We start from the raw sequence: 57,671 nt of genomic DNA, 5'->3' as shown, positions 1-57,671 counted from the left end.
TGTTTGAATACCTGATGCCTTCTCTGGTGACTTTTACCCCGCGTTACAGCCTGCTCGATCAGACTTGCCGTCTGGTAGTGAAGCGTCAGATTGAATACGGCAAGGAACGCGGTGTACCTTGGGGCGTTTCGGAGTCGGCTTTTAACGGGCGCGACCTTTACTTCACTTATCAATATGCCGCTTTTGGCGTACCCGGCCTGGGGATGAAGCGAGGACTCGGCGAAGATTTGGTGGTTGCCCCCTACGCCACAGCCTTGGCGGCGATGTACCTTCCGCATGCCGCGGTGGAAAACTTTGAACGTTTGGAAAAAAAAGGCGCATTAGGGCGCTTCGGCTTTTATGAAGCGCTCGATTTCACTCCGGTCCGGCTTGCGGAAGGCCGGCCGGTCGCGATAGTGCGTTGCTACATGGCCCATCACCAAGGCATGTCGCTGGTAGCTTTCGCCAATGTCGTGCATGACGGAGCGATGCGTCATCGTTTCCACCGTGCGCCGCTGATTCAGGCGGCTGACTTGTTGTTGCAGGAACGCATCCCGCTCGGTGCTGATACGCCTTTTATACCGTTACTTCAGGATCTTTCCGAAGTGAAGGAATCCGTGCAGCCGCCCATTCGGCGCGTACCCTCCCCCACGTCTTCGGTGCCTTCCACGCATTTGTTGTCTAATGGCCGTTATGCGGTGATGATGACTGCCGCCGGATCGGGCTACAGTCTTTGGCGAAACCTCGCAGTGACGCGCTGGCGCGAAGATGCAACGCGGGATGCCTGGGGCAGTTATATCTACCTGCGCGATGTGGCAAGCGGTCAGGTATGGTCTGCCGGCTATCAGCCGACAACGACAGTTCCCGACCACTACGAAGTCGTCTTTGCTGAAGATCGTGTGCGCATTACCCGAACCGACGACGGCATAGTCAGCTCCCTGGAGATCGTCGTTTCGCCTGAGGACGATGCGGAAATCCGCCGCTTGAGTTTGACTAATAATGGACTGCGCGCACGGGAAATCGATATCACCTCTTATGCCGAGATTGTGCTCGCCCCACCTGCTGCCGATATTGCGCATCCCGCTTTTTCCAATCTGTTCGTGCAAACCGAATATCTGCCCCAGGCGCGCGGACTGATTGCACAGCGTCGGCCGCGTACAGCCGACGATCCGAATATCTGGGCAGCCCACGTACTGGCCGACGGCCGAACCGACGACGGACTGCAATACGAAACCGACAGGGCCCGCTTTGTCGGACGAGGACAAACGCTACGGCAACCGATTGCGGTGATGGATGGTCGGCCGCTGACCAACACGGTTGGCGCCGTTCTCGATCCGATCTTCAGCTTGCGCACACGGATACGCATTGCAGCGGGTGCAACCGAACACGTGACATTTACCACCCTGGTCGCCGTCTCGCGGCAGGCAGTGGAAGATCTGGCCGACAAATACCATAACGTGGTGGCGTTCGAGCGCGTGTCCGCGATGGCCTGGACTTACGCCCATATACAGCTGCATCATCTGCGCACCCGGCCGGACGAGGCCCAGCTGTTTCAGGATCTGGCTAACCGCTTGCTGTATATCCATCCCTCGTTGCGTTCAGTCGGCAAATTGATGCAGAGGAATACTTTGAACGTTACCGGATTATGGCGCTACGGCATCTCGGGAGATCGGCCGATCGTGTTATTGCACGTCACAGAGTTCGAAGACCGGACCATCGTTGAACAATTGTTGCGTGCCCACGAGTATTGGCGCATGAAAGGCCTTGCCGTTGATTTAATAATCTTGAACGATAAGGAATTATCTTACGCCGAGGATTTACAGATTTTACTGGAGGGCATGGTGCGCGAAAACAAGGCGTTTTCGGCCCATCAGGAGCTTGAGAACGAGGGTGCGATTTTTGTCATGCGTAGCGACCGGCTTTCGGCAGAAGAACTGATATTACTGCAAACAGTCGCACGCGCCGTGTTGGTCAGCAGTCGAGGTACTTTGGCCGAGCAACTGTTGAGGTACTTACGGCCTGCGGCGGCTTTTGTCGCGCCAAAAACCTTGCCTGCTCCCGCAGCTCATTCGCCATCGTTGGCGGTACCCCCGCTCGAATTTTTCAACGGACTGGGCGGTTTTGCCGAAGACGGACGCGAGTATGTGATTGTGCTCGACAACGGCCAGTGGACACCAGCCCCCTGGGTCAATGTGATCGCCAATGCCGAGTTCGGTTTTATGGTATCGGAGTTGGGTAGCGGTTGTACCTGGTCCGGGAACAGTCGCGAAAACCAGTTGACGCCGTGGTCGAACGATCCGGTCAGCGACTCGCCCGGAGAAGTTTTCTATTTACGCGACGATGACACGAACGAATTGTGGAGTCCGACCGCCCTGCCGATCCGGATCGACAATGCCGGTTACGTGATACGGCACGGACAAGGCTATAGCCGATTCGAGCATGTTTCCCATGGAGTTCATAGCGAGCTGCTGCAATTTGTCAGCCCGGACGATCCGGTCAAAATATCGTCTTTGACGTTGACCAATGTTTCCGGACGGCCTCGCAGACTGACAGTCACGGCCTACGTGGAATGGGTGTTGGGCGCTTCGCGTAGCGTGACCGCCGCTCATGTCATCACCGAACTTGATTCGGATACCGGCGCGCTGTTTGCTTACAATCCCAGAGACGCAGAATTCGGCCATCGCATTGCTTTCGCCGATCTATGCGGCCTACAGACCGGATGGACAGGGGATCGAGCGGAATTCATCGGTCGTAACGGAAGTCTGGCGGCACCAGCGGGCTTGCTAAGTTCGAATGCACTGAAAAACTCGGTTGGCGCGGGGCTGGACCCTTGCGCAGCACAGCAGAGGGTGATTGAGCTTGCGCCTAACGAGCGTACTGAAATCGTGTTTTTGTTGGGGCAAGGCAATGACCGACTCCATGCCCGCGAGTTGGTACAGCGCTGTCGGGCCACCGAAACAGCAACGACGTTTACCCGGGTGAAACAGTTATGGGACCAAGTGCTCGGCAAGGTTCAGGTCAAAACGCCGGATCGGGAACTCGATATTCTGTTAAACCGCTGGCTGCTGTATCAAACCCTGAGTTGCCGCATGTGGGCCAGGGCCGGTTTCTATCAGGTCGGCGGGGCATTCGGCTTTCGCGATCAGTTGCAGGACAGCATGGCCTTGACTGTCGCACGACCCGATCTGACCCGCGCTCATCTGCTTCGTGCCGCCGCGCGCCAGTTTGATGAAGGCGATGTGCAGCATTGGTGGCATCCGCCCTCAGGCCGCGGCGTCCGTACCCGTTTTTCCGACGACCGTATCTGGCTGGCTTATGCGGTATCCCACTATATCAAGGTGAGCGGCGATACCCATGTGCTTGATGAGGAGGTGCCGTTTCTAAACGGCTCTGCGTTGGAACCGGGACAAGATGATGCCTATTACCAGCCGTCCCGGTCGATGCAGCAAGCGAGTCTTTTCGAACATTGCGCGCGTGCGCTCGACCTGAGCCTTGAAACGGGGGCACATGGTCTACCCTTGATCGGGAGCGGCGATTGGAATGACGGCATGAATAGAGTGGGTAATCAAGGCAAAGGGGAAAGCGTATGGCTGGCGTGGTTTCTGATCGCCACGCTTATCGAATTCGCAACGGTGGCTGAAGCGCAGGGAGATAACGAGCGCGCTATCCGCTGGCGTGAGCATGCTGCTCAACTAAAGGTTGCAGTGGAAGCTGAAGGATGGGACGGCGCATGGTATCGGCGCGCCTATTTCGATGATGGCACGCCACTCGGTTCCGCAGACAACGCCGAGTGCCGCATCGACTCGATTGCGCAAAGTTGGGGTGTCATTTCCGGCGCAGCAGAAACCGAGCGGGCGCAACGGGCGATGAATTCGGTGCGGGAATATCTTGTCCGTTACGGCGATGATCTGATGTTGCTATTCACGCCGCCGTTCAACAAGACTGAGCGAGACCCCGGTTATATCAAGAGCTACCCTCCAGGCATACGGGAAAACGGTGGACAATATACCCATGCGGCGGTCTGGTCGGTCATCGCCTATGCCATGCTTGGTGAAGGCGATCAAGCCACGGAACTTCTGCGCATGCTGAATCCAATCAAGCGCTCGTCCAGTCGTACCGGCATTTATGCGTATAAGGTCGAGCCGTATGTGCTGTCGGCAGATATTTATGCCGAGGCGCCCCACGCTCGGCGCGGCGGATGGACTTGGTACACGGGAGCGGCAGGCTGGTATTACCGCGCCGGACTGGAATGGGTATTGGGCTTGCAGGTCCGGGCCGACAAATTGGTCTTTAATCCCTGTATTCCCGGAACATGGGACAGTTACAGTATTGTTTATCAACATGAGAATACTCGCTATGAAATCACGGTTGAAAATCCGGACGGAGCGGCACAAGGTATCGCGATGATAGAGCTGGATGGAGAGCTCCAGTTAAATGCTAATAGCATTACCTTACAGAACGACCGGCAACTGCATCAGGTACGGGTGGTAATGGGTTGAGACCGCCCGGGTGGACTTGCTTCACGTGTGCTGTATCGCTCCCGTCCGCCTGGTAGGCGTCATATTAGCTATAGAATTTACCTGATATAATTTGATTGCTGCCTACCCGGAGCAGATGATTTCTTGATAGCATGTTATGGCGTTAATAGCACAACAAACTACAGATTAAAGCCATTACTGTTTTTTCGATGGTATGGCTTTTTTGGGTTTCTTTTTTGTCTTTCCGGACTGGACGGTGCGGCTCTTTTTCTTGGCGGATTTAGCCTCAATCTTGACCTGAGCGGTGCCATCCTCTTTCATTTTGAGCTTATTAGCCGCTGCGCTGGAAAGATCGATAACGCGATTATCAGCATAAGGTCCACGGTCATTGATTCTGACCTCGACCTTCTTATCATTCTCCAGATTAGTCACTTCGGCTTTAGTCCCCATCGGTAAACTTGGATGAGCGGCCGTCATCTTTTTCTGGTCATAGATCTCGCCGCTGGAAGTCTCACGGCCTTGAAATCCGGGCCCATACCATGAGGCCTCACCAACCTCCTTGTGAACCGGTTTGGTGGCGGCGCCTTCTTTCTCTTGCGGCGTTTGTTTGCCTTGCTCGCTGGAATGTTCCGAGGTGCAGCCGGAAAGAGTCAAGGCGCCGATCAACGTTACTCGCGAGGCCCCTAAAAGCCATTTGCGCAAGAATATGGTAACGCTGAACGTTATCATGACTTTCCAAGATAAGTGTTTTGCACTGGCAATCAAGCGGGATTTCTTGTTGTTGGACGAGGCATCGTAGTATTGAATTGTTTGATAGGACATTATTCTCTCCTGTCGGGAAAATTCCGTCCGTCGGAATTTTCAGGTAAGGATAATCTTTGTAACCCTGTCTCCGCCTGTTGGTCTGGGTGCGATCCGACCTTGACAGCAGCGGTTCGTGCTGCACCTGTCTATAACGCGGTACAGTTGGAAACAGGTCGACTTGCCAGAAAAAGTTCGCCAAACACTACTTCCCGATCCCCAAGATATGATCTCGGTCAGAGCGGTATGAATCGTTTATTTATCATGTCTCTGTCGACCAGTTTAGGACTGCGACTGAATACACTTTTTGCCGCTATGTTCTTTTCGATGTTTATTCTCTATTAGAATTTTACGATATGCCGAATTCCTGCGCGGGTCTGTACGTTAACGCACTGTATGCCCGGCTGTATCGAGAAGAAAAAATATTCAAAACCACAATTTATAGGCGTTATCAAATACCCGATATCGTTGTAGTTACCTCCCTGTTTTTAAAACTATTTTGATGCGGTTGCTGTGAAGAAGCTAACAGAGAGTTGCATAACAAAAATCTATAGGTATAATGTCCTGCTCGAAGTTGAATAGCTTCAGGCGCGTAGCTCAGTTGGTTAGAGCACCACCTTGACATGGTGGGGGTCGGTGGTTCGAGTCCACTCGTGCCTACCAAACATTTAAAGCACTGCACCGCAGTGCTTTTTTTATTGTAGACACTAAACACAGATAAAAAATGCCGGTAATTACCCTTCCCGATGGTTCCAAGCGTGAGTATGATCAAGCCGTAACAGTAATGGACGTTGCGCTGTCTATTGGATCGGGATTGGCAAAGGCCACCTTGGCAGGCAAAGTTAACGGCAATCTGGTCGATGCCGGCACATTAATCGAACAAGATGCAACGCTGCAACTGATTACCACCAAGGATGAAGACGGCATCAGCGTCATTCGTCATTCCACCGCACATCTACTGGCTCAGGCCGTCAAACAGCTATTCCCCTCAGCGCAAGTAACCATCGGACCGGTTATCGAAAACGGCTTTTTTTATGATTTCTCCTATGAAAGACCTTTTACGCCGGAAGACCTGAGCGCAATTGAGAAAAAGATGGAGCAACTGGCTGCTGAAGATTACCCCGTCCATCGTTCGGTGTTATCAAGGGATCAGGCGGTAAAGTTTTTCAGGGATCTGGGCGAGACTTATAAAGCCGAGATTATCGAATCCATCCCCGCCAATGAAGATTTATCTTTATATGAGCAAGGCGGATTTACCGACCTGTGCCGCGGCCCTCATGTACCCAGCACGGGCAAGTTAAAAGCCTTTAAGCTAATGAAGATTGCCGGCGCCTATTGGCGCGGCAATTCCGACAACGAAATGCTGCAACGCATTTACGGCACAGCCTGGGGCGATAAAAAAGACTTGCAGGCTTACCTGCATCGCCTGGAAGAAGCGGAAAAGCGCGATCATCGCAAACTGGCGAAAACACTGGATTTGTTTCATTCCCAAGAAGAAGCTCCCGGGATGGTGTTCTGGCATGAAAAAGGCTGGGTCATTTATCAACAGGTTGAGCAATATATACGCGAGAAGTTACGGGTAAACGGTTACGGCGAAGTTAAAACGCCGCAAGTTGTGGATCGCTCTTTATGGGAGAGATCCGGGCACTGGGAAAAATTCGGTGACATGATTTTTACCACGCATTCGGAGAATCGCGATTACGCGATCAAACCGATGAACTGCCCTTGCCATGTGCAGATTTATAACCAGGGCCTTAAAAGCTACCGTGATTTGCCTATACGTCTGGCCGAATTCGGCTCCTGTCATCGCAACGAGCCTTCCGGCACTCTGCATGGCTTGATGCGGGTCAGGAACTTTGTTCAGGATGATGCGCATATCTTCTGCACCGAAGCCCAGATTCAGGACGAAGTATCGACCTTTATCGATATGCTGTTCGATGTTTACAAAGATTTCGGCTTTGAAGAAGTTATCATAAAATTATCGACCCGCCCAGAAAACAGGGTCGGTGATGATTCGGTCTGGGACAAGGCGGAAAACGCCCTGGAACTGGCACTTAATACCAAAGCATTGAAATGGGATTTGCAGCCAGGCGAAGGCGCTTTCTACGGCCCTAAAATCGAATTCTCATTAAAGGACTGCATCGGACGGGTCTGGCAATGCGGTACGATTCAGGTGGATTTCTCGATGCCGGGTCGTCTGGATGCAACCTATATTGCCGAAGACGGATCAAGACAAGTACCGGTAATGCTGCACAGAGCGATACTCGGCTCACTGGAACGCTTCATCGGTATTTTAATCGAACAACACGCGGGAACCTTCCCACTCTGGCTGTCGCCAGTGCAGGTGGTAGTGATTAATATTACTGACCGACATGCAGAATATGCGTCACAAATTATGCTAGACCTTGAAAAACAAGGTATCCGCGTAAAAATAGACTTGAGAAATGAGAAGATCGGGTTTAAAATTCGCGAGCATTCTATGCAGCGCGTACCGTATCTTGTCATTATCGGTGACAAAGAATTAGAACAACAAAGCATTACGGTACGTACGCAAAAAGGTGATGACTTAGGTAGCCTGTCAGTCCATGAATTTACCGAACGGTTGAAACAAGAGATTACAGGCAGAAAATGAATGATTTTGGAGGATTAGGATATCGCTGCTAAAAAAGATGAAACGCGCCTGAATGACGCAATCACCGCCAGACGGGTGAGAGTTACAGGTGCAGACGGTGAGGCGTTAGGCATTATATCATTAGACGAAGCCAAACAGATTGCTTACGCTGCAGACTTGGACTTAGTAGAAATATCGCCAAATGCGGATCCTCCGGTCTGCAAGGTGATGAACTACGGCAAATACCAGTTTGAGTTAAACAAAAAACTCGCCGTTGCCAAGAAGAAACAAAAACAGGTTCAGGTCAAGGAAATTAAATTCAGGCCTGGAACCGATGAAGGGGATTATCAAGTTAAATTAAGAAGCTTAACCAAGTTCCTTAATGATGGCGATAAAACCAAAATTACCTTGCGCTACCGTGGACGCGAAATGGCTCATCGGGAAATCGGTGTCGATCTGCTGAAACGGATAGAAAAAGATTTGGAAGAGATAGCAATCGTCGAGCAATTTCCTAAAATGGAAGGCCGCCAAATGGTTATGGTTATGGCTCCGAAAAAGAAAAAATAATTGCATAAACGATCGCAACAAAAATCATAGAGACATTATATTTCAACGTCTTTACAGCGGCACAGGATGAGCTGCTAGGTATCATGTAAATGATACTGTTAATTCTTCAGGGCCATGCATTTTGCCTTGCTGGGTTACAACTCAGGGACTTAATATTTTAATTAATTGGAGCAAACAAATGCCAAAGATCAAAACTAACCGTGGAGCTGCCAAGCGTTTCAGACGCACAGGCAACGGCGGTTTTAAATGTGGCCAGTCCCACAGACGTCATATTTTGACTAAAAAATCGACTAAGAGAAAAAGACAGTTACGCTCGCCGGCAACTATCCATCCATCAGATGTGCGCATGGCTGCACGTATGATGCCGTACAGCTAATCTAAGGAGTAGATCATGCCTAGAGTTAAACGCGGCGTAACAGCCAGAGCAAGACATAAAAAAGTATTAAAGCAAGCGAAAGGTTACTATGGCGCACGAAGCCGGGTTTATCGCGTTGCCAAACAAGCGGTCATCAAAGCGGGTCAATATGCGTACCGTGACCGCAAACAGAAAAAGCGTCAATTCCGCGCCTTGTGGATCGTCCGTATCAATGCAGCCGCACGTCTAAGCGGAATGTCATACAGTCGCTTCATCAATGGCTTGACTAAAGCCAATGTTAAGATAGACCGCAAGGTTCTGGCTGATATTGCAGTTCGCGACATTAACGCATTTGCGAAAATTGCGGAAATTGCAAAGGAACATCAAAGTAAACCTTAAGGAACGATCCGGATTTTAATTAACTGAAATCCTACTGTTCCCCCCTCCTCTTTCCGGGGAGGGGCGGAATTAAGGCTTTAAGCCTTTCCCCTTAATAAACTCCCCACTACCCAAACACAGCGAGCTAAACCGTGTCCGCTACCCTAGAAGAAATTCTCGCGCAGGCATTACATCAGCTTCGCGACGCACAAGACCTTAACCAACTCGATCTGGTTCGTGTTCACTATCTCGGCAAAAAGGGTTTATTTACCCTCCAGATGAAAGAACTCGGCGCACTCGATCCTGAGCAAAGACGCGCTGCCGGTCAAGTCATCAACCAAGCCAAAGATCAATTTCAAGAGCAACTGGAAGCCAAAAAAGACTTGCTGCAAAATGCCGCATTAGAAGCAAGACTGGCCAGCGAAGGCATAGACGTTACCCTGCCGGGTAGAGGTCAAGCTGTTGCAGGTTTGCATCCGGTGACTACCACATTACGCCGAATCTCCAAGATTTTTGCCAGCGTCGGCTTTCAAGTCGTTGAAGGACCTGAAATCGAAGATGATTATCATAATTTTGAGGCACTGAATATTCCAGCGCATCACCCGGCAAGGGCGATGCATGACACGTTTTATTTTGATGCCCACACCGTATTAAGAACGCATACCTCGCCGGTACAAATCCGGGTCATGGAATCGGAAAAGCCGCCGCTGAAAGTGATTGCGCCGGGCCGAGTCTATCGTTGCGATTCAGATATTACCCACACGCCGATGTTCCATCAGGTAGAAGGTTTTCTGGTCGATACCGACGTCAGTTTTGCCGACTTAAAAGGTGTCGTTTACGAATTCCTGCGCGCCTTCTTTGAAAAAGACATCCAGGTGCGCTTTAGGCCGTCCTATTTTCCGTTTACCGAGCCATCGGCTGAAGTCGATATCGAATGCGTGATGTGCGGCGGCCAAGGCTGTCGCGTATGTAGTCATACCGGCTGGCTGGAAGTCATGGGCTGCGGCATGATACATCCCGAAGTGTTCAAGGCAGTCAACATCGACAGCGAGACCTATAGTGGCTTTGCCTTTGGCATGGGCGTGGAGCGTCTCGCGATGTTGCGTTACGGCATTAACGATTTAAGATTATTTTTTGAAAATGATCTTAAATTTTTGGAACAATTTAATTAAACAGGTGCCGCGCCTGCTCCCGGCAGGCTTACGGCATACACCCCATCCTTGTAGATAAAGTTTGAGTTATGCAAATTAGTGAAGCCTGGTTAAGAGAATATGTCAATCCGGCAATAAGCACAGAACAACTGGTCGAGCAATTGACCATGGCAGGCCTTGAGGTCGATTCGGTAACGCCTGCTGCGGCAGTATTCAACGGCGTGGTTGTCGGCGAAGTTCTCGCGATGGAGCAACATCCCGATGCCGACCGCCTCAGAGTTTGCCAAGTCGCGGTAGGCGAAGCGGAACCTTTGCAAATCGTCTGCGGCGCCAGCAACGTTCGTGTCGGCTTAAAAATCCCTGCGGCATTGATCGGTGCGGCATTGCCGGGCGATTTTAAGATCAAAAAATCCAAACTCCGTGGTATAGAATCCTTTGGCATGTTGTGTTCCGAAAAAGAGCTGGGCTTGGCTACCGATGCCAACGGCTTAATGGAACTGGCTGCCGATGCCCCGGTAGGTATTGATATACGTGACTACCTGTCGCTCAACGACAATATCATCGAAGTCGACTTGACCCCCAACAGAGCCGATTGCCTGAGCGTTGAAGGCATTGCCCGCGAAGTGGCGGTACTCAATAAAATGGACTGGTCGGCCACTCAAGTCGAAACAGCCGCTGTCAGCCATGCAGACACCCTGACTGTTTCCGTAGCGGCTACAGACGCGTGTCCTCGCTATTTGGGCCGACTAATTAAAGGCGTAAATCCTAAAGCCGAAACCCCGTTATGGATGCAGGAACGTCTGCGTCGCTCGGGCGTAAGAAGCTTGAGTGCTGTGGTCGATGTTACCAATTATGTCTTGATCGAATTAGGCCAACCGCTACACGCCTTCGATGCCGCCAAATTAACCGGCAACATTAATGTGCGCTATGCTCAAACCGATGAAACCGTTGCCCTGTTAAACGGCCAGACCATTAAGCTGGACAACGAAACTCTGGTTATCGCCGACGATAAACAAGCGTTGGCCTTGGCAGGCGTAATGGGCGGCAGCGAATCCGCAGTTAGCGACGAAACGCAGGATGTGTTTCTGGAATGCGCATTTTTCACTCCGCTAAGCATTGCCGGTAAAGCGAGAAACTACGGGCTGCACACTGATTCATCGCACCGCTTTGAACGCGGCGTAGATCCAACCTTGCAGGAACGCGCCATAGAACGCGCCACGCAATTGATTATCGACATTGCAGGCGGCAGCGTCGGTGCAATCACCGACGTAACGACGGCAGCTACCCTGCCGCAACGCCCGGCCGTATTGCTCAGAAAGCAGCGACTGGAAAAAACGTTGGGTATCGCTCTGGAAAATGAACAAATTATCGATATTTTTCAACGCTTAGGCATGTTGGTACAAACGCAGCAGGATGACTGGTCTGTAACGCCGCCGGGATGCCGTTTCGACATCGCTATCGAAGCCGATCTGATCGAGGAAATCGCGCGTATTGTCGGCTACAACAACCTGCCGAACAGCAGCCTGTTAATGCGTTCTGAACTTGGCAAAGCTACCGAAACGGTTCTGGATCTGGATCGCGTTAAAGATTTACTGGTTGACCGAGGCTATCAGGAAGCAATTACCTATAGCTTTGTCGATGAAGAGATACAACAAGCGGTCGCCCCTGACGACGAGATTATCCGGCTAAAAAATCCGATTTCATCCGACTTATCGGTGATGCGCACTACCCTTTGGTGCGGTTTACTGAAGGCTGCCCTGCACAATACCAATCGCCAACAAAACAGGGTTCGTTTTTTTGAAACCGGCCTGCGTTTTGTAAACAAAGACCAAAACATGCAACAGCAAAAGATGCTGTCCGGCCTCGTCTTGGGTAGCGCCTATTCCGAGCAATGGGGTATCGCAACCCGCAAAATTGATTTTTTCGATGTTAAAGCCGATGTGCAAGCCCTGTTTTCGTTAACCGGTGCAGATGTGCAATTTGTCCCGGCCAAACATCCTACATTGCATCCTGGACAAACGGCTGAAATCTTGTCGCCGCAAGGACATAAAATCGGCTGGCTGGGCATGTTGCACCCAACACTGGAAAAACAGTTGGGCTTTGATACCCAAGTGTTCCTGTTTGAACTGGATCAGGACCTGTTGCTGAACAAACAAATACCAAAATTCAAGCCGCTGTCAAAATATCCTTCAGTACGTCGCGACATAGCCTTGATTGTTAAGGAAGAAGTCGCCGTCAGCGAGATAATCAATTGCATTAAAGGTTGTGCAGAACAGACTTTACAAGACATAGTGGTTTTTGATATTTATCGTGGAAAAGGTGTCGAAGAAGGCAGTAAAAGCGTTGCTTTAAGTTTAATAATACAAGATTTTTCACAAACGCTAACAGATTCTGAAATAGATGCTATATTTAGCGGACTGTTAGAAACATTGACCACAAAAATAAGTGCAAAGCTGAGGGATTAACGATGGCATTAACTAAAGCCGATTTTGCCGAAAGGCTGTTTGACGAGCTTGGTTTAAACAAGCGCGAAGCAAAAGATATGGTCGAAATGTTTTTTGAAGAAATTAAAGGCTCCCTGGAACACGGCGAGCAGGTAAAAATTTCCGGTTTTGGAAAATTCGAACTGCGTGACAAAAGTAGTCGTCCCGGCAGAAATCCAAAAACTGGCGAAGAAATCCCCATAACAGCCCGTCGCGTGGTAACATTCAGATCAGGTCAAAAACTAAAAGCCAGAGTGGAAGCATATGCTGGAGCCGAGTAATAATAATGAACTGCCGGTCATACCGGCAAAACGCTATTTCACCATAGGTGAAGTTAGTGAATTATGCGGAGTAAAACCTCATGTGCTTCGCTACTGGGAACAAGAGTTTACAGAACTTAGCCCGGTAAAAAGACGCGGTAATCGTCGTTATTATCAGCGTCATGACGTGCTGATGATACGGCAAATAAGATCCTTACTGTATGAACAAGGCTACACTATTGGCGGTGCCAGAGCTCATTTAAGCAGTGATGATGCCAAAGAAGATTCAACCCGCACCAAACAGTTGATTCATCAAATGGTTAGCGAACTGGAAGAAATTCTGGAGTTGTTAAAGTAGATTTTTTCATATGCTGCGGCAAATGTAGTATAATTTGCCACATTGAATTATTAGGGATTGTGTTCACAATCCTTTCAGCTTTAAATTCTTTATTTCAAACTGTCGGGGCGTAGCGCAGCTTGGTAGCGCACTTGTCTGGGGGACAAGGGGTCGTAGGTTCAAATCCTATCGTCCCGACCAATTGAAACAAAGGGTTATAAATCAAAGAATTTGGCAACAAGAGAAAATAGCGGTTTCGGGGTACCATTTTCGAAGTCATTGCCAATTATCACGCATTTTTAACTACCGGCAACGATTGCCCGACCATCATTAAAATATTGGCTCAAAAAAGGCCAGTATCAGAATCTGTTTGCGTTGATTTCCAGCTTTCCCGCCGTTACCTGTTTCAATAACTTCTGGAATTAAATCTGCCACAAATAAAGTAGATGGAAAATATAGTTCAACCAAATTTGCAGTGATTTTTTCAAAAACACCAAAGTCTTCATCAAAGAGCCCTACTTCACAGCCGCTGGTATAGGAACGTAAAATATTAACTGCTTTGTTAAGTATCTAAGAACTGACAGTTGCTGCCTTAGCAGCTAGATCGGAAAAGTCCATCACATAGCGAATAACATCAAATAAAAAGGCCTCCTAAGCACTTTGGTCAATAGCTGACTGCGAATAACTTGGTTGTTTTTTTGTAAGGATAAATACGATCAGTCGATCATATTTATCGTTGAATTTGTATTTCAAGAACGTTGTAATCGAGTCTTTAATTTTTCCAAGGTTGGTAGTCGATGTTACCTGGATAGCAATGCGAGCCAAGTCATCCGCCAGATCAATGCCCGGAAAATTTTGTTTCTCTTCATTATTTAAATTGCGAAGTTGAGCTAATCCGATTAACTCCCGAAACAATCCACAAACAAGATCTTCACAGACTTTATTAATATCAAAATGCCCCATCGAAGATGAGGTTTCAATTTCTCGTGATAAAGAAGTCAGTTCTTCTCTAAATTCGTTTACCAATGATAGGTATTTCAATATCTTTCCAGATTAACTATCTGTTAAAAAATGGCTTTTATTTTTTGCTACAAAAACACGCCAACTAAAAAATCTTCATGCCTATATTTATCGAGGTAAGCCATACAAAAGCTGGAATATGGCGCGAATTTATCGCGCATTCTTCTTAGCGTTTTGATTGTTGTCTCATAAGCGTGGTCATGGGTAGCATCCCCCGTTTCAAGCTTTTTATAGAATTTATCTGCATCCCGAACTAAACCATCCATCTTTTCACGTAACTCGATACGAGCTCTTACAAAATCGCTGTGATTAAGGTTGTAATACTTAATAGAAATATCTGCACGCTGAAAAAGCCTGGGTTTAGCATCACATCCATAACGGGCCATCGCTTCACCGTCATCTTTAAAGGTAATCAAAGCCACATCAGCTGCTTTACATGGATCAAGTAAAATAGGTTGTTCTTCATCACAGTCGCATGTCGGTGTCCACGCACGATTTTGTTCATTCCAAATAGGGAAATGATCTGCTTTACCGCCAGTTTTATCGGTTTCAACGTCACGGCGGCGACGGTTGGCAACAATACAACTGTAACGGTAGTTTTCTAATTTAAATGACAGCCACCAGTAACCAGGATGAGGGTTATCTTTATCATTGACTTCCGCCACACGTTTTTTGGGTCGGTAGTGATCAACGTCGACATCGGTACCTTGTTGGGGAGATTCTGTATACCAACATTTAAAATTAAACAGCTTGGCCAGTTCTTGCTTAATGGCTTTCCAAACATCATCATTTTTATCGATCAATTCAGCCCGTTTTTTTGCGTCTATCTCAGCGAGTAGCTGCGCTTCCAGGTTTTTGACTGTATCTGTCCAGCCATCGGGTAACGTTAATGAACTCGGATTATAATCAATATGCCTCATTATTCAGTTCCGAGCCGTTCTTTTTCCAATATTCGTTGTAAAATTTCCTGCGCTTTTGCTTTTCGTTTAGCACTCACATCTGGCGACGGCTCTTCCTCTGCAAATAATTCAGTATCCATTTTTTTACGAATTTGCAGATATTCTTGGTAATCCTTATCCCAATGGGCGGTAGTAAAGCCTAACGATTCAATCTTTGCGTCCAATGATTTGAGTTCTTGCCGCTGTTCGGCAGTCAACTGATCTAACTCGACTAAAGAACGCCGCTCGCGCAGCAAATCTTCAGTCGGATTATCCAACGTACTGCGCAAGCCAAACATATCGCTGGTAAGAATGCCGCCATAACCCATGCCGCGTGGGCTTTCGGCAGGTGCTTGAGCGTGTACCTGATTGCTTTCGTCCTGCCACATGACCTGTATTTGCTTTTTATCCAATTCAGCAATAGCCAGTGGATGATGAGTCACCATCAACAGATGACTGGTTTCATCATTGGGCTCAACAAATTCACGCAAATACGTTAAATACTTTACCGCCCAAGCTGGGTTTAGATGAGTATCGGGTTCGTCCAGTAAAAATAATGAATCACGACCTCCCGTGAATTTCAGCAAGCCCAGCACCGTCAAAAGCTGTTGCTCACCTTCACTCAGTTCCCGAAAAGTTAATGGCTCGTCACTGGAAGTGACTTTTACGCGCACACTGACTTCAGAAATAATTTCCGATAATAACGTGCTTTCCAGCATTTTGAAGAAGACATCGGGACTCAGCCCTTGCGCGAATTCGCGCAAGCTTTCGACATCGGGCAGAAAGAGATGAAAGAATTCATTTTTCCTCCCCTTACCTGTAAGTGAAGTATTCTCTGGGCGGGTCACCTTGACTGGAGCCAAAGCATAAGGAAACAGCTTGTCGAGAAATTCACGTACTACACCTTTAGCTCCCCAAAACAATTCTTCAGGTTGCGTTACCCAGCTAGTTTTTCGCATAACAAAATGGACAGAATCCAAGCCTTCAATGCCAAGCTGTTCGCGCAAAAAGATTTTTTCTTTATCGTCTTGGCTACTCAAAAAAAACGCCAATAATACAAATTGGCTATGAAAAGGCTTGGCATAAAACAACGGACGAATATCGCCCTTTAGATCAACCTCGCTTTTTAGTAACTTACGGTAAAAATCGGTGCGGTGTTTACGAAAATAATTTTCCAGGCGATCACTGGGGCCGGAATAATAGGCAAACAAGTATTTTGGCAAATACTCTGCCACACCTTTTTTATCGCGTTCGACTTTAGTTATTGATACTGGTTGCGCTAATTCAAGATCATTATTAGAAGCTGACTTGGACACCTTGACATCATATTGCTTGGATAAAGTGCCACGGCTTGGATCGGCATCAACAGTAATCCAACGCGCTTTATCATTCATGCCCAATTTGTAGCGGATTTCATAAGCAAACGGCGGTGCTTCACCCAAATCAAGGTTGCGAAAAATGGCTACCAATGCTTCCACGACATTCGATTTACCTGAGCCATTACGACCGACAATAACGGTCATCAGACTGTCGTCATCAAAATCGACACGCACATTTTCGAGATTCTTAAAACGGGAGCGGACTTCCAGGTAATCTATTTTCATGACTGCATTACTCCGCTATCGAGAAGAATTCTTGATCACCTTGTCGATTGCGCGTAATGGCTTTTGCATTGAGCTGCGTTCGAATATCCAAGAAAAAGGCTTCCAGTTGTTCGGTGCCGGCATCGCCGGGATAACCGGATTGAACCAGCAAATCCTGTGATGATAAAGGCTGGCCTGCTGTTTTTAGTGCTTCAATGATGGGTAATATGCCTTTGGGTTTCATGTTCTCACCTGATTTTTTTAGGATGCGCCGATTCGTTACTTTGTTGTGTTCCAGTCTGTAACGCTCTTCTTTAATCCGTGCCAGCAAGGCTTCGGCGCTATTTTCGCCACTGATAAGATCGGGATTTTGCTCGCGCCAGTCGGCGGTGAGTTCGCCGCGAAAGGCTTTGGCGAGAATGGAATGGGTCAGGTGATTGACACGGACTTGAGCATCTTTGACGCGTTGCTCGATTTGGTCGGCGTAGGTGAGGAGTTGTTCGACCCGTTTAACGATTTCGGTTTGTTCTTCACCATCAGGGATTGCAACAACAAACTTTTTTAAGTCTGCTGGTGATAAATTTGGTTGAAGAGTCTCTGAAAGATTGTCTTCAACTTGAGATTTGAAATAATCAGATTGAAACAGTATTTCAAAATACTTCTTCTCCGACTCATTCTTAAACGTAAATTTGCATACACGTTGATTCAACAGGCCAATTTCTGCATAATCTGGGTATCTACAAATCTTGAGGGTATTGTTAGTGATAGGCCTAGTAAGAGCCATCAATAAATCAGATGGTTCAACTTTAAATTTTGAATGAATTTCCAAAAAACTTGCAGGCAAGAATTGCTGATTTTTAATTTCAAATTCACCATATTGAATATTAGAAATTTTTATTACTGGAATGCCCGAACCTATAAATTTATCGCTTTTAAAAGCATTGCCAGACAATATCTTGCAACTTTTTTCAAGGGCAGCAATTCTCCAGCACTTTGGAATCAGCAATTCAAAATTATGTTTACTGAGATTTAAATTAACACTGATGTAATCATCACTTCTCCAATCCTCCGTCAACCTCCCACTCACCGCAGCGGCGAGAACGGATTGGCGGAAGCGTTTAAGGATTTTGGGGATGGTGTCGAGGCGAGATTTAAGGATGTCCACCTGTGCCAGCAATTCGTCCAATTTGGCGGAAATATGGTGTTGTTCGGCGAGTGGGGGAAGAAAAAACTCATGTCCGCGCACATCATCAGATTTTGCTGCTGGATATAAAGCTCCTTGAACTTTCCCTGATATTGAATCGATGAATGGTTTTGAACGTACAAGAGCAAAAATGTATCGACTATCAACTGTGATGGGTTTAATTACCTCAAAACCAGTTGAAGCTATCTGGTAGTCAAGCTCCTGTCCGACAAGTGCAACCGCGTTTAAGTTTGGCCTCGTCAGTGACACTAAAACATCGCCAGTATTTATTACTTTTCGCGCACGACTTGGAGCATCCTTTCCGAGGAGCTTTTGTGGCTCTGAAATCCTCTTTAAACTACGATCAATACTTCCAATGTCAACATAGATAAACTCCTCATCGTCGACGGGCATTCTCTGTTCCCCCTTTGCAGCAATATCGCCAATCCGTGCCACTACCCATCCCTTCGGCAGATCAACATCGGCCGGGCTCATACACGCTCACCCAATCCCAATACCTCCGCCAATAAATCATTTTGCGCTTGCGCCTGATCACCTGCACCCAAAGCCAGCATCAAGCCGTTGAGTTCGCGCAAGGCTTCGGTGAGTTCGCTCATCGCTTCGGCAGCTAAAATATCCGGCTCCGGCAAGCTGGCAGCATCAATACTGTCCTGGTCTTTCAGCCAAGCAATATCTAGCGAATCGCTTTTTTGGGTTTTGATCCAGTCTCGGGAAAAACAGTGCCAGCGGGATTCTGTTTCACCAGTTTCCAGGAAATTGGTGATGTTGCCATCCGCTTCAGCGCGTTCGCTGGCATGAAAGCAATCTTCAAACGGTTGCAGATGCTGGTCGCTAAACGGTGTGCGCTTGCCGAAGCTGGGCATGTTGGTGCGCAGATCGTAGACCCAGACGTTTTGCGTGCAGTTTTCGTCCTGTTCCGGTTTTTCCGCCGTGCCTTTGCTGAAAAACAGCACATTGGTTTTAACGCCCTGGGCGTAGAAAATCCCTGTTGGCAGCCTAAGTATCGTATGCAGGTTGCATTTGTGCATTAAATCGCGGCGGATGTCGGTGCCGACTCCGGCCTCGAACAATACGTTATCGGGCAGCACTACGGCGGCGCGGCCGCCGGGTTTCAGGCTGCGGTAAATGTGTTGCAAAAACGCCAGTTGCTTGTTACCGGTTTTGTAAGTGAAATCGTCACGAGTCGGGCCGCCGCCGCCTTTGGCGGTGCCGAACGGCGGATTGGTCAGTATCACATCGGCTTTGGGCAATTGGGTGCCGGGCAGACCGAGCGTATTGCCCAAATGCACCACGCCTTCGTCGTCGCCTTCCATGCCGTGCAACAAGCAGTTCATCAACGCCAAGCGGCGCGTCCCCGGCACCAGTTCCATGCCGACAAAGGCTTTGTTGCGCTGAAAAGTTCGCTCTCTTTCGGGCAGGCTGTAGTAATCGTCGGTATTGCTTTTGATAAAAGCATCGGCAGCGATTAAAAAACCCGCGGTACCGGCGGCGGGGTCTTGAATCACTTCCCCGGCTTGCGGCTTGGCGCAACGGATGATGCTGTCGATCAACGGGCGCGGGGTAAAATATTGTCCGGCACCGGATTTGGTTTCGCTGGCGTTTTTTTCCAGCAAGCCTTCATATAAGTCACCGAGGCCGTCGCGTTGTGCGCTAAACCAGTCGATAGTGTCCAGGCTTTTAATCAGTTGTTCCAAATGGCGAGGTTCCCTTAAGCGGGTTTGGGCATCGGCATAAATCGCCAAAATCAGCGGATCGGTAATGACGGTATTTTCGATGGTTTTGGTTTCGTCGTTAGGGTCTTTAACAATCTCTTTACCCGTTGAGAGGATGAACAGAATGCGCTTGTATTCGTTCAACAGGTTTAAGCCGCTTTTGTTGTTCAAATCAGGCCAGCGGCAGCCTTCGGGCAGTTTGTGTTGGTCCAGCAATCCGGCTTCGGTATTTTCATATTCCATTTTGATGAACAGCAGCAACACCAGTTCGGTGACGTAATCGCTGTAGTTAATGCCGTCGTCGCGCAGTACGTCGCAAAGGTTCCAGAGTTTTTGAACAATGTCGTTGTTGGTCATAATCCGTTATAGCTAAAGATAGGGGTTGATTAGGCTGACTTGGGTCGGCTCAAAATGGCGGGTATTGCGGGTGGCGACGGTCAGGTTATGTTCCAGCGCGGTCGCGGCAATCATTAAATCGGCGCTGTTATGCCCCAGTTCTCCGCTTAACTGTCCCCAGCGGCGGGCAATACTGACGGATAACGGCAATATGCGCTGTTCGTATCGCTGCAAAATGGTGTCCAACCAGCGTTGCAAATCCTCAGCGAATTCCGGATTATTGCGCCGTTGCTGGATAATGCCGCGTTCAACTTCACCTATGGTAACGACGCTCAGATAAACGTCTAACGAGTTGATGCTATGCAACCATTTTTCCAGATTCTGATCGCGTTGTTTGCTGCGAATGGCTGACAGAATATCGGTGTCCAATAGATAGGGCATTATTCAAAATCCCTGAGCTGTACATCCAGTCGTTCAAATTCGCCATCATCGGCGGGCATACTGAGCAGATGGTCGATAAAGGAAGGCGATTGCGCGGCTTCAAAGCGTTGGAATTTTTCAAACTCTTCAATGGACAGCACGACAGCCGACGGCACGCCACGGCGTGTGATTACCTGAGCTTTGCCTTGCTGTGCAGCATCGACGACGGCACTGAATTTATTTTTAGCGTCTTGTAATGACCATTGCTTGGTTTGCATATCGACCTCTTGAGCTGGCTAGTTGATCTGGCTAGATTATAACAGAGTCCGACTTAAGCGGTGGCTTGCCAGAGATTTTCGCTGAGCGTGTCTATTACCTTTTCCAGGCCGCCGTCGAGCATTGAATCCAGTCTTTTAGCGCCGCCATCCTGGGCAAAGGCACGGTTGATAAAGTGTTGGTCGATGACGACTTCATGGCTCAGTTGTTTGGCAAGACGATCCAGCCATTTGCGTTGAATGGGCGTCCAATTGTGCAACGTGTAGATTTTTTGCATCGCATTGGCAACGCGCTGATCAAAAGGCAACAAGGCTTCGCCCAAAGCGGCTTGGCGTATATAGCCGACAATGCTGGCGGCGATTTCCTGATGGGTTTGGTTGCGCCAGGCACTTTGCAATTTGGCCTCGCTATAGCCGTGCTCATCCAGTAATAAACGCACGTCGCGCAGTTGTTCGCGAGTCAGGTCTTTGGGTTTATTGACGATCACACCTAAGGCAACGGATTGGTTAAGCTGATCACGTATAAAGTGGTTAAAGCTGTCCAAATAATCGGCTGGCTTTTCGTTGACGCCGTAGGTTTGGCTGCGTCCTTTAAATTCATCAGCGCCGTCGTATATGATCGGTAAACAGTCTGACCCCAGCAGGTCGCTCACTTCGTTGAGTTGCTTGAGTAAGCCGCTGTGGCGTTGAACAAAATCACTGGCATTTTTAGGTCCGAGTTGATGCAGATGCTGATGCAATTTGCCGGGTTCTACGCCCCAGAGTGTTTCCAACTCAGCCAGTTTTTGTTTGAGTGGCGGTTTCTTTTCGGCAGCATTGACCGCTTTACGCAATATCCGCATGACTTTTTGGCTGACGGCATCCAGCACATCATGGGCATGGCTGGTGTCTGCCTTATTGCCCGGTGCGGTCAAGCTGGCGGGATCGTTCAACTCTTGCAGCAATTGTTCCAGGGTAACATTAGGATCTTTGACCAAGGGCTTCATCGAGCTGACATCTTGCAGCGCCGCGTAAATATCGACAGGATCGTAGATTTTGAATACGGTTTTGCCGATTTCATCGCAACGGCGGGTGGCGCGCCCCAGCATTTGTTCAAACAGAATACGGGAACGGACCCGGCGTAAAAACACCAGATTACAGATAGGAGGTACATCGATGCCGGTCGTGAGCAGGTCAACCGTTATCGCAATAGAGGGGTATTTTTCGTTTTTGTATTGGCGGATGAGTTGCTGCACTTTATCGCTTTGTCCGGTAATTTTTCGTACCGACGCTTCGTTGTAACCATCCTCGTAAAGCGCTTTGAATGCTTCATCCAACAGGCGCTTGACCATGTCGGCATGTAGGTCGGTGGCACAAAAGATCATGGTTTTTTCGTGACCGAACGGATCGAGTTCTTTTGCCAACTGGGTGCAAATGACTTGGTTAAAACTCTCGGTGATGACGCGACGGTTAAAGGCTTCGACTTCAAAATTGAGTTCGTCATCCAATTCAGCCAGCTCTATTTCACCGGTTTGGGTATTGATAACGCTGACCTGGATGCCTTTATCAAAATGAATGCCGTTTTGGCTGAGCAGGGTTTCGTAGCGGATCGGCGGCTCATGGTCGATCAGCCAGTCGTCGGCTACGGCTTCACGATAACTGTAGGTAAATACCGGTTTGCCGAAAATTTCCGTCGTATGTTTGGCCGGTGTCGCGGTCAGAGCGATTTTGGCGGCATCGAAATAATCCAATACCCGGCGGTAGCTGGATAAGTATTGCGCGACATCGCGTATCGCCAGTTCGCCGTCGGTCATTTCTTGATCGAGCGTGTAACCGCGATGCGCTTCGTCAATAATGATACAGTCATAAGCATCGATATTCGGCGGGCTGTCGGATTGAAAAATCCGCTTGACCATCGCCTGTACGGTCGCCACCTGAATGCGGGTTTCTGCTTCGGCTGCCATATCACCGAGCAAGGCAATGTTGTAAATCTTAGATAGTGTCTGGTTTTGCTCTAGCGGCGCATCGTTAAAAAAGTCTATCGCTTGCTCGCCCAACGCGGTGCGATCCACCAAAAACAAAATGCGTTTAAAGTGCTCCGCTTTTAAAAACCGATACATTAAGCCGATGATGGTGCGGGTTTTACCGGTACCGGTCGCCATCGCCAACAGGCAGTTAGGTTGATTATTGGCTAGTGCGAGCTCTACCGCCTGAATGGCTTTTTGCTGATAATCGCGCAATTTGAGATAAGCAAAACCTTCGTTCTTAAGTAACTGTTGCGCTGCTTGTCGACTACGTTTAAGACTGTCGAGCAAACCTTCGGGGCTATGAAAATCGTGCAAGGGTCGTGGTAAATTAGCAAGCTCCCGCACGTCACGAAACCAAGTGCCGGATTGCTCGGCCAGTTGCTTGACATAAGGACGAGCATTACAGGAATAGACAAACGGAATCTGGTAGTGGCCTGCTTCGCAGTCAGCCCAGGCAATGGTTCTTCCTTCAAGCTGCCAGGCGGGCTGCATGAAGTTGTTTTGTTTAAAACCTCGCGAATAGCGTTCGGCTTGCGGTATTTTTCCGGCGACGTTGATGTTTTCGCGCTTGGCTTCGACAACAGCTATCGGGGTTAATCCGCAAAACAAGACATAATCGGCGGCTTGTTTGCCTTGTGTCGGCCATTCGGCAATGGCTTTGTTTTTACCTTTTTCCGGGCGCGCGCCTTTTTGATAGGTCAGTTGTTCGGTATCGGCTTCCCAGCCGGCAGCAATCAGTTGTTGATCTATCAGGATTCGCGTCAACTCTTCGTTCAGAGACAGTTGAGCGCTGGCTTTTTGTATGCTTGCGCTGATTTGCGACGGAACCTGTTGCCGACTTTCCAACTCTGCCTGCATTGATCTGACCCGGATCTCGAAGGCTTCCCGCTCGTTATTGAGTTGGTTCTCATGGGCCAATGCGAGTTGCTGAAAGTCACGAGCCTCTGTATCCATGTACTCGGCCAGCGTTACATATTCTTGTTTTTCCCGGGCAACCAAAGCTATCAGTTGTTGATTGCTTTCGACCTGTTCATTCGCATCCAGCAGTTTCGCTTTAAGTTGTTCGATCTGCGTATTTAACTCCCGTAGTTGTTGACTGGGATCGGTAGGTGCGACAAAGGGGCCAGGCTTAAAGGCGGTGCCTTGTTGACCAAATGCTTGATGAAACCAGACCGCCAATGTCCTCGCCAAACGCAAACCATCCATGGCCTCTTTGTGTTGGGTTCTGAATTGGTGGGTCGCTTTGTTGCCTTCGATGCGTAGGGTATGGAATAGATCACGAATGGTAGGATCGAGGCGAATTTCACGATTCAATTTAAACAGTAAATCAACTTGTGAGGTTTTTTCGTCGAACTCAATACCACAACGAGCGGCCATATCTTGCGCTAAAGCTTCGCCCAATTGGCGCAGTTTAATTAAGGTGGTGTTAGGATCGGTGGAAAATTGCTGTTCAGCAGAAAAGGCTAACTGAAAGAATATGGGGTCATGTTCTTTTAGAAAGTTGAAATTGCTCTTGTCGTCCATAAATCTCTCTTGGCTTACTAACAGCTCCGTTGTTAACAAATGAGCTCATTCTTAAATTTGATATAAACAGGCTATAGTTCGTAATTTTTAATTGGCGCTCTGTACTCTGTAGTTTAAGTTATCTGTTACCTAAGCCTAACTACCATCATGCTTCTCAATATTAATGCAATTATTTCATTTCGTCATTTAATTGATTGATAATGGCTTTTTTGAATTTAATATAGCCCTAAGGGCTGTAGAAAAAAATATTCATGCTTTTATTATTCCCACTATGTATAAAATTGAGACAGCTATCCATTAATGACCATATTGGCTAATGCCTCATTTTCGGTAGTTAAAAAACCAAGCGACTATCACTCCGGCTCTTGTTAAGAACGAAACCAGTTGTGTTTATCAACGGCGGCATAAGGGTTAACCGTATTAATCGAAGCATTGCCTGAAATTCCAGTCCTGGACCAAGGGAGCTATTTATAGTGGCTATGGCTGCTTAATAGCCACCCGAATGCGCATTGAAAAATCAGATGACTGATCGGCAGCCTGAGCCCGACTATTTATATGAGCTTGCTTCTGTAATTCGGAAAAAGGGATTCGAGAATCAAGCCGCTTGGACTCATACAGGTATTCCGGCACATATCCGCTCAACAGAACTTTCCAGGAAAACGGCAGATGTTCCGGATTGATCCGGGTATTAAACCAGATAGCTGTGGTGCAATTATCCAGTAGCGTTTTGTAGAATACCGGCTCTACATTCAGCTCATTAATCTTTTTCATGTACTCCAAAAATAAGCGTCGGGCGCTTTGTTGGGAGCCCTGTATCCGGTAAAGATAAGCCTCTTCAGGAGGATTCTTGCGGTAGTTAGTGCGCAGGCGAATTACATCGCGCTCATCAGCCACGATGTAAATCAGTTCGTACTGTTTGAAAAAACCTTTGATCGTCGAATAGCCCTCACCCAACTCTTTGCGCGCTTCAATTGAGACAGCCAGATGTTCATTGCCACCGAAATTAAAACTTAGAATGGTATGAGCAATAGCAGACCCCATCCAATAAACGGCAATCAGATCCACCCCTTCCAGTTTGTTTAGATCATAGGTTTTGTTGTAATACGCAGGCTGATAATCAAATTCACTCCGGTAATCAAAATTGCGGATATTGTGCACTGTAACTCTGTCGCCATCGAAAGTAGCGTAGGCCAATTTGGCGACGTCCGGCTGCCATTGCCGTTCATTTGAAGGGCTAATGAAAAGCCACCACGTCAGAATGGCTGCGAACAGGAACGCATAACCCGGCAATATGCGCTTTCGCCAACGCGGAAAACCCAAACTTATCAAAGCTGCCAGGCCGCACAAGCCAAATACCACGGACACACAAGTCTGGACAATGCCAGTGTGGGAGTCACCAAAATAAACAGCAAAAGCTCCCCATAGCGTGGTGATTATCAGGATTAATCCCATCAATATCGTCTTGATAAACTTCACCTTAAAACCCATTGTGCCAACTGATGCTTTACCTTAACAAAAACGCACTCAACTCTTGAAAATGATAACGCTCCGGTTAAAAATTCAGATTCGTTCTCACACCCACAACCCATGCATCTTTCGGTCCTGGCAAGGAACCTGCACCTGCCAACCGGTTAGCCCCGGTCAAGGCCGAATCGATATACTGTACGTCCGCAGTTACATGCAGCCAAGGTGATATAGCGGCATTATAAAATGCTTCAAAACCGGTTTCATCCTGAATTCCCAAGCGGTTGACCACGGGTTCATTGCTTGCGCCCAGCGCATAGCCGCCTATGCCCCAATTGTCATTGGGCCGCCAAGAACCCACGCCGACACCGCCCAAACCGAAAGCGACATTCCATTTGATCGGATTGGGATGACCATCGGATACCCCGGTGCGTATAAAAGGCCCCCATCCCCCCTTCGAATCTCCTTGAATATATTGATGGGCATTATAATAAAGAGCCCAGGTATCGGCGTTGGTCTTGACGGCCTCCCCTGTCCTAATTAGTGACGCAAGATGCGACCGCGAGTCAGCACCGAAATCGAGTTTCTTCCGGTCGAAGCCATAAACGAAACCTGCCGTTTGCTTTCCAGGCAAACCGAAAAGAGTGTGTTTGACTTGCCACTCGGTCACAAAAGTGGTTCCTTTGTCCCGTTCGAAAGGATTATAACCTGCTGTTTCTTCGGCATTTACAAATCCTGCCGTGCCAATGATATTTTTAGTCGGCAGAAAAATTGCCGTCGCCCCTAATGTCGTTAACAAGGGTACTGCGGCGCCAATGACCGGCGAAAAACGCATCCCTGCATTCATAAAGTGGGAACGGGAGCGCATCGATCCGGCAAATTCATTCTTGTCACCATCCGCCGTGTTAACCAGACCGAATGCCACTCCGAACTGTTTCGACAAAAACTGGGCATAAGTCAATTCAGTGAGCGCCAGTACGTCTTGGTTCGAGTGACCCGGCACGGCTGGAGATAGAGCATCGCCGTTGGTCGGCATCAGTCCGCCTGCGCGAATCCCTACCGAATCGCCGACTCTTCCTTCCCCCCGCACCGTCAGGAAGCCGCCCGGCCAAAGCCCTGCCTTGCCGGTATCCACCTTTAATAACATGTTGAACATGCCATCGCTTTCCGTCTCGTTATTACCCGGTAACAATTCACTGATGCGGTTGCCGGGGAATTGATTTAACAGCGATCCGTCATAGCCGCCGGACGCGACGTGCTGTGTCACATGGGTAGCATCCAAATCCAGCGTCACGCCCTTTTCGGCCATGTCGTTACGAATGCCCCCCCAATCGCCGCTCAGTTTGGACCGCGAAAAAAGATCCCCGGAAAAAGTTGTTTCGTCAGCGGTCTCGTCGCATTGAACGGCATGACTCAATGCCAGTGAACTCAATAATGCAATTTTAATAATCGTACGCATAATTAATGCCTGTTATAAAAATTCTTCGGGAAACCGTTTTCATCTGCTTGTGAACAAAGTTAGAAAGGAAATAAAAATGTTCACACAACAAAATTCGGTTTTTAAATTGCCTATTCCAACTCCAGGAGGAGTGGGATAAAGGCGCTGGATTTTGAAGTACGATGAGTCTATTATTACGGCTAACAAGAAGCCGTCCATATAATTAGGTTTGATAAACTCAAAACTAACAATATATCAGCCGACACGAATGAAATACCCGCACTGGTTTTTGCCAAATCTATGTCCCTTGGCTTTCTCCCATATCAATGGACTTTAAAAGGTTAATAACACAAATAACATTTGAAATTTTACTTACATTTGCAATTCGCCGATATTGGACTTTAGACTAAGTTTTTTGAATGAAAACGCAAAAACCCTTTCCGAACAGATTGTTCCGTATACGCAAAAGAGCGTATTTTTACCAAGCTTCTCGTTTCGGCATGATGATTCAACCGGATAAAACGCTTCAATGACTTATTGGATAACCAGGATGGCACTCCAGCACATTACTTCCCGATTCCGGCATTCAGCCTTGAAAATGAATAGTGATCCAGCAAATTCGAAGGTCATTCAATGAGCTGGATGACTGTGCTATGGTCCATGCCGGCGTCGGCGTCGCTGACCTTCGCGCTGCTGCATCTTTTGGTCTGGGCCAAGGGCATACAGACAAGGGCGAATTTATCCTTCGCGCTCGCCGCCCTCGCTGCCACTGCCTTAACCGGCATGGAATTGATGTCCATGCGAGCGACCTCTACCGAACAAATGGCGATAATTCTACGCTGGGCCCACCTTCCCCTACTCGTTCTTTGGGTAGCAATTTTGTATTTCGTACGTTTTTACTTCGATGCCGGACGAACATGGCTTGCCTGGTCCGCAGCAGGTCTGCGCGTACTCGCGCTAATCCTGAGCTTTACCACGGGCCAAAACTTGTTTTTTAACGAGATCACCGGTCTCAAACATATAGTGTTTTTTGGCGGAGAGACAATCTCCATCCCACAGGGCACGCTCAATCCCTGGTATGTTGTCGGTCCGCTCAGCGCCTTGGCGCTCGCAGCTTTTGTGTTGGATGCCGCGTTCACCATGCGACGCGGCGGGACGGCTACCGGCCGCCGCCGTGCTATTCTATTCAGCGGCAGCATCACGTTTTTCCTGTTGACATCGGTCGGTCATGGAGTGCTGGTGAACGCCGGGCTTATCAATTCGCCCTATATCATCGGCCTTTCCTTCATGCCTATTCTTCTCGCTATGTCCTATGAGCTAAGCTGCGACATGTTGCATGCCGCGCAGCTCGCTCAACAGTTGCAGGCGAGTGAGGCCGAATTGCGCATCAACAAACAACGTATGGATCTTGCGGCGAGCGCAGCGGAATTGAGACTGTGGGAATGGGACATCATACTTGATGAAGTTTGGAGTACGGATAAGGGCCACTTGTTATTCGGTATCGCCGAGTCTCAGAAGATTAGTTTCGTCAGCTTTCTGAACATCCTTCATGATGAGGACCGCGAGCAGGTCAAGCTCGCAGTAGAAAAATCAATGGCAGGGAACGGCGATTATGAGAGCGAATACCGCATTAAGATGCCCGATGGTCAGACGCGCTGGTTTTACTCCCGCGGCCGTATCGAATTCAGCAAAGACAACCAACCACAACGTATGCTGGGTGTTACGATCGATATTACCCGGCGCATACAAGCAGAACTGGCTGAACAACAGCAGCGTAAAGAACTGACGCACCTTTCGCGCGTAACTACGTTAGGCGAATTATCCGGTTCACTGGCGCATGAATTGAGCCAGCCGCTGACGGCCATCCTCTGCAATGCCCAGGCCGCCCAAAACTTCTTAGCGCGCGATAAGGTCGACCTTTCCCAGATTCAAGACATCCTCAAAGACATCATAGCCGAGGACAAGCGTGCCGCCGATATCATGCACCGCATACGCCTGCTGCTCAAGAAATGCGAGATAGAGCAGTTGCCGGTTGATGTGAATAAGGTAGTGCTTGATGTCTTGAAGCTGGTGAGCAGCGATCTGGTGAGTCGCAACATTACCGTACAGGTCGACCTCGACCAAAAACTTCCCGCCGTCATAGGTGATCGTGTACAACTCCAGCAAGCGCTGCTTAACCTGATCATGAACGCCTGTGAAGCAATGACCCATACTCAAGCGAACAATCGCCAGCTGTTCGTCTGTACCGAACTGGCCGGCGTTGGTAATGCCCAAGTGTCCGTCGGCGACTTGGGTCCTGGAATTCCTCCTGAAAACCTGGCAAGCATCTTTGAACCTTTCTTCACTACCAAATTACCCGGCATGGGCTTGGGACTCTCTATTTGCCGCACCATCATCAGCGCCCACGGAGGGCAACTCTGGGCCTCTAACAATACCGGAAGCGGTGCCATCTTTTATTTCACGCTACCGATATTTCCTGGAGAGAGCGCTTGAGCAGAGCCGTCCCCACCGTGCTTGTGGTCGACGACGACCCCGCCGTATTGAAAGCCCTTGCGCGTCTGCTACGTTCGATCGACTTGAACGTAGCCACGTTCGCTTCGCCGCAGGCGTTTCTTGAACAAGTCGAACCGGGCATGCACGGTTGTCTGGTACTTGATGTTGCCATGCCTTGTCTCAATGGCCTTGAGCTTCAACAGGAACTTGTCGCCCGAGACATTGGATTACCGATTATCTTTCTCACCGGCAATGGCGACATTCCGACGAGTGTACAAGCGATGAAACAGGGCGCCGTCGATTTTCTTACCAAACCCGTGGATGACCATGACTTGATCGAAGCCATCCATGCCGCCATCGAAAAGGATTACATGATCCGGCGGGCTCGTGCCGAACTGGCCGAAATCAGAGAGAAGCTGGCGACGCTTACGCTACGTGAGCGGGAAGTTCTGGGCCATGTCGTTGCCGGCAGACTGAACAAGCAAATCGCCGCCGATCTCGGTATCGTGGAAAAAACCATCAAGGTTCATCGCGCCCATCTGATGGCGAAATTAAAAGTCAGGTCAGTAGCCGAATTGGTACACTTGGTCGAACGGGCGGATATTCTGCCCATGACTCCGGATAGAAGGCGACTATAAATTCAACCGGCGTAAGATAAATAGAGATTGAGTAATATCCATCATTCAATTTCAGAATCTTACCCCACTCTAAGGAATATAGACTGAAAGTTTTGTTCGGATAACCAGGCTTTCGCCTCGGAAAATTTTTCCCGTGGAAAGAATTCAATCGCTGTTTTGCGCATTTCTTTGCCGGTAAACATGAAGACTTCATCTTCCCATTTCTCGTCACCGACAAAGGCAAGCTTGGAAATCCTGTGTCCGTCCTCAGCTATAAAGAAAGAATCCTCCCACCCGGACTCCCTACTCCAGCCTTCAAAGCCCTCCAATTCCACTAATATCCGAACTTGTCCGAAGTGATCCAGGCCCGACTTAGCCAGAGCTTGAAGTTCCTGAAAATCATATACAGTCAATTTTCCGCTGAGTTTGATCCAGCTCTCACTATCAAGCGTTTTAACAAGTTGATATGGCATATCTGATCCTCTTTTACCGATTATGGTTGTCCAACAGCCGAATAGACATCCTTGCCCATGAGATCAAGAGGGCCGCCATCCTGCATGTCGCGGTCAGCGAAAGTCGCCACAGCTTCGCCTGTTTTCATGTCTCGCAGACGACCTTCGAACGCGGCTTTACGCTAATTAAATTGGCGACCGGATTTTGCAACTTCAGCGCCAATTCTTCGGAAGCAAACGCTGGAATTCTGCATCATCGTGCGTGTGATTAATGTGGTTTTTCTCATCTTGCTTAATTACTTTTCGATAAGCGGATTGCCCTTTCCAGGTCCGACAGCAAAGGCGACAGCATCGAGCAATACCTGACCGTCAACCGGTTTACGCAAATACGCTGCAATACCGTAATTCATTGCGCGTTCGTAAGTTTCCTCATTGTCATCGCCAGTGACGATAATCACCGGCAACTCCAAGCTCAACAAAGCCACGCGATCTAAAACCGCAAATCCGTTCATGGACATCATGCACAAATCGAGCACCATGCAATCAGGCCGGCCGGTTTCCAGAAAGCGCAGGAAATCGGCGCCGTTAATGAATGTTTTTACCGTAAACCCAGCAGAACGCAACAACCGCTCAAGAGCTTTGCAAACGGACTCTTCATCATCTATGACGGCCAAAACGGCCTTATTAGTATTCATAGTGGAGTCACTTTAGCGGGTTTAGCATGACAGCGATATTAGCCTTTGGTCTAATGTTTACGATAAAAACTATCGGAAATACGACCATCGAAACTGCTTACTGCTTCCTTTCCAATTCCTCCACTAACTGCTTCACTCCGGCATCGTCCGGCAGTGCTTCGGCCGCTTTTCGGGCATAAATAAGTGCGGCTTTGGTATCGCCCGCCTCATGCTGCATTGAAATGAGCGTACTGAGAATATCGAGATCATAGGGCCTGCGCGCATCGGCGGCTTTCAAAGCCGCCAACGCCTCAGACTGCTTCCCTGCTGAATGCAGACCCACGGCATAGACATAAGCGTAGCGGGTGTTGTCGGGAGCAAACTTAACTGCTGCTGCAAGCTCCTGAAGCGCTAGGGATGTATTGCTTTGGCGCACCAACACCAAGCCCAACGCATGATGTAAATCCGCCGCATTCGGCAACAATGCCAAACCTCGGCGCAATTGTTTTTCAGCCTCATCTTCGCGGCCTTGTTGCCGATAGACATCGGCGAGATTGACGTAAGCTCCGACGAACAACGGATCAAGCTTAAGCGCCCTTTCATAAGCTGCGCTTGCGGCATCGGGCCGACCTTGCCGCATCAAAAAACTGCCCTGATTAACATTTTCCGATGGCCAATCGGCATTAATCGCCAAGTAATCCAGATACTCCTTTGTCGCGCTTTTACGGGCGCTAAGCCGGTCAGCAGGAAACTGGTCATCAGGCACATCGGCAAGGATGCGTGCAGCCTCGATACGTACGCCGCGTATCGGATCAACCAGCAGCGGAGCTGCTGACAGTATGCGGTTGACGGGATCAATAGCTTCGATGAGTCCTAGCGCCGAGATACGCACAGAGGGCTCGGCATCCTTTAACAGCAGCCGAGCCGTAGCGATAAATTCGGGACGCATCATCGGCTCTGCGAGTGTCGCCGCAGTGGCGCGAACGATTGCAGGGCTCGCCGGATCTTGGGCGAGTTCGAGCAACGCGGGCATAGCCTTGACGCCCTGCGTTGCCCCTGCGTGCAGTACGGTTCCGTAATGCGGGCGCTGCCGCCAGTTTTTACCGTACCATTTGTCCAGCGCCGAAGCGGCCCATTCGGGCCTGCGGTTTTGGTGGCACTGCGTGCAGGCGTTCGGACTAGCCAAGGACTGCGATAAGTCGGGTCTTGGCAAACGGAAACTATGATCGTGCCTGCCGTCGACAACCATGTAGTTCTGTTCCGGCGCATGACAGTCGATGCACTGCGCGCCTTTTGAATCCTGTTTGTGGAAGTGGTGTTTCGGGTTGTCGAATTCGGCGGCATTATGGCAGCGCGTGCACAAGGCATTGCCTTCGGCGCGCAATTTGAGCGTATGCGGTTCATGACAGTCCAGACAGGTGACGCCATTCTGGAACATCTTGCTCTGACGGAACGAGCCCCAAGTATAATCTTCGTCGCGCTGCTGACCATCCGCATGATAAGTCGGCTGCGTCAACAACGCCGGTCGATGCGAGTCCTCGAGCGGCAAGCCGGGCACACCGCCCTCCGCCAGCGTCGAGCGGCGCGCATGACAGGCCCAGCAGGTATTCATCAGTGCATCGGCGGCTGGCCGGTCGCGCTGTGCGAATCTTGCAGCGCTTGCCGGAAATTTCCACGCTTCACGCCAGCTGCTTTGCAGATTCACCGCCAATCCCTTGCCGCCATCCTTTCCATAAGGCGGCGGGGTCCGTTTAGCCCAGTCGATATGTTGCGAAGCAGGGCCGTGGCAGGATTCGCAAGCCACATTCAATTCATTAAACGTTGTTTTATAACTGTCCGTTGCCGCATTGTAACCTTTTTTAAGATTCGTCGAATGGCATTCGGCGCATTCAAGGTTCCAGTTCTGGTAGCGCCCGGTCCAATGCAATTGATCGCTATGATCGACCTTTTCATGAGGATAAAGATGGAACCAGCGTTGCCCGCCTTCGGATTTCGGGCGGCTGTCCCAAGCGATACCGAGCGCTTGGTAGCGCCCGCCCGGAAATTCGATTAAATATTGTTGCAGCGGCGTAACGCCGAACGTGTACTTGATTTCGTAATCGGCGAGTTTGCCGTCAGGGCCGTCTGTCCGAACCATTAAATGGCCGTCTCGTTTGAAAAACGTGGACTCGACGTCGAAATGATTGAACTTTGCGTTATCGAAATCGCCGAGTACCGTTTGCGCATTCGCTTCCTGCATCGCAAGATCATGGTGTGAACCGGTCCACGCATCGACCTGTTCCTTATGGCATTCAATACACGCCTTCACACCGACATAATCGTTATGAGCTAAGAGAAGCACAACTTCAGGCTTTACTGTGACAGATTCTGTCACTGGCTGTGGCGCTTTGGACGGCGGCATAAAATAAAGCACACCGGCAACCGCCGCCGCGATCATAGGAAAACTCAGGATTATAGTGATCCGGCGCTTTCCGACTGCCGACACACCGTGCGGCGTTTTCAAAGGTACAACCGGCGGTTTGTTGGCGGTCTTGATTGGTTTTGTTGTCCTGCGCCGGCTCATTTTGGGTTCTATCTTGGCTCAATTGTTGGGAAAAAACTTGCGTGCCTTATGTATGGGCAGGCTATGCGCAGTTTCCATGGCATGAAAGTATCCAGGGGTTACGCTTGTTCGGGTTGTATTAATCGAGAAAACGCACGCGTCCGGTATTGAGTTCATAGACGGCGCCCAGCAGGATCACATGTTTTTCCTGCAGCGCCTTTTTTGCTTCAGGGGGCGCGGACAATTGCTGCATAGACCAGCGCACGTTTGCTTCCACCGCTGCACGCAGCAGGCTCTCACGATCCTGTTTTAGATCGAGCTTGCTTAATCCGGGCTTGATCGATTTGATCAGCGACTCGAAAGGCTCGCTGTCGATGGCGATAGACTCGGTCGTTTGGGTTGCAGCGCAAGAGGCCAGCCCTAAACTTAAACAACAAGTGCTTAACAGCCATTTTCTTCGGCTAATCAGTGGGCTAGTCATAAATTATCTCACTTTAAAATTTGTTGTTTGTGACCAAACAGTCAACCCGCATATACGTCAATATCACGCCGGCAACCATATTGGCGATGACCGAAGTTTGAGCCGAGTGAAAACAGCACACCGAGAAAAATAGAAACGCCTTGGAAAGCTCGTGAATTTGAGCCTGGAACATAGGGATAAGCAATGACTACAGCAAAAATGACGCATATGATCCCTTCGGAGCGGGAAGCCAATTGGCTTCCTTGCCAATGCCGTGGTATCCGTTCCGGATAAGCCGCGTCAGTCCGCCGTCGCCATCGCGCTTAGACTGCGGCAGCATTTGCCGGGGGCTTGCTCTTTCTTAAAAGGAAATGTTTCCACAGTTACTTTCTCAATCTTGCCGGTGAATTTGCTTTTGCCTTTGTAAGCAGTATTCACAGGAGTATTTTGGTCTTCCCCTACATCAGCGGTTTCGTCGATACCAAATACGTTGCTTGCGGTTTTGCCGATCTTGCCTTCGCCTACTTTAGCGCCATCGAGATAAATACTCGCTGTACCACCCGCACCTCTGCCGCCATCGTAAGCAAAATCAAGTTTGAGGGTATGCTTACCCGCTGACACTTTTTGTTTTGCCGCTACGCTAAATTGTTCCAGGCCTAACCAATTGTATGTGTAACTGGGCTTACCGTCCTTCATATAAAACGACCAACCGCCAAAATCACCGCCTTGGCAAATCAATACCCCTGAACCATTGGCAGGTACATCGACATCGGCGGTAATCGCCAGCGAGGTGTTTTTGACATTAATGAACGCATTTTCGGGTATGCCTTTGGCTCCTTCATATAAGGTCAAACTCGTCCGCCCGCTCATCAAGTCGGGGCGGCCTGCAATGGCAGCATCAAAGCGTTCGAGAGTACGATCATCAATCGGCAATACGTTATATTTCACTGCCTCTTCCATGAACAGCTTTTGCAGTTCTGCTAATTTTTCCGGATTTTTATCGGCCAAATTGTTGGCTTGGCTAAAATCTTCATTGACGTTGTAAAGTTCCCAAACATCTTCGGTTAACGGATGTCTTGGTTTTGCTTCCCAAGGGGCTTTATGTATCGTGCCTGCAAACCAGCCATCGTGATAGAGTGCGCGATTACCTGCCATTTCAAAGTACTGGGTCTTGTGGGTATCGGGCGCGCCAGCATTATCGAAAGAGTAATTCATGCTTACGCCTTCCAATGGTTTTTGCGCTATGCCATCAACGCTCTGCGGTGCGGGAATACCGACTGCCTGGTAAATAGTTGGGGCAATATCGACAACATGATGAAACTGTGAGCGCACTTCATTTTTCGTTTTAATACCTGCCGGCCAATGCACTACCATACCATTGCGTGTACCGCCAAAATTAGACGCGACTTGTTTTGTCCAAGTAAATGGTGCATTACCCGCCACTGCCCAGCCTGCCGCAAAATGATTGTAGGTATGTTCTGTTCCCAATGCATTGATTTTCTTTAACTGCATTTCCAAGGTTTCAGGCACACCGTTGAAATAAGTACTTTCGTTGAACATACCTATCATGCCGCCTTCGGCACTAGCGCCATTGTCGCCAACGATGTAGAAAACCAAGGTATTATCCAGTTCGCCTCTGTCTTGTAACGCCGTAATGAGTCGCCCGATTTCATGGTCGGTATGTTCGCCAAACCCTGCAAATACTTCCATTTGTCTTTGGAATAGACGTTTTTCATCAGCCGTTAGCTTATCCCAATCTTTGATGTCGGCGGGTTTTGGCGCAAGCAGGGTATTTTGCGGCACAACGCCCAGTTGCTTTTGTTTTGCCAAAGTTTCTTCACGCAATTTATCCCAACCTTGAGCAAACTTGCCTTTGTACTTGTCCGAAAATTCTTTAGGTGCGTGGTGAGGCGCGTGCGTTGCACCCGTAGCAAAATACAAGAAAAACGGTTTATCGGGGGTCAGCGATTGCTGAGTATTCATCCAAGCAATCGCTTGGTTAGTCATATCGGTGGTGAAATGATAATTCGGGTTATTCAAATCAAGATTAACGCGCGTTGTACCGTCGTAGACCAACGGATGCCATTGATTGGTTTCGCCACCGATAAAACCGTAAAACTTATCGAATCCAGAGCCCGTCGGCCAGCGGTCGAATGGACCTGAGACTGAGCCTTCCCAAGCCGGTGTTTCATGATATTTACCAAATGCGGCCGTGCTGTAACCATTCATGCGCAGCACTTTGGCAATCGGTGTAATGGTTTGTGGACGGATACCTGTATTACCCGGAAAAGCCGTAGCAAGTTCCATGATGGCGCCCGCATTATTGGAATGGTGGTTATAACCCGTGAGCAATGCGGTTCTGGTTGGCGAGCATAATGCAGTGGTGTGAAAACGGTTGTATTTCAGACCATTCGCTGCCAGTTGTTCGACAGTGGGCATTTTAATCGGCCCACCGAACGCACTCGACTGTCCAAAGCCCATATCGTCTATTAGTATCATGACAATATTGGGGGCTTTTTCAGGCGGTTTTAGTTCAAACCGGGCAGGTGCTTTGGCATTACGCGCATCCAGTTCGGTAATAGCAGGATAGCTGGGTTCTTTAATCGGCAGTGTCGAACGGTCAAGTGTATTGGACGTGCCTGAGGGCTGTTCTTGTGCGGCTTGGCTTGGTATACAGATACAGCACAATGCTGCCGTCATTAAGACGGCCAGGATTTTCGATTTCATGATACGGCCTTTTGTTTGTTGACGATGGATTTTTGTTGGCATAGTAAACGCTTAGCATTTCAGGTCGCGTTGCTACTGATCGGTGATCAGTAGCAACGCGACCTGAAAAACAAAACCGAACCCACCAACTCGATCTGGGCCGGCTCCCAAGCTGGAATTCCTTGCCTGCCCCGATCCGGTTTTCATTGATTTAATCCCTTCATCGGTTTAACTCTTTTTTCTAGCTCTTTTATATCCAGGAACACGGTGGCAAGCACTTATTTTTTACCCGTCGCGGCTTTCATAGCGGCCTGCTCAGCGCCAATGCCGAGCAGCATATCCTTAGTCAACAGTCCCTTCATTTGAATGATGCGCGCGATGCAGCCGGTCCAGCCGGTTTGGTGGCTGGCTCCAATTCCCGCGCCGTTGTCGCCGTGAAAATACTCGTAGAAAAGAACTAAATCCTGCCAGTGCGGATCATTTTTGAACTTTTCCGCCACGCCATTCACCGGTCGCCGACCTGTTGAAGGCTCTTTTAGGAATATACGGATCAACCGCTCCATAAGTTCCTGAGCGACTTCATACAATGTCAGGTAGCGGCCGGAACCCGTCGGGCATGCCACCGTAAAATCGTCGCCGTAGTATGCATAGAGCCGCAACAGCGATACTAACAGCAGGAAATTGACAGGCATCCAGACAGGGCCTCGCCAATTGGAGTTGCCGCCGAACATGCCGGAATTCGAATCTCCAGGCAGATAGTCAACACGCGATTCCTGGCCTTCATGGCGAAACACAAAAGGGTGTTCCCGGTGATAGCGGGAAAGCGCGCGTATGCCGTAAGGGCTGAAAAATTCATTCTCGTCCAGCATCCTCGCCAGGATTCGGCGCAGCTTGTCTTCATTGACAATAGAAATCATTCGCCGACCGTTGATACCCGGCTGCGCAGGCATGTGGATTTTGGCCGCCAAGTCCGGGTGCCGTGTCATAAATGCTTTCGAAAAGGCGCGGAATTTTGGCAGCCGCGCCAGAATATCATCCTCGAAGATCGCCACCGCCGCCAGCGGCAGCAGCCCCACCATCGAGCGGACTTTGAGGCGCTGGGATCGGCCATTAGGGAGACGAAGCACATCGTAAAAAAATCCGTCTTCCTCGTCCCACATCTCGTCCGCGTGTTCACCCATGCGGTCCATCGCGCTTGAAATCCACAGGGTATGCTGGAAGAACTTAGAGACGAACTCTTCGTAAAGCGGTTCGCGCAACGCCAGTTCCACCGAAATTCGTAGCATCTGCTGGCTAAAGAACACCATCCACGCGGTACCATCGGCCTGTTCCAAATAGCCGCCCGTCGGCAGTGACGAACTGCGGTCAAAGACGCCGATGTTGTCGAGCCCCAGAAAGCCGCCCTCAAAAACATTGTTACCGTATCGATCTTTGCGGTTGACCCACCAAGTAAAATTAATCAGGAGCTTTGAGAAGGCGTATTTGAGAAACTCGATATCGCCAATGCCATTGTTGCGCTCCTTATCCATCAGGTATATCTGCATCGTGGAGTAGGCATGGACTGGCGGGTTGACATCGCCAAAATTCCACTCGTAGGCAGGAAGCTGTCCATTCGGATGCAGGTAGTCGTTGCGCAGCATCAGATCAAGCTGCTTCTTGGCAAAGTCATGATCGACGTTGCTGAACGCCAGCATGTGAAAAGCCAAATCCCAAGCGGCGTACCACGGATATTCCCACTTATCCGGCATCGAGATGATGTCATCATTAAGCATATGAAACCACTCGCCATTACGCATCTGTTTGCGCTGCTCTGGGGATACATGGTGCTCTTCCAGCCATTTGTCCACGTCGTAATAAAAGTACTGCTTGCTCCAGAGCATGCCTGCAAGAGCCTGACGCATGACGTTGACGCGGTCTTTATCATCCCTGATCGAAACCGGGGTTAGTTGCGCATAGAATTCATCCGCTTCAGTTATCCGAGCTTGGAATAACTCGTCGAAATCAGCGAAAGCGTTCCTGCCTGCGACCGGGGCAGAGTGTGATAGCCGCAAGCGGATAGTCTGCGTTGAACCGGCGTCTACGGACAGTTGATAGTGGCAAGCCGCCTTGGTTCCAGTCTGAAGCGGATTGACGGCATCGAGCCGATTGTGGACGAGGTAATTGTCAAAGCCGTCTTTAACATAGGGGCTGGCGTTGGGCTTACCGAACAGCCGTTCATGATTAGTCTCGTTTTCGGTAAACAACAGCGGCGCGTCTCCTTCGCAATAAAGGTAATAATCGTAGAGGCTTTCCTGAAACAGCGGATCGGTATGGTGAGCATGAATAATACGCTGACCATCCCCATCGATTTTTGAAAGCAACGGTTTTGATCCACCGCTACCCCATGACCACGTATTACGAAACCAGAGCGTCGGCAGCACATGCAATGCTGCCGTCTCAGAACCCCGGTTGTGGACTGTAATTCTAATGAGCACATCCTCGGCATCCGCCTTGGCATACTCGACAAAAACATCAAAGTAGCGGTTGCCGTCAAACACCCCGGTATCCAATAACTCGTACTCAGGCTGCTCGCGGTTGCGCCGGCGGTTTGTTTCCACCAGATCTTGGTACGGATAGGCCGCTTGGGGATATTTGTAGAGATACTTCATATACGAGTGGGTCGGTGTGCTGTCCAAGTAAAAGTAGTACTCCTTAACATCTTCGCCATGGTTGCCCTCGCTATTAGTCAAGCCAAACAGCCGCTCTTTGAGAATCGGATCATTGCCGTTCCAAAATGCCGGCGCAAAGCAGAGTACTTGGTGATTGTCACAGATTCCGCCCATACCGTCTTCGCCCCAGCGGTAGGCGCGGGAGCGGGCATGGTCGTGAGGAAAATAATTCCAGGCATCTCCGTTCGCGCTGTAATCCTCCCGCACCGTACCCCACTGACGCTCGCTGAGGTAAGGGCCCCATTTTTCCAAGGCGTTTGCAACGCACCGGCTTGTCGGAGGCGGTTAGATTCTGCATTATTGTTCATAATGTGGTTCCTCATTTTGAGTGGTAACGGTGGTGTGTTATTACCTCAAGGCTGCGTGCATCAGGTCAGCCTGCGCAAGGCGGGAAATTCCCCGCCTTTTGACGGGCAACGGTACCGACACCGCAATAGCGGTTTTCAACACAATGGCCGCTCGCATGCAGTGCTGTACCACACGGCCATTTTTGCTCGAACTCGTTAACGTAGCGGTTCGCCAGTGCGCCATACACAAGGGACCGAGCACGAGCAACAACAAAAAAATTACGCAGCCAACAGTTTCCGGTTTAAAGTCCAGCAATGTCGGGCCTTCATGGAAAATATGGTTGGCGATCTGACCGGCAAATAATGTGCCTTGGGACAGCAGTAACGGCATAAATGCGACAGCGCCTCCCCCGAGAAAACCGAACCCTGCGGCACCGTCGGGATGAGTCGGTACGCGATGCAGATCCAGTCGGGAAACCTGCCACAAAACACGCGCCCATAAAAAAATGCGAAAACACCGACAAGGCAACCAGGTAAAGAGGAAAAACACGATCACCCGGCGCTTGAGTAGACCGGGCGTTGTTGTATTGATGCGCGCACGGATGAACAGCTGAAAAAGCGGGCCACCCGGCACTAAGGAAAAACCATCGGATTGTTTGTTGTCAGGTAGTTGTTTCATGGCATTTCTTATGTCCGATTAGTGCGTTATTTTGGGAACAACAGCGTTGTACCAAAGCACTGGAATAAAGAAACACCGGACTGCCGCCCACATCGCCACCGCCAGACGTCGCTGATTCCGCATGAATGATCGGCAGAATTGTGCGAGTATCAGATTCCAAGCTGCTGATTGAAAGCGGAATCACCGGCTGCACGTTGACTACCAAATAACGCATTACGTCTGAGGGACTGATGCCAAAATCCCGGTTGTTCTGGAAAGGTACGCCGATCAGATTGGAATGCCCCGGTGTTAACTCCCTATAATGCTTCCCCACAGATTAGCTACTATTTAGAATTATATTGTTATGAACTGCATGCACAATATGTATCAATACCTACAAGTATTAACATGAAAAAACAGGGGCTTTTATTTTTAACACGATGCGACTCATAGGGGTGTACAAACACGTATAACCGCTTATTTTTTTGCCATGCAATACGTCCACGTAAGAGGCTTGTCTCTCAGAACCGGCGTTTCCGGCGCACCGCCCGCATTCGCCGGAAACGCCACCTCGCGCTATGCCCTTCGGCTTTGCTCAGGAGAGCCTTGGGTGGCCTTATTCCGGCCTACGCCGCTATACAGCCCAATAGTCCGAAAAACATCCGCAAACATTTCTTTAGTCAGCCGTTTGGTCTGTACGTTGTATCGACTGGTATGATACGAATCAATCAGCGTACGACCATCCGGCAAGGCATGCCGGGCGTTATGAGCAAACTTTGCACTACTCTGTTTCAGTCCGTAGGCTTTTAATACCGCCTGATGGGCAACCAGACCCAACGCCAGTATGACCGCCTGTTCCGGCAAGGTTTTTAACTCGAAGGCCAAGTAATTATTACACTGATTGATTTCGGTATTAGTCGGTTTGTTTTGCGGCGGCAGGCATTTAACGGCATTGGTGATACGGCAGTTTTTTAGCGCCAAGCCGTCCGTCAATGATTCGGATTTTATTTGATTGCTGTAGCCGAACTCGAAAAGCGCTTCATAAAGCAGCAGTCCCGCATAGTCGCCGGTAAACGGTCTGCCGGTGGCATTGGCTCCATGCATGCCGGGAGCCAGTCCGACTATCAGCAATTGGGCGGCGCTATCACCGAACGGTGCAACCGGACGCGCATGATAGTCGGGGTGCTTTTGCTTAACTTCACACAGAAAATCATCCAGCCGTTTACACTGCCTGCAATCCTGATCGAATATTTGTTTTGAATACATATTTTGTTAGTGTCGGTTTGTGGGCGTTGTTCGTTAGTTCCCAGGCTCCTGGCGTGGGAATTCAGTTTGGAAGCCTGTCCTGAGCCAATCGAAGGGCTCCGGCTTCCCGTTTACCAGGCTCCCAATCTGGAGATTGGGAGCCTGCGCATGTTAATTTTTCATAACGGAAAATTACCCACCTTGTTGCTATCAGACACCAGCAACTGCAACTTCTCAAGCCTGGGCAATTTTTTTATGGCGATTTCCCGTTTACTCGCAGTACTGCGGTCATGACCAGTCTCGACATAAACCAGCTGCTTGGGCTGCCTGCCGCGAAAATATTTAGCGCCTTGTTTGTCGCCATGCTGATTAAAGCGCCGGGCAACATCAAGGGTGATACCGGTATAAAGCGAATCATCAGTGCAAAGAATAATGTAAACCTGCCAATTCACGGTGTCACACGACCGTCCCGAAAACGGAACCGACGGCTGCCGTTAGCCCCATAGCCAACGCGCCCCAAAAAACGACACGAGCCGCTCCTTTAATGATCCCCGACCCACCGGTATAGGCCGCTAAAATACCCAGCAGCGTTAAAAATAACAGCGACGCGGATGACACCGGCACGATTAAATCGGTATCCGGAGCAAGCATAACAATCAATAAAGGCAACATTGCGCCAACGGCAAAAGTGGCCGCCGATGTTAGCGCCGCCTGAATGGGCCTTGCCGTACCTGTTTCCGATATACCCAATTCGTCGCGGGCGTGCGCTCCCAATGCATCATGATCCATTAACTGTACTGCAACCTGCTCGGCAAGTAACGGATCAAGTCCGCGCGACACATAGATAGCCGCCAGCTCTTTTTGTTCATGATGTCCATCCTCATCAAGCTCTTTGCGTTCACGCTTTAAATCGGCCTGCTCGGTATCGGCTTGCGAACTGACCGATACGTATTCTCCGGCCGCCATCGACATCGCTCCGGCAACCAGGCCTGCAACACCGGCCAAGATTATATTGTTATGCGATGCATGAGAGGCGGCAATACCCACGATTAAGCTGGCGGTGGACACGATGCCGTCGTTGGCGCCCAATACCGCCGCACGCAGCCAGCCGATGCGATGAGTCCGGTGTCTTTCGGGATGATGCGGAATCATTGGGTTTCCTTTTTAAAGTGTTTGCATATCAAAACCGGGCTTATTTAACGCCCTCTTCCTTTGGAGAGGGCTCAATTCAACAGCATTTTCTGACTCTCTCAACACTGCGACGCGGCCTAAACCGTAGAATTTTAAAATATGATAAATCTATTTAAAAATCCGAAAGCGTTTTCGGCGGAATGGCCGCCCGCAAGGCGTTCAATACCGCCAAAACATCTATGACTTCCTGGGTAATAGCTCCGGCTACCGGCGTCAAATAACCCAATCCGGCAAAGACCATACCTATCAGACTCAGCGCCATGCCGCCCACCGCGCTTTGCAGCGCAATTTTACGCATCCTCTCACCGATATGAAACAACTCATCGACTTTTAACAGCGAACTGTCCATGATCACCGCATCGGCCGATTCGCCGGTAATGTCGCTGTTCTGACCAAAAGCTATGCCGATGGTCGCGGCAGTCAGTGCCGGTGCATCATTGATGCCGTCGCCCAGATATACGGTTTTAGCCGCTTGGGTTTCAGCGCGCACCAGCTCCAGCTTTTGCTCGGGGCTTTGGCTGAAATAAACGTGCTCAATGCCGACTTGGTCAGCCAGAAATCGCACTTCAGATTCCCTGTCGCCGGACACCAGCATCACCTTGTCAAACAGGTGACTGGGTCGCAGGTGATTGATGAATGACGAACTGTCGACGCGTACCTCGTCGCGAAATTGCAGGGTCGCCGCGTAAGCATCGTCAAGCAGTACCACGCATTCCAGGCCGCCGGTGATGGGCGGCAATATCCCGGCAACATCCTTGTGTTGTTCGGCAAATTTTTTGCGGCTGGTAATCTGAATCCGCTTTCCGGCCACATTGCCTTTGAGCCCCTCTCCCGGCAGTTCGGTCATATTGGTCACGTTCAATAAAGATAACGCCGACTTTTCCGCCACGTTAACGATGGCGCGAGAGAGCGGGTGTTTGGAGTAGCGTTCCAAGCTGGCGATTAGCATCAACACTTCCTGCTCGTTATACCCCTGAGCTGGAATCAATGCAGTCAACGAAGGACGGCCATAAGTCAGGGTGCCGGTCTTGTCAAAAATCGCCGTACGGCAGGTGCCGATGGTTTCCAAAATGGCCGGATTCTTGATGATGATTTCCCGCCGGGCGGCCAGCGAAATCGAGCTGATAATGGTGACCGGTATGGCAATCAGCAACGGACACGGCGTGGCGATGACCAGTACCGCCAAAAAACGCAGCACATCGCCGCTGATCGCCCAAGCAGTCAACGCAATGATCACAGCCAGCGGCGTATACAGCGCGCCCAGCTGATCGCCCAGTCGCCTGATATGGGGCCGATACTGTTCGGATGACTGCATCACTTCCATGATTTTGGCATAGCGGGAATTAATAGCCAATTTGTCCGCATGTATGGTTAACGCCGAATCGCCGTTGATCGCGCCGGAAAGCACTTGGGAACCGCTGACTTTGGACATCATATACGGTTCGCCGGTCAGATAGGATTCATCCATGGTGCCCGAACCTTCCAATACCGTGCCGTCAACGGGACAGATTTCATGCGGCAATATCAACAAGGTATCGCCGATATTAACCTGCTCCGTGATAATGTCGACAAGCTGATCGCCGGATTTTCTATGCGCGACTGACGGCATGCGCTTGGCCAATGCTTCAAGCACCGAAGAGGCTTTGCGCACCGCATAGGTTTCCAACACCACGCCACCGGACAGCATCAATACGACCAAACTCCCGGCCAGATATTCGTGCAGCAAGACCGCCGTGACTATGGAAAGACCTGCCAGTAAATCGGCGCCCCAATCGCCCTGCCCCAACTTCACTCCGAGCTGATAAATCAGCGGAATGCCGCCCAGTACCAGCACGACAAGCAACGGTACAGACACCAGCTCAATAGGGAAAACGAATTGCCGCTGATAGATTTCGGCAGCCGCCGAGCTTAAAGCCGCATTCAGCGATAGCGTATAGACCTGATGCCCGATATCGAGCGCATAGCGCAGCACCAAGTAACCGCCGATGCCAAGCAGACTCAAAACAGCAATGATATTTTCGGATGTTGCGCGGGAGATCGTTGCTTGCTTATCGGTCATCGTTTCAGCCTCGCAGCTTTTTGCATGCGCCATTCTATCGGCAAGGCAGGCAATGATGAAACTATTTATCGTCTCTATCCGGCCGCAGTGATACTGGAAGCGCCAGTTCTCGCTATCCGTTCAACCGGCTCATTCCTGCCTGCAAAGCTGTTTGTCGTATAACAGGAGTGCAATGCGTTGCATAAGTAGCAGCCCCCAAAGCAGGCGCTTTAGGCGAAGCCTGCACTTCATCTTTCAGTTGATGTGTAGCCTGTCATCCTGAGCTAAGCAGGATTTTCACTATCGATAAAGAAACATTCCACCGCAAACTGCTGCCGGGTTTTTTCCATTAACGCCCGAATGCCAAACCGCTCAGTGGCATGATGGCCACCGGCAAACATGTGTATGCCGGCTTCTTGGCTTTCATGCCAGTCGTGCTCACTGATTTCGCCGGTAATATAGGCATCCAGCTGTTCTTCTTCGGCCAAGCGCCACTCGCTGTTTGCGCCGCCGGTAATAATGCCGACCGACCTGATCAATGCCGTGTTATCGGGCGTTGCCAGAATCACATTGTGCTTGAGCACGATTTCCAGTTTTTGTCGCAGCGCAATGGCGGTTAGCGGCTGTTCGAGTACGCCTTTGATACCGGTCGTTGAGCCTTTGTAATCACCAAAGGGCTGTTGCTGTTTGCAATCTATCATCTGTCCCAAGGTAGCGGCATTGCCTATGTCAGGGTGTCCGTCCAGCGGCAGATGGTATGCGATCAGATTGATGTTGTTTTTCACCAGGGGAAAAATCCGTTGGGCGAAAGCGCCGGTCAACGGTTTGGCGCCATGAAATGTCCAAAACAGGCCGTGATGAACGACCAATGCATCTGCCTTGTTTTCAACCGCCTGATTAACGGAATCGCGGGTTGCAGATACGGCAAAAGCGATACGTCCGATCTGTGCAACCCCCTCAACTTGCAAACCGTTAGGGCAATAGTCGGCATAGGTTTCGGGACGAAGCAGAGCTTGATAATAATCATTAAGTTGCGATCGGGCGATCATGCCGCTACAACCTCAAATTGTCGCCAAATGGTTTTAAACGTTTCGGTCAAAAGTCGATCGTCCGCCGCAATACGCTCGGCTATTTCAGCAACGCTAAACCAGTCGCCTTCGTCAATTTCGTCGGGTGCCAGATTAAACGGGCCGTTATGAATGCAGCGGTAGACCTGGATAAACTCCATGCCGATAGCGGCTGTGGCCGATAATTTGAACAACGGTTCCAACGCAGATTCGGTAATGCCCAGTTCCTCTTCAATCTCCCTGATGGCGCTGATGTCGTAGTCTTCACCGGCATCAACGTGGCCTGCCGCCGAAGTATCCCAAAGGCCGCCATTGAGGTCTTTTTTCATGGAGCGTTTTTGCAGAAATAACTGCCCTTGCTCGTTAAAAACCAGGATGTGTACGGCGCGGTGCCTAAGGCCTGTCGCGTGGATAATATGGCGTGCGCAAGTGCCGATGACGCAGTCGTTTTCATTAACGACGGAGAGCAGTTCGTTATTCATCAGTAAAATTAAAGAAGTTTTCTTCACCACGAAGACACGAAGAAAAATATAAAACTTCGTGTTCTTCGTGTCTTCGTGGTGAATATTAAAAATTGAATTTTAGACTTTTATGAGATGTACGCAAACTTAAGCTGATGTGATTGCGTGGACGGCGGTGCGGCTTAAGCCATGCTCACATCCAGCAATGCGAGCATGTTTGAACGGAGGAACTAGCCAGTTCTGCCGGCTTCTGTTGCAGCAGGCACTTCAATTAATCGACCTGACTTACAATCGTAGATGTAGCCGTAAATAGGAATGTCGGAAGGAACCAGAGGATGGTTCTTAATGCGAATGACATCTTCCAGCACACTTTCTTCCTGATCTTTAATGGTCAGCCAGTTTATATGTTTAGCTTCGTGTGAACCCGGCCCTTCACCGGTGTCATACCACAGGCCTTTTTCGTCCAGCGATGCGGTTGTTAAACTGCTGCCTAACAAGTCGCGCATGATCTCATCGTTAAACAGTTCCATACCGCAATTGGTATGATGAATGACAAACCATTCCCGTGTTCCCAATAACTTATAGGAGATGACCAAAGAACGGATCGCATCGTCGCTGGCACGGCCACCGGCATTACGGATAACATGGGCATCGCCTTCGGATAAACCTGCATATTTGGCAGGGTCCAAACGGGCATCCATACAGGTCAAGATGGCAAAATGTCTTCCGGGAGGCAGAGGCAAATCGCCTTTGTCACCGAAATCATTCACATAACCTCTGTTTGCTGCTAAAACTTCATTAAGAATTTTGCTCATAAATACCTCTTATTATAATTGTTGGGCAAAAAAAACCGCTTACTCCTGATCACTAAGGGGAATGACAAAGACCAAGCGGCGGTAAGAACTATCTCCGATTCAAAGTCTACTCCAATAAATCAGGGTTTCAAATAGCTATCTAGGTTATACAATATAAACTTAAAGTTTATAAAGAATTAAGTATGGCTAAATTAAATAACACACAGGTATTTTGCCGGATTGTTGAGTTGGGCACTTTTGCGGCAGTTGCCCGCGAAATGAATCTTTCAGCAATGATGATCAGCAAATACATGGCTCAGCTGGAGGAGTCTTTAGGGGTTGCCTTGTTAAACAGGACGACCCGCCAGCTGAGTATGACGGAGGCCGGAAGAATCTATTATTATCGCAGCAAACAGCTGTTGGATGATTTCTCGGAGTTGGAGGAATACACTTCGCAGTTAGGCCGGCAGGTAAAAGGTACTTTAAAAATCAGCGCGCCGATTGATTTTGGCGGACTTTATATGGTGCCTGTCATTGACGCGTATCAACGCGCATACCCCGACGTCAAGATTCTGATGACCTTGCACAACAGCCAGGTTAATTTAAGTGAAGGCCATTTCGATTTGTCTATCCTGGTCACGGACACGCTTGATCCAGGCGTGGTTGCCAGAAAAATCGCCCAAACCCGATTATGCACGTATGCATCTCCCGACTATATCGCCGAATACGGTGAACCGCAAACCATTGCTGAGCTAAGCGCGCATCGCTGTCTGCATTATATGGATACCCCGCATAGGGATTATTGGGTGTTTAACGCCGATGGCGAAGAGGTTAAAATCAAGGCAAACTGGCATTTTGCCTCGAACAATGGCCGGGCGCTGTGTCAGGCGGCCGCGTTGGGCATGGGCATAACCCAGGCGCCTGAGTTATCGGTGATGAATTATTTGGAACAGGGCAAGCTGATAGAGATTTTGCCGGATTTTCGCATACCGTCGCTGGAAATTTATGCCACCTATCTGCAACGGCGTTTTCTGCCCGCCAAATTGGCAACGTTTGTGAATTTTTTAATTAAGTACTTTGCAGAAAACAATAGACTCCAAATAACCTGAAATTCATCTTAAAGGCACCTGACATGGCAAGACGAAACAAACACAGTTTGGACGAAATAAGGGAAATGGTGTTGGATGCCGCGGAAACCATCATCATCAATGAAGGCTATTCGGCGTTAACAGCGCGCAGGGTTGCCATGGAAATTGGTTATACGGTCGGCAGCATTTATATGGTCTTCGCCAACATGGCCGATTTGGTCGTGCATATTAACGCGAGCACTGTAGATGAGCTTACCGAGCAGATGCAACAAGTACCCCATTGCGTTCCTGAACAATATATTGCAGATCTGGCCAAAACTTATGTAACGTTTGCCAGCCGCAACTTTAACAGGTGGAGCATGACTTTTGTTGGTGACACCGAAATCCCTGAATGGTATCAGCAGAAAATCAGGCAACCTTATAGCTTGGTAGAGGCGCAATTTGCACAACTGGCGCCGAGCTGTTCAGCGCAACAAGGCAAACAGGCGGCGCAGGCACTCTGGAGCGGTGTCCACGGAGTGTGTACCGTTTCCCTGACCCGCGAACGGGATGCATCGGCTATTAAAAATGTTGAAGATTCCGTTGTATTGCTGGTGAAAAGCTTTATTGACGGTTGGATTAGCTCGTTACTTTCCAAAAATCCATACTGAATAAAAAGCCCGGCATTGCCTGCTCTGCTTAGGAGCGGCATTGACGGCGTTATCCTTCAATAGTCGTGATTTTAATCAAGGAGCTAGAGCGTAAGTGTTAGCTTGCAGGCGATTTGGAGATATAATGGTTCTATTTTGGGATTATAAAGTGCTTCAAAGTCCGTTTATAACAATCATAATCGTAGAAGATGATCCCGGCCACTCAAAATTAATCGAGAAGAATTTGCGGCGATGCGGCCTCGAAAATCCTATCGAGGCCTTCGAAAACGGTCAACAAGCTTTGGACTATCTTAAAGGCCAAGGCGAATTTGAAGCCGGTCCTGTTAATCAACGTATTCTGCTATTACTGGATTTAAACATGCCGGTTATGAACGGTGTGGAATTATTGCGGATTCTTAAGCAAGACAATAAGCTAAGTGAAATCCCTGTCATCATTTTATCGTCCACCGACGATCAACGTGAAATAGACGAATGTTACAGTCTGGGATGTAATCTCTATGTGCCCAAGCCTGTAGAGTTCGATCGGTTCTCCGAAACAGTGCGCAAGTTGGGGCTGTTGATTGGGCTTATTGCTGTCCCTTCCATTAAATAACCTTCCTTTTTCTGTGACGTTCAATATGCCTGATATCCCTTCTGCCAAAATCTTATATATAGAAGACGACTTGGGCCTTGCAGAGTTGGTGCGCATAAAACTCAAGCGCGAAGGTTACCATGTTGCGCATGCTGAAACAGGCCATCAAGGCATGATGGTGCTACACGATCAGGATTTTGATGCGGTACTGATCGACTTTTATCTGCCGGACATGAATGGCCTGGAGGTATTAAAGGCTATTCGGGCAGTGAAGCGTAAGCTTACCTGCATCATGATTTCCGGCATTGATGATATGCAATTGGTGGTCAATGCAATCAAGCAAGGCGCTGAAGATTTTGTACTCAAAGACGCCAGTGGCGCTTATTTGGAGTTGCTACCGACAACGCTGAGCAAGGTTTTGCTTAAGCAGCGATTAATTGCAGAAAAAGAAGCGGCTGAACGGGAGAAAAGTAAAACCGAGATATTTTACCGGTCATTAATTGAACAGACTGATGTTGTCGCCTGGGAATATCTGCCGAGTGCAGGACGGTTCAGCTATGTTTCCGCACAAGCGGAAAAACTGACCGGACATAGTCAGGAAGAATGGACTTCAGAAGGTTTTTGGGAGGCTGCTTTATATCCGGAAGATTACGCCAAGGTTATCGCATTTTGTTCTTCCAAAACACATAGCCGTGAAGAACAGAACCTTGAGTTCCGGCTGTTAAAAAAAAACCGCAGCGAGCTTTGGCTCAGACAGATTGTTTCAGTAGTAGAGACAGACGCTGAGCACTGTTGTGTATTGCGCGGATTTCTGATCGATATTACCGAATCAAAACAAGCAGTGGAAAAACAACGTTTGGCGCAGCTGGTATTCGATACTATCCAGGAAGGAATTATGATTACCGATGCCGACAATTGTATCGAAGTTGTGAATCCGGCATTTACAAAAATCACCGGCTATACTTTCGATGAAGTTAAAGGAAAAAATCCACGTATACTCAGCTCCGAACTTCAGAATGCTAATTTTTACGCGGCATTCTGGCAGTCTTTAAATGATCATGGACATTGGGAAGGCGAGCTTTGGAATCGACATAAAAACGGCGAGATATACGCCGAATCGACATCGATTTCCTGCGTTCATGACGAAGCCGGCAAAATTAAACGATACATCGCCATTTTTGGTGACGTGACTGAAAAAAAGCAAGCGGAACAAAAAATTCATTATCAAGCCAACTACGATCACCTGACAGACCTGCCCAACCGCCAGTTATTTCAAGACAGGCTACATTCAGCGGTCGCGTCGGCCAAGCGCAACAACATACAGCTGGCGTTATTGTTTATAGACCTTGATCGTTTTAAGGAAGTTAATGACAGCTCCGGGCATACGGCGGGTGACAAATTACTTATCCAGGTAGCCCAGCGGCTGAATCGATGTATCCGCGAAAGCGACACACTGGCGCGTTTGGGTGGAGATGAGTTTGTCGTTATTCTTAATAACTTAAGCAATAACCATGCTGCAGAGGATATTGTCAGGCAGATGTTAAGATTGCTGGAAAAACCGTTCCTCCTGGGTGACGGCATTAATGCCGCTATTTCCGCCAGCATCGGTATTGCGTTGTATCCTGGCGATGGGGAGAACGATACAACACTTATCCAAAATGCAGATGCAGCCATGTATCGGGTTAAGGAAACAGGCAGGAATGGGTTTGAATTTTTTACCGCTGAAATGAATCGTGATGCGGGTAAGCGTCAACAGTTTAAAAGCGCCTTTAAGGACAGTTTGGAAAAGGGGGAGTTCAAAGTATTCTTTCAGCCGGTTTGGCGGTTGAGTGACGGACGAATCATGGAAGTAGAGGCTTTGTCGCGTTGGCAGCATCCTGAATGGGGAATGGTCACGCCGGATGAGTTTATTCCCGTTGCCGAAGAATGCGGCTTTATACATGATCTGAGCCTGTTTGTTGTAAAAGAGGCCGTTAAACAAATTAAAGCCTGGGATGAGTGCGGGCTGAATAAGATGTCAGTAGCCATCAATCTGTCGCCGACACAGTTTCGTCAAGTGGACGATTGGCTGGCTCAATTACACGATATTTTGTCTGGCCATGCTATTGCGCCACACAGAATCAAGCTTGAAATTACCGAGACAGCGCTGATGGGCGACCCTCTTAAGCTGATGAAAACGTTAAGCAATGCGCAGGCATCGGGTATCCGAATTTCTCTGGATGATTTCGGCACCGGCTTTTCTTCGCTCTCCAGAATAAGCGGTATGCCGCTTGATTTTATTAAAATAGACCGGAGTTTTGTCAGTCAAATAGGTCAGCAAGGGCAGTGCCAAGTCATTGAAGCCATTATTTCTATGTCCCATAGCATAAATTGCCAGGTTATTGCCGAGGGCATAGAAACGACAGAACAACTGGCATACCTTAAACAACTGGGTTGCGATTTTGGTCAAGGTTTTTTATGCAGTCAGCCCGCCCCCGCCGCCGATTTGTTAATGCTTTTACAAAAAGGCATTTTTGTTTAAAGCGGATTCAGCTCCCAACTGCAATCCGGCTAACATTAAAAATATTATTTGACCCTACAACATAGTCATGCCCGACAACGCCATCCTCTCCCTATTCAAGCATCGTTCTGAAGATCGCCTAAGGCTATCCATAGCCGGACTGCTGTTGGGAGTAAGCATCAATGTCTTTGCCACCGAAGTGAATGATATTGGCCGGATGGATCTGGAACAGCTCATGACCGTAGAGCTGGAAACCGTTACCGCATCAAAATATAGCCAAAAACTGTCGGAAACGGCCAGTTCGGTGACAGTAATCGGCAAGGACCAAATCCAGCAATTCGGTTACCGTACTTTAAGCGATATTTTGCGTACGGTGCCCGGTTTTTTCATCACTAACAACCGTGCGTACGACAATGCCGGCATCCGCGGTTTCGACCAGTCCGCCGATTACAATGGCCGCATGCTGGTCATGATTGACGGCATCCGCATGAATGAGGCCGTTTACGATTCCGGCTTCACCGACAATGCCCTCCCGATTGACATGGACCTGGTAGAGCGTGTCGAGGTTGTGCGCGGACCGGGATCGTCCCTGTACGGCAACAATGCGTTTTTTGCGGTGGTCAACGTCATCACCAAGCAAGGCAAAGATTATCAGGGCGGGGAGTTGGCCGGTTCCTGGGGCAGTTTCGACTCACTCAAAGGCCGTGCCAGCTACGGGCGCAGACTGGATAACGGCCTGGACTTTCTGGCCTCTGCCACCGGCTTCAATTCCGACGGACAGTCACTGCGCATACCCGAAGCCGCAACGACCGACAACCCTTTAGGCGAGTCTTCCGGCGCCAATAACGAACACGACAAACAATTCTTCGCCAAGGCTAACTGGGGCGATTTCAGTTTCGAGGGCGGTTATGGACGGCGATTTAAAGGGATACCGGGCGGGATTTTCGGCGTCGATTTCGGCCCGGAAACCAGCAGCCTCCAGGACAGCGAAGCGTTCGTCAACCTGCAATACCAAAAAGCGTTGTCGCCAACGCTGGACTTTACCGCCCGCGCATTTTACGGCGACTATGATTTCAAAGGCCAGTACCGCTATGGCGGCCTGCTGATCAGCAATTTGAACCACGCTTGGTGGAGCGGCCTGGAAATGCGGCTGCTGTCCAGCCACTTCGCCGGACATAAAATTTTAGGCGGAGTGGAAATCCAGGAGAATTGGCAGTTACAGCAATATGCCGACATCGGCCCACCCACTTCAATTTCTCAGGACGACTCGCGCGACACCCACCGCATCGGTATTTTCCTGCAGGACGACATGGATTTGACCGAACGCTTGAAGCTGTCGCTGGGCGCGCGCTTCGACGACAGTTCCCTGTCCAGTCAAAGCATGTTTAGCCCGCGTGTGGGATTGGTTTACCAGCCGCTGACAGACACCGTTTTCAAGCTGCAATACGGCAAGGCTTTCCGCTCACCCACAATTGCTCAACAGTACTATAGCGTTTACGGCATCCCCAGCCAAATACCCAATAGCGGATTGCAGCCGGAACAAATCGATACGGTATCTCTAGCTTGGGAGCAAGCGTTTGCCAAAGACTGGCATGTCACCGCCACCGGCTATTATCTGAAACAGGGTAAACGGCTCGGTGTGGTCGAGGAAGCCCCCTCAATTCAGCATACCATCAATATGGGCGAAGAAATCGGCTATGGAACCGAGTTAGAGCTGCAACGGCGCTGGGATAACGGCGCCCTGCTGCGTAGCGGTTACAGCTTGGTCTTTGCCCAAGACCGCGACCAAGGCAAGGATGGCAGCATGTTGGGCAATATACCCCGCCACCTTTACCAGTTGAATTTTATGACGCCGCTGTTCAGCCCCAAGTGGCATAGCGGTTTCGATATGCAAGTGCTGGCGGCAAGAACATCCTTGCAAGGCAAAACGCCCGGTTATGCCCGCGTCGGTCTGAATTTGCTCTATCAACCCGTCACCAATCTTGATCTGTCCGCCAGTGTATACGATCTGTTCGACGACAATCGCGTTGAACCCGGCGGGATTGACGGCATTCCACAGGAAGGCCGTACTTTCCGCCTGAAATTCGCGTGTCGGTTTTAATCCCATGACTGATGTATCGTCGATGATAAAGAAAATCGCTGTCTGGACATTGCTGCTAGTCCTCTCTGCGGGTGCCGGATTCGCCGATGCGGTCACGGAGTACGATCTTAAAGCAGCCTATCTGCTCAATTTCGCCAGTTATATCGAATGGCCCAGACAACCCGAGCCGGTAACGATTTGTGTTTACGGCAATAATCCGTTCAAAACGGCAACCCTCGCCACTTTACTGGAAGCAAAAGCGGGACAAATTAACGCCGACTTTAAATATCCGCGCCAACTGGGGCAGTTGACGGATTGCAATATCCTTTATTTGGGGCTATCCGAACATGAGGATTTCGGCAAGGCTGTCACCATGGTACACAACGCGCCGGTATTGATTGTTACCGATGTTCAAGACGGCTTACCGCAGGGCGTTATGATCAATTTGTTCACCGAATCCAACCGTCTGAGATTCGAGATCAATATCAACACGGTTTTGGCATCGAAGCTGAAAGTCAGTTCAAAGCTGCTGAAGTTAGCCAAAATCGTACAATGACAAAACATAATCAGGCGGTTTCCAATCATAGAAAAGTGAAGCCTGTTTTTTTTCCAGGAATCAGGTTTTTGACCGAATAGTCTTTCTCGGGAATTATTTAAGATGTCTATCGTAAAATTTATCGTTTCAAAAACACGCCAGTTGGCGAGCAAGGATGAATCCTGTGAGCCAGGTTCTATCGACTCCCCTTCCATCTCCAACCGCCTAAACTCGATCCTCCGGGTGTCTACCGGGATCATGTTGATTTCTTTCGTTTTATTCAGCGGATATACGGTGATCAGCAAGTATCAGGATACAATCCAGCGTATGCGTTCGCTGGCGTCCATCCTGGCTATCAATAGCGAAGCTCCGTTGATTTTTTCCGACAGGCCTTCAGCGGAAGAGAACCTGCATTCTTTATCCGCCATTGCCGAAGTATCCGGCGCCGGTATAGTAAAGTCGAATGGCGATACGCTGGCCGTCTACGTTCCGGCTCCGAACTTGGCGCAAAATCTACCCGGCACCGTACAGAATTTACTGCACCGAGTCGTTACCGGCAGGCTGCGTCTGGAACAGCCCGTATTTGCACCAACCCGCCAGGAGCATCCTGTGAGCGAATCCAGCCGGCAAGTCATCGGATGGGTTTGGATCGAAGCCGACCTGACCGGGGATTGGCTGAAATTAGCCACTGTCTTAGGTATTTTCATTCCGGTCATGTTCGGCATCTACGGCTTAGGCCGCATACTTAACAATCGACTGGCTTATAGCGTCGTCAAGCCCTTGGAGGAATTGGCGCAAACCGCACTCGAGATCGGACAAAACCGCAATTACGACAGGCGATTGTTACTCTGGCCTGGCATCACGGAATTGAATGCCGTGGTGGACGGTTTCAACCAGATGCTTGAGCAAATCCAGTTGCGCGACGTAGAACTGCAAAACCGCCGCGACCTGCTGGAGCAATACAATGAGGAGCTCAAGGACTTCTCTTATATTGTTTCGCATGATTTACGTGCGCCGATGATTAATGTTCAGGGTTTTGTTAACGAATTAAGCTTGAGCCTTAATGACTTGCGTAAAGTGCTGGATGCTGAGATGGAACAGTTGCCTGAACATAAAAAAGCCGCATTGCTGGAAATATTAAATGAGGATATTCCGACATCGGCACGTTTTATTACCGGTGGCGTAGCCAAAATGAATCAGTTATTGGCCGGAATTTTAAAAATTTCCCGATTGGGACGGCAGGAATTAAATATCAGCGTCATCGACGTACAGCACTTGGTAGACGATAACATTGAGGCAATAAAATATCAGAGCGATCAAGCGGGAGCCGAGTTTCAGGTGCAGTCCTTGCCGCAAGTCCAGGCTGACCCTGAGTTGCTGGATCAGATATTTGCTAATTTATTATCTAATGCCGTCAAATACTTAGACAAAAAACGTGCGGGCAAGATTGAAATATGGGCTGTCGATCAGGGCGAGCACTTCAGATTTTTTGTTAAAGATAACGGCTTGGGTGTTGCGGAAAAAGATCAAAAGAAAATTTTCGAGATGTTTCGTCGCGGCAACAATCATGCGGTAGAAGGTGAAGGCGTGGGACTGAATTACGTCAAGTCGGCTATTAAACGCCTGGGTGGAACTATTTCATTGGAAAGCGTTGCCGGTCAGGGTAGTTCTTTCAGCTTTACGCTGCCCAAGAGATAAATATTACATCTGTCCGCCAATGACATGAAAAATTTACCTGATTAGCAAGCTGCTTCAGCTAGCGCCAAAAAGCTCGTCATTCTGGCAGGGATGCCGGAATCCAGCCACATGGATGTGAGACTATGGCTTGGCATCAAGCCTAAACCATGCCACAGCGGTATCGGAAAGTTACCATCCCTGCCAGTATGACGGTGCTAGCTGAAGCAGCTTGCTAATCAAGATAATTAATCAACCCTACACTGTTGCTCGAGCAATAACTCGGCAAACTGTTCCTCCGGTATGGGCCGACTTTTAATATAGCCCTGATACATATCGCAGCCTTTCTCCTGCAAAAATGCCAATTGCTCAGGCGTCTCCACGCCTTCGGCCAGGACCTTGAAACCCAGAATATGCCCCATCGCAATAATAGTGGATGCAATTTCCATGTCGTCTTGCAGATGAGGAATATCGTCAATAAAACTCTTATCGATTTTTAACAGATCCAGCGGAAAGTGCTTAAGACAAGCCAGCGATGAATAACCTGTGCCGAAATCGTCAATGGCCAACCGAATACCCTGACTGCGCAGACAGTTGAGAATCTCTGTCGCGTTGCCCTGATTGTCCATCAATCCGCTTTCGGTTATTTCCAGTTCCAGTTGGCTGGCCGGAAAACCGGTATCTCTTAACACCGTAGCCACCAGGTCGCAAATGTCGCCGCGGCGAAACTGGTGCGGGGACACGTTGACCGCCAGGGTTAACGGCGGCAAACCGGCATCCAGCCACTGCCGACCTTGCCGACAGGTTTCGCGCAGCACCCATTCGCCGATCTCCACAATCAGTCCGGTTTCTTCGGCAAT

47 protein-coding genes and 2 tRNA genes (1 of these 49 running past the window's edge) are annotated in these 57,671 nt (G+C 49.3%); 22 read left to right on the top strand and 27 right to left on the bottom strand.

The features are described from left to right. Nucleotides 1-4,478: the 3' portion of a GH36-type glycosyl hydrolase domain-containing protein gene (locus tag Q8L79_RS19885; RefSeq protein ID WP_370870067.1), read on the top strand. 4,174 nt of this gene lie to the left of the window's left edge; the window shows 4,478 of its 8,652 coding nt (coding positions 4,175-8,652); its start codon lies beyond the left edge, outside the window; its stop codon occupies nucleotides 4,476-4,478. Between the two features lie 174 nt (nucleotides 4,479-4,652). On the opposite strand, the gene Q8L79_RS19880 is transcribed toward Q8L79_RS19885, so the two are convergent. Then, nucleotides 4,653-5,279 carry a septal ring lytic transglycosylase RlpA family protein gene (locus Q8L79_RS19880; protein ID WP_305274435.1) on the bottom strand — a complete coding sequence of 209 codons (627 nt, stop codon included), beginning with the start codon at nucleotides 5,277-5,279 and terminating at the stop codon, nucleotides 4,653-4,655. A gap of 565 nt (nucleotides 5,280-5,844) precedes the next feature. Between Q8L79_RS19880 and Q8L79_RS19875 the strand changes: the two genes are divergently transcribed. From Q8L79_RS19875 to Q8L79_RS19830, 10 genes are all read left to right on the top strand, one after another. Further along, nucleotides 5,845-5,921 (top strand) — tRNA-Val (locus tag Q8L79_RS19875). A 61-nt stretch (nucleotides 5,922-5,982) separates the two neighbouring features. Next, the gene (gene thrS / locus Q8L79_RS19870) at nucleotides 5,983-7,890 is read left to right on the top strand and encodes a threonine--tRNA ligase (protein WP_305274434.1); all 1,908 of its coding nucleotides are present in this window, start codon (nucleotides 5,983-5,985) and stop codon (nucleotides 7,888-7,890) included. Nucleotides 7,891-7,911: 21 nt separating this feature from the next. Next, on the top strand, nucleotides 7,912-8,436 hold the full coding sequence (gene infC, locus Q8L79_RS19865; protein WP_081466944.1) for a translation initiation factor IF-3: 525 nt from the start codon (nucleotides 7,912-7,914) through the stop codon (nucleotides 8,434-8,436). Between the two features lie 178 nt (nucleotides 8,437-8,614). Beyond that, nucleotides 8,615-8,812 (top strand): 50S ribosomal protein L35, encoded by a 198-nt coding sequence (gene rpmI, locus Q8L79_RS19860; RefSeq protein WP_006892999.1) that lies wholly within the window; start codon nucleotides 8,615-8,617, stop codon nucleotides 8,810-8,812. Between the two features lie 15 nt (nucleotides 8,813-8,827). Continuing rightward, on the top strand, nucleotides 8,828-9,190 hold the full coding sequence (gene rplT / locus Q8L79_RS19855) for a 50S ribosomal protein L20 (RefSeq protein ID WP_292433402.1): 363 nt from the start codon (nucleotides 8,828-8,830) through the stop codon (nucleotides 9,188-9,190). A 131-nt stretch (nucleotides 9,191-9,321) separates the two neighbouring features. Then, the gene (pheS, locus tag Q8L79_RS19850; RefSeq protein ID WP_370870066.1) at nucleotides 9,322-10,341 is read left to right on the top strand and encodes a phenylalanine--tRNA ligase subunit alpha; all 1,020 of its coding nucleotides are present in this window, start codon (nucleotides 9,322-9,324) and stop codon (nucleotides 10,339-10,341) included. Between the two features lie 68 nt (nucleotides 10,342-10,409). Next, nucleotides 10,410-12,785: a phenylalanine--tRNA ligase subunit beta gene (pheT, locus tag Q8L79_RS19845; protein ID WP_305274433.1), complete on the top strand. Its 2,376-nt coding sequence runs from the start codon at nucleotides 10,410-10,412 to the stop codon at nucleotides 12,783-12,785. Between the two features lie 2 nt (nucleotides 12,786-12,787). Continuing rightward, nucleotides 12,788-13,084 (top strand): integration host factor subunit alpha, encoded by a 297-nt coding sequence (gene ihfA, locus Q8L79_RS19840; RefSeq protein ID WP_006893011.1) that lies wholly within the window; start codon nucleotides 12,788-12,790, stop codon nucleotides 13,082-13,084. Beyond that, the gene (locus tag Q8L79_RS19835) at nucleotides 13,068-13,421 is read left to right on the top strand and encodes a MerR family transcriptional regulator (protein ID WP_006893012.1); all 354 of its coding nucleotides are present in this window, start codon (nucleotides 13,068-13,070) and stop codon (nucleotides 13,419-13,421) included. Before ihfA ends, Q8L79_RS19835 begins: the two co-directional genes overlap by 17 nt. Nucleotides 13,422-13,524: 103 nt before the next feature. Next, nucleotides 13,525-13,601: transfer RNA gene (locus tag Q8L79_RS19830), tRNA-Pro, on the top strand. A gap of 450 nt (nucleotides 13,602-14,051) precedes the next feature. Here the strand turns inward: Q8L79_RS19830 and Q8L79_RS19825 are convergent. The 10 genes from Q8L79_RS19825 to Q8L79_RS19780 all read right to left on the bottom strand — a co-directional run bounded on the left by Q8L79_RS19825 (nucleotide 14,052) and on the right by Q8L79_RS19780 (nucleotide 27,341). Then, on the bottom strand, nucleotides 14,052-14,441 hold the full coding sequence (locus Q8L79_RS19825; protein WP_305274431.1) for an SMEK domain-containing protein: 390 nt from the start codon (nucleotides 14,439-14,441) through the stop codon (nucleotides 14,052-14,054). Nucleotides 14,442-14,488: 47 nt separating this feature from the next. Continuing rightward, the gene (locus Q8L79_RS19820; RefSeq protein WP_305274430.1) at nucleotides 14,489-15,340 is read right to left on the bottom strand and encodes a hypothetical protein; all 852 of its coding nucleotides are present in this window, start codon (nucleotides 15,338-15,340) and stop codon (nucleotides 14,489-14,491) included. Continuing rightward, nucleotides 15,340-16,962, bottom strand: a complete 1,623-nt coding sequence (locus Q8L79_RS19815; protein WP_305274429.1) for an AAA family ATPase — start codon at nucleotides 16,960-16,962, stop codon at nucleotides 15,340-15,342. Before Q8L79_RS19815 ends, Q8L79_RS19820 begins: the two co-directional genes overlap by 1 nt. 7 nt (nucleotides 16,963-16,969) lie before the next feature. Next, nucleotides 16,970-18,619, bottom strand: a complete 1,650-nt coding sequence (locus Q8L79_RS19810) for a restriction endonuclease subunit S (protein WP_305274428.1) — start codon at nucleotides 18,617-18,619, stop codon at nucleotides 16,970-16,972. Next, nucleotides 18,616-20,214 carry an N-6 DNA methylase gene (locus tag Q8L79_RS19805; RefSeq protein ID WP_305274427.1) on the bottom strand — a complete coding sequence of 533 codons (1,599 nt, stop codon included), beginning with the start codon at nucleotides 20,212-20,214 and terminating at the stop codon, nucleotides 18,616-18,618. Before Q8L79_RS19805 ends, Q8L79_RS19810 begins: the two co-directional genes overlap by 4 nt. A gap of 12 nt (nucleotides 20,215-20,226) precedes the next feature. Further along, nucleotides 20,227-20,634 carry a type II toxin-antitoxin system VapC family toxin gene (locus Q8L79_RS19800; protein ID WP_305274426.1) on the bottom strand — a complete coding sequence of 136 codons (408 nt, stop codon included), beginning with the start codon at nucleotides 20,632-20,634 and terminating at the stop codon, nucleotides 20,227-20,229. After that, on the bottom strand, nucleotides 20,634-20,891 hold the full coding sequence (locus tag Q8L79_RS19795) for a type II toxin-antitoxin system Phd/YefM family antitoxin (protein ID WP_305274425.1): 258 nt from the start codon (nucleotides 20,889-20,891) through the stop codon (nucleotides 20,634-20,636). Before Q8L79_RS19795 ends, Q8L79_RS19800 begins: the two co-directional genes overlap by 1 nt. 53 nt (nucleotides 20,892-20,944) lie before the next feature. Continuing rightward, nucleotides 20,945-24,418, bottom strand: coding sequence for a type I restriction-modification system endonuclease (gene hsdR, locus Q8L79_RS19790; protein WP_305274424.1), 3,474 nt, complete (start codon nucleotides 24,416-24,418; stop codon nucleotides 20,945-20,947). A gap of 477 nt (nucleotides 24,419-24,895) precedes the next feature. Further along, a complete protein-coding gene (locus Q8L79_RS19785; protein WP_305274423.1) occupies nucleotides 24,896-25,894 on the bottom strand; it encodes a DUF4105 domain-containing protein in 999 nt (332 codons plus the stop codon). Between the two features lie 76 nt (nucleotides 25,895-25,970). Beyond that, the gene (locus Q8L79_RS19780; RefSeq protein WP_305274422.1) at nucleotides 25,971-27,341 is read right to left on the bottom strand and encodes a carbohydrate porin; all 1,371 of its coding nucleotides are present in this window, start codon (nucleotides 27,339-27,341) and stop codon (nucleotides 25,971-25,973) included. A 612-nt stretch (nucleotides 27,342-27,953) separates the two neighbouring features. Between Q8L79_RS19780 and Q8L79_RS19775 the strand changes: the two genes are divergently transcribed. Together Q8L79_RS19775 and Q8L79_RS19770 are read left to right on the top strand one after the other, a co-directional pair. Then, complete coding sequence (locus Q8L79_RS19775; RefSeq protein WP_305274421.1) at nucleotides 27,954-29,813, top strand: PAS domain-containing sensor histidine kinase; 1,860 nt, start codon at nucleotides 27,954-27,956, stop codon at nucleotides 29,811-29,813. Beyond that, a complete protein-coding gene (locus Q8L79_RS19770; RefSeq protein ID WP_305274420.1) occupies nucleotides 29,810-30,451 on the top strand; it encodes a response regulator transcription factor in 642 nt (213 codons plus the stop codon). Before Q8L79_RS19775 ends, Q8L79_RS19770 begins: the two co-directional genes overlap by 4 nt. A 59-nt stretch (nucleotides 30,452-30,510) precedes the next feature. Here the strand turns inward: Q8L79_RS19770 and Q8L79_RS19765 are convergent, their stop codons facing one another. After that, the gene (locus Q8L79_RS19765) at nucleotides 30,511-30,903 is read right to left on the bottom strand and encodes an STAS/SEC14 domain-containing protein (protein ID WP_305274419.1); all 393 of its coding nucleotides are present in this window, start codon (nucleotides 30,901-30,903) and stop codon (nucleotides 30,511-30,513) included. Here Q8L79_RS19765 and Q8L79_RS19760 point away from each other — a divergent pair. Further along, entirely contained in the window at nucleotides 30,897-31,154 is a 258-nt protein-coding gene (locus Q8L79_RS19760; RefSeq protein WP_305274417.1) for a hypothetical protein, read from the top strand. The genes Q8L79_RS19765 and Q8L79_RS19760 overlap by 7 nt on opposite strands. 24 nt (nucleotides 31,155-31,178) lie before the next feature. Here the strand turns inward: Q8L79_RS19760 and Q8L79_RS19755 are convergent, their stop codons facing one another. From Q8L79_RS19755 to Q8L79_RS19705, 11 genes are all read right to left on the bottom strand, one after another. Further along, a complete protein-coding gene (locus Q8L79_RS19755) occupies nucleotides 31,179-31,577 on the bottom strand; it encodes a response regulator (RefSeq protein ID WP_305274416.1) in 399 nt (132 codons plus the stop codon). Nucleotides 31,578-31,674: 97 nt separating this feature from the next. Next, nucleotides 31,675-34,119, bottom strand: a complete 2,445-nt coding sequence (locus Q8L79_RS19750; protein WP_305274415.1) for a tetratricopeptide repeat protein — start codon at nucleotides 34,117-34,119, stop codon at nucleotides 31,675-31,677. A 118-nt stretch (nucleotides 34,120-34,237) separates the two neighbouring features. Continuing rightward, nucleotides 34,238-34,579: a carbonic anhydrase gene (locus Q8L79_RS19745; RefSeq protein ID WP_305274414.1), complete on the bottom strand. Its 342-nt coding sequence runs from the start codon at nucleotides 34,577-34,579 to the stop codon at nucleotides 34,238-34,240. A 279-nt stretch (nucleotides 34,580-34,858) separates the two neighbouring features. Beyond that, entirely contained in the window at nucleotides 34,859-37,285 is a 2,427-nt protein-coding gene (locus tag Q8L79_RS19740) for an arylsulfatase (protein WP_305274413.1), read from the bottom strand. A 257-nt stretch (nucleotides 37,286-37,542) separates the two neighbouring features. Continuing rightward, nucleotides 37,543-40,224, bottom strand: coding sequence for a glucosidase (locus Q8L79_RS19735; RefSeq protein ID WP_305274412.1), 2,682 nt, complete (start codon nucleotides 40,222-40,224; stop codon nucleotides 37,543-37,545). A gap of 96 nt (nucleotides 40,225-40,320) precedes the next feature. Then, on the bottom strand, nucleotides 40,321-40,938 hold the full coding sequence (locus tag Q8L79_RS19730) for a hypothetical protein (protein WP_305274410.1): 618 nt from the start codon (nucleotides 40,936-40,938) through the stop codon (nucleotides 40,321-40,323). Then, nucleotides 40,922-41,251, bottom strand: coding sequence for a hypothetical protein (locus Q8L79_RS19725; protein WP_305274409.1), 330 nt, complete (start codon nucleotides 41,249-41,251; stop codon nucleotides 40,922-40,924). Before Q8L79_RS19725 ends, Q8L79_RS19730 begins: the two co-directional genes overlap by 17 nt. Before the next feature lie 242 nt (nucleotides 41,252-41,493). Next, nucleotides 41,494-42,183, bottom strand: coding sequence for a uracil-DNA glycosylase (locus Q8L79_RS19720; protein ID WP_305274408.1), 690 nt, complete (start codon nucleotides 42,181-42,183; stop codon nucleotides 41,494-41,496). A 158-nt stretch (nucleotides 42,184-42,341) separates the two neighbouring features. Next, nucleotides 42,342-42,614, bottom strand: coding sequence for a GIY-YIG nuclease family protein (locus tag Q8L79_RS19715; RefSeq protein WP_305274407.1), 273 nt, complete (start codon nucleotides 42,612-42,614; stop codon nucleotides 42,342-42,344). A 4-nt stretch (nucleotides 42,615-42,618) separates the two neighbouring features. Beyond that, the gene (locus Q8L79_RS19710; RefSeq protein WP_305274406.1) at nucleotides 42,619-43,314 is read right to left on the bottom strand and encodes a VIT family protein; all 696 of its coding nucleotides are present in this window, start codon (nucleotides 43,312-43,314) and stop codon (nucleotides 42,619-42,621) included. 151 nt (nucleotides 43,315-43,465) lie between these two features. Continuing rightward, on the bottom strand, nucleotides 43,466-45,412 hold the full coding sequence (locus tag Q8L79_RS19705; RefSeq protein ID WP_305274405.1) for a heavy metal translocating P-type ATPase: 1,947 nt from the start codon (nucleotides 45,410-45,412) through the stop codon (nucleotides 43,466-43,468). 24 nt (nucleotides 45,413-45,436) lie between these two features. On the opposite strand from Q8L79_RS19705, the gene Q8L79_RS19700 reads away from it, so the two are divergent. Further along, a complete protein-coding gene (locus Q8L79_RS19700) occupies nucleotides 45,437-45,574 on the top strand; it encodes a hypothetical protein (protein WP_305274404.1) in 138 nt (45 codons plus the stop codon). Nucleotides 45,575-45,675: 101 nt separating this feature from the next. Here Q8L79_RS19700 and Q8L79_RS19695 read toward each other — a convergent pair whose 3' ends face one another. From Q8L79_RS19695 to Q8L79_RS19685, 3 genes are all read right to left on the bottom strand, one after another. Then, nucleotides 45,676-46,440, bottom strand: a complete 765-nt coding sequence (locus Q8L79_RS19695; RefSeq protein ID WP_305274403.1) for a Nif3-like dinuclear metal center hexameric protein — start codon at nucleotides 46,438-46,440, stop codon at nucleotides 45,676-45,678. Continuing rightward, entirely contained in the window at nucleotides 46,437-46,940 is a 504-nt protein-coding gene (locus Q8L79_RS19690) for an NUDIX domain-containing protein (protein ID WP_305274402.1), read from the bottom strand. The genes Q8L79_RS19695 and Q8L79_RS19690 overlap by 4 nt, the downstream gene beginning before the upstream one ends. 209 nt (nucleotides 46,941-47,149) lie before the next feature. After that, the gene (locus tag Q8L79_RS19685) at nucleotides 47,150-47,734 is read right to left on the bottom strand and encodes a carbonic anhydrase (RefSeq protein ID WP_305274401.1); all 585 of its coding nucleotides are present in this window, start codon (nucleotides 47,732-47,734) and stop codon (nucleotides 47,150-47,152) included. A gap of 182 nt (nucleotides 47,735-47,916) precedes the next feature. Between Q8L79_RS19685 and Q8L79_RS19680 the strand changes: the two genes are divergently transcribed. The 7 genes from Q8L79_RS19680 to Q8L79_RS19650 all read left to right on the top strand — a co-directional run bounded on the left by Q8L79_RS19680 (nucleotide 47,917) and on the right by Q8L79_RS19650 (nucleotide 56,835). Then, nucleotides 47,917-48,822 (top strand): LysR family transcriptional regulator, encoded by a 906-nt coding sequence (locus Q8L79_RS19680; RefSeq protein ID WP_305274400.1) that lies wholly within the window; start codon nucleotides 47,917-47,919, stop codon nucleotides 48,820-48,822. A 23-nt stretch (nucleotides 48,823-48,845) separates the two neighbouring features. After that, entirely contained in the window at nucleotides 48,846-49,451 is a 606-nt protein-coding gene (locus tag Q8L79_RS19675; protein ID WP_305274399.1) for a TetR/AcrR family transcriptional regulator, read from the top strand. A 124-nt stretch (nucleotides 49,452-49,575) separates the two neighbouring features. Continuing rightward, on the top strand, nucleotides 49,576-50,043 hold the full coding sequence (locus Q8L79_RS19670) for a response regulator (protein ID WP_305274398.1): 468 nt from the start codon (nucleotides 49,576-49,578) through the stop codon (nucleotides 50,041-50,043). A 25-nt stretch (nucleotides 50,044-50,068) separates the two neighbouring features. Next, nucleotides 50,069-52,543 carry an EAL domain-containing protein gene (locus Q8L79_RS19665; RefSeq protein ID WP_305274397.1) on the top strand — a complete coding sequence of 825 codons (2,475 nt, stop codon included), beginning with the start codon at nucleotides 50,069-50,071 and terminating at the stop codon, nucleotides 52,541-52,543. A 67-nt stretch (nucleotides 52,544-52,610) separates the two neighbouring features. After that, complete coding sequence (locus Q8L79_RS19660; protein WP_305274396.1) at nucleotides 52,611-54,623, top strand: TonB-dependent siderophore receptor; 2,013 nt, start codon at nucleotides 52,611-52,613, stop codon at nucleotides 54,621-54,623. A gap of 4 nt (nucleotides 54,624-54,627) precedes the next feature. Next, complete coding sequence (locus Q8L79_RS19655) at nucleotides 54,628-55,158, top strand: YfiR family protein (RefSeq protein ID WP_305274395.1); 531 nt, start codon at nucleotides 54,628-54,630, stop codon at nucleotides 55,156-55,158. A gap of 102 nt (nucleotides 55,159-55,260) precedes the next feature. Then, entirely contained in the window at nucleotides 55,261-56,835 is a 1,575-nt protein-coding gene (locus tag Q8L79_RS19650) for an ATP-binding protein (protein ID WP_305274394.1), read from the top strand. Between the two features lie 224 nt (nucleotides 56,836-57,059). Here the strand turns inward: Q8L79_RS19650 and Q8L79_RS19645 are convergent. Beyond that, nucleotides 57,060-57,671, bottom strand: a 612-nt coding sequence (locus Q8L79_RS19645) for a bifunctional diguanylate cyclase/phosphodiesterase (protein WP_305274393.1), incomplete at its 5' end; no start/stop codon positions are given.

The sequence above is a fragment of the Methylobacter sp. genome, from assembly GCF_030680395.1.
GTDB lineage: Bacteria > Pseudomonadota > Gammaproteobacteria > Methylococcales > Methylomonadaceae > Methylobacter_A.
Note: the sequence above shows the minus strand (reverse complement) of the source record. Positions and strands in the feature narration are given on the sequence as shown.

Excerpts from the sequence above, each read along its gene's own strand:
- Q8L79_RS19880 (WP_305274435.1), bottom strand. The coding sequence starts at position 5,279 with ATGTCCTATCAAACAATTCAATACTACGATGCCTCGTCCAACAACAAG.
- thrS (WP_305274434.1), top strand. The coding sequence starts at position 5,983 with ATGCCGGTAATTACCCTTCCCGATGGTTCCAAGCGTGAGTATGATCAA.
- rpmI (WP_006892999.1), top strand. The coding sequence starts at position 8,615 with ATGCCAAAGATCAAAACTAACCGTGGAGCTGCCAAGCGTTTCAGACGC.
- rplT (WP_292433402.1), top strand. The coding sequence starts at position 8,828 with ATGCCTAGAGTTAAACGCGGCGTAACAGCCAGAGCAAGACATAAAAAA.
- pheT (WP_305274433.1), top strand. The coding sequence starts at position 10,410 with ATGCAAATTAGTGAAGCCTGGTTAAGAGAATATGTCAATCCGGCAATA.
- ihfA (WP_006893011.1), top strand. The coding sequence starts at position 12,788 with ATGGCATTAACTAAAGCCGATTTTGCCGAAAGGCTGTTTGACGAGCTT.
- Q8L79_RS19835 (WP_006893012.1), top strand. The coding sequence starts at position 13,068 with ATGCTGGAGCCGAGTAATAATAATGAACTGCCGGTCATACCGGCAAAA.
- Q8L79_RS19820 (WP_305274430.1), bottom strand. The coding sequence starts at position 15,340 with ATGAGGCATATTGATTATAATCCGAGTTCATTAACGTTACCCGATGGC.
- Q8L79_RS19815 (WP_305274429.1), bottom strand. The coding sequence starts at position 16,962 with ATGAAAATAGATTACCTGGAAGTCCGCTCCCGTTTTAAGAATCTCGAA.
- Q8L79_RS19810 (WP_305274428.1), bottom strand. The coding sequence starts at position 18,619 with ATGAGCCCGGCCGATGTTGATCTGCCGAAGGGATGGGTAGTGGCACGG.
- Q8L79_RS19805 (WP_305274427.1), bottom strand. The coding sequence starts at position 20,214 with ATGACCAACAACGACATTGTTCAAAAACTCTGGAACCTTTGCGACGTA.
- Q8L79_RS19800 (WP_305274426.1), bottom strand. The coding sequence starts at position 20,634 with ATGCCCTATCTATTGGACACCGATATTCTGTCAGCCATTCGCAGCAAA.
- Q8L79_RS19795 (WP_305274425.1), bottom strand. The coding sequence starts at position 20,891 with ATGCAAACCAAGCAATGGTCATTACAAGACGCTAAAAATAAATTCAGT.
- hsdR (WP_305274424.1), bottom strand. The coding sequence starts at position 24,418 with ATGGACGACAAGAGCAATTTCAACTTTCTAAAAGAACATGACCCCATA.
- Q8L79_RS19780 (WP_305274422.1), bottom strand. The coding sequence starts at position 27,341 with ATGCGTACGATTATTAAAATTGCATTATTGAGTTCACTGGCATTGAGT.
- Q8L79_RS19775 (WP_305274421.1), top strand. The coding sequence starts at position 27,954 with ATGAGCTGGATGACTGTGCTATGGTCCATGCCGGCGTCGGCGTCGCTG.
- Q8L79_RS19760 (WP_305274417.1), top strand. The coding sequence starts at position 30,897 with ATGGCATATCTGATCCTCTTTTACCGATTATGGTTGTCCAACAGCCGA.
- Q8L79_RS19765 (WP_305274419.1), bottom strand. The coding sequence starts at position 30,903 with ATGCCATATCAACTTGTTAAAACGCTTGATAGTGAGAGCTGGATCAAA.
- Q8L79_RS19755 (WP_305274416.1), bottom strand. The coding sequence starts at position 31,577 with ATGAATACTAATAAGGCCGTTTTGGCCGTCATAGATGATGAAGAGTCC.
- Q8L79_RS19750 (WP_305274415.1), bottom strand. The coding sequence starts at position 34,119 with ATGAGCCGGCGCAGGACAACAAAACCAATCAAGACCGCCAACAAACCG.
- Q8L79_RS19745 (WP_305274414.1), bottom strand. The coding sequence starts at position 34,579 with ATGACTAGCCCACTGATTAGCCGAAGAAAATGGCTGTTAAGCACTTGT.
- Q8L79_RS19740 (WP_305274413.1), bottom strand. The coding sequence starts at position 37,285 with ATGAAATCGAAAATCCTGGCCGTCTTAATGACGGCAGCATTGTGCTGT.
- Q8L79_RS19730 (WP_305274410.1), bottom strand. The coding sequence starts at position 40,938 with ATGAAACAACTACCTGACAACAAACAATCCGATGGTTTTTCCTTAGTG.
- Q8L79_RS19720 (WP_305274408.1), bottom strand. The coding sequence starts at position 42,183 with ATGTATTCAAAACAAATATTCGATCAGGATTGCAGGCAGTGTAAACGG.
- Q8L79_RS19710 (WP_305274406.1), bottom strand. The coding sequence starts at position 43,314 with ATGATTCCGCATCATCCCGAAAGACACCGGACTCATCGCATCGGCTGG.
- Q8L79_RS19705 (WP_305274405.1), bottom strand. The coding sequence starts at position 45,412 with ATGACCGATAAGCAAGCAACGATCTCCCGCGCAACATCCGAAAATATC.
- Q8L79_RS19700 (WP_305274404.1), top strand. The coding sequence starts at position 45,437 with ATGCGCCATTCTATCGGCAAGGCAGGCAATGATGAAACTATTTATCGT.
- Q8L79_RS19695 (WP_305274403.1), bottom strand. The coding sequence starts at position 46,440 with ATGATCGCCCGATCGCAACTTAATGATTATTATCAAGCTCTGCTTCGT.
- Q8L79_RS19690 (WP_305274402.1), bottom strand. The coding sequence starts at position 46,940 with ATGAATAACGAACTGCTCTCCGTCGTTAATGAAAACGACTGCGTCATC.
- Q8L79_RS19685 (WP_305274401.1), bottom strand. The coding sequence starts at position 47,734 with ATGAGCAAAATTCTTAATGAAGTTTTAGCAGCAAACAGAGGTTATGTG.
- Q8L79_RS19680 (WP_305274400.1), top strand. The coding sequence starts at position 47,917 with ATGGCTAAATTAAATAACACACAGGTATTTTGCCGGATTGTTGAGTTG.
- Q8L79_RS19675 (WP_305274399.1), top strand. The coding sequence starts at position 48,846 with ATGGCAAGACGAAACAAACACAGTTTGGACGAAATAAGGGAAATGGTG.
- Q8L79_RS19670 (WP_305274398.1), top strand. The coding sequence starts at position 49,576 with ATGGTTCTATTTTGGGATTATAAAGTGCTTCAAAGTCCGTTTATAACA.
- Q8L79_RS19665 (WP_305274397.1), top strand. The coding sequence starts at position 50,069 with ATGCCTGATATCCCTTCTGCCAAAATCTTATATATAGAAGACGACTTG.
- Q8L79_RS19660 (WP_305274396.1), top strand. The coding sequence starts at position 52,611 with ATGCCCGACAACGCCATCCTCTCCCTATTCAAGCATCGTTCTGAAGAT.
- Q8L79_RS19655 (WP_305274395.1), top strand. The coding sequence starts at position 54,628 with ATGACTGATGTATCGTCGATGATAAAGAAAATCGCTGTCTGGACATTG.
- Q8L79_RS19650 (WP_305274394.1), top strand. The coding sequence starts at position 55,261 with ATGTCTATCGTAAAATTTATCGTTTCAAAAACACGCCAGTTGGCGAGC.